We start from the raw sequence: 55,932 nt of genomic DNA, 5'->3' as shown, positions 1-55,932 counted from the left end.
TGTCAGTGCCGGGGGCTGCGGATACAGGCCGGCACGCAGTTCCGTGTCGTCCATGCCAGGGGCCAGGTGGCAGCCGGCGCACATGGGCTGATAATGCTCTGCGCCACGGCGAAGTCGTGCCGGGTTGTCCAGGTCATCAGGTACCTCGATCTCGCTGGCGCGCCGGTCGATGGCGTGGTGACGGGCGCTGGCAATGAGCTTTTCGGTGATGCCCCAATGGGGCTCGTCGGCGGCAAAGTTATAGCTGCCGCTGAACATCAATGCCGCCGCGGCCGCCAGGCCCAGAACGACAAGTGCGAGCAATGTTACAAGTACGGTTTTCATGGTATCTCCTTGCCGGGAAACACCAGCCAGCATCGCCGGTGAGGCAAGCGGATGGCTGGTAGCCCCTGTTCAAACTAACGATGTGATGCGGGTGGGCCTTTAGCGGGCCCAACCCGTTGTATTGCGATCAGAACCAGAGACGGATACCGGCCACCACGCTGCCTTCTTCAGTCTTGCCGCCAGCGTTACGGGTAAAGTCAGCGGTATCACCGTACTGTTTCTCCCAGTTCACACCGATGTAGGGGGCTATTTCCCGGCGAATCTCGTAGCGTAACCGCAGTCCAGCTTCGATATCCGCCAGACCCTTGCCAACACCAAGCTCGTCGTCCTCCTTGCCATACAGATTCGCCTCAAGGCTGGGAACCAGCACCAGCTTCTGGGTGAACATCAGTTCGTATTCGGCTTCCAGGCGCAGGTTGCTCAGGCCGTCTTCGCCAACGAACAGGTGGGTGTTGACCTCGAACCAGTAGGGAGCGAGTCCCTGCAGGCCGATGCTGCCCCAGTCGCGGTTCGGATCATCAGGTTGCCAGTCGCGCCGTACGCCAAGCTGCCAGTCCCAGTTGGGAGAAAGGGCGCGGCTCCAGGCCAGTCGCGTTTCAGCCCCTTCGGTCGCCGGGTCTTCTTCATCCTCCTCCGGTGCCATGAGCCGCTCGCCCTCGCTGGCAAAGTACAGTTTGTTCAAGTCGCCGCCGTACCAGGCATCCAGCTCCCAGGCCATGACCCTGCCTTCGTCCGCATCTCGGATTTCCAGCTGATCGAGAATGACCTGGCCCACCCACATGGGGTGCTCGCTCATGGCGAGTGCAGTTTGTGTGCTCAAGGTGAGCGCGATGGCAGGGAGTACCTTCTTGATCATATTCATCATGCGCCCTCCCCATGCTGATGGTGATCCATGGCGGGCATGGATTGACTGCCGTCTTTGGCGATCACGCGGACTTCGCGGAACATGCCCGCATCCATGTGATAGAGCAGGTGGCAGTGATAGGCCCATCGACCTAGCGCGTCGGCACGCACCAGGTAGCTGAGCTTCTCGCCGGGCTTCACAGTGATGGTGTGCTTGCGCAGCAGCTTGCCATCCCCCAGTTCCAGATCGCTCCACAGGCCATGCAGGTGAATGGGGTGGGTCATCATGGTGTCGTTGACCAGCGTGATGCGCACCCGTTCGTTGTGGTACAGCTCCAGGGGTTGGGCATCGGCAAAGGGAATGCCGTTGAAGCTCCACATGTAGCGGCTCATGTTGCCGGTCAGGTGCAGTACAATTTCTCGATCCGGATGGAGGCTGTCCGGTGGTCCGCCGGCGGTTTCCATATCCGCATAGGTGAGCACTTTCCAGTCGCGGTCGCGCAGGCCAATGCCGGGGTCGGCGAGCATCTCGCCGGGGGCCATGGCGCGCATGTCCACACCGGGGCCGAATTCGCTGGGCAGATGCTCGGTCGCACTGTCTCTTGGTGCCAGATCCGGGTTGGCCGGATCCATGGCAAAGGGTACGGCCATGCCGTTGTGTTGCATGCCTTCATGACTCATGGCGTTGTGGTCCATGCTGCTCATGTCATGGTCCATGGTGCTGTGGTCCATGTCGCCCATGTCATGGTTCATGGTTCCGTGATCCATGCTTCCCATACCCATTTCGGTATGGCCTAGCAGGGGCGGCTCATCCATGGCCGGGACTTCGGCGGTGTAGGCCGGGTCCGGGGTGAGGGTGCCACGGGCAAAACCGGAGCGGTCGATGCTCTGGGCAAACAGGGTGTAGGCGCGGTCGTCTTTGGGCGCCACGATCACGTCCAGGGTTTCGGCCACGCCAAGCCGGACCTCATGGAAATCCACTGGCTTCACCGGCTGCCCGTCCATGGCCACCACGGTCATGTCGAGGCCGGGAATACGGATATCAAAGAAAGTCATGGCGCTGGCGTTGATGAAGCGCAGCTTGATCCGTTCACCGGGATTGAACTGACAGGTCCAGTTGCCGTTGGGGCTCTGGCCATTCATCAGGTAGGTATAGGTGTAGCCGGTGACATCGGCCAGATCGCGGTCGCTCATGCGCATGGTGTTCCACATGTGCCGGTCCTTGAGCGTTTTCAGAACACCTTTCTCGCGGAAGTCGCGCAGGGTATCGAACACGGTGCGTTCGTTGAAATTGTAGTAATGGCTGACCTTCTTGAGCGTGGCGTAAATATGCTTCGGGTCTTCATCGCTCCAGTCCGACAGCATGATGACCTGTTCGCGGTCAAAGGGCTGAGGGTCCGGTGTTTTCGGATCGATGATGATTGAGCCGTAAAGACCTGTTTGCTCCTGAAAGCCCGAGTGGCTGTGGTACCAGTAGGTGCCGCTTTGCACGATGGGAAACTGATAAGTAAAGGTTTCGCCGGGCTTGATGCCATCAAAGGACAAGCCGGGCACGCCATCCATCTGGAATGGCAACAACAGGCCATGCCAGTGAATGGAACTGGTTTCTGGTAGCAGGTTGGTGACCTTGATGGTGACGGTGTCGCCCTCGCGCCAGCGCAAGGTTGGGCCGGGCACGATGCCATTGATGGTGGTGGCCTGACGGGGCTTACCGGTGATGTTCACGTCGGCGCCGCCCAGTGTCAGGTGGAAGGTGTCACCGCTGATCACCGGTGCGCCAGTATGTCCCTGAGTCGCCAGCAGTTGCCGAGGGCTGAGGCTCAGCCCCAGGCCGGCGGCACCCAGCGCCAGTCCCTGCACGAAACGTCGCCGCGGCAGGGAAAACGGATGTGGGGTGTTCATGGTCTGTCTCCTGATTGTTTGAGTGGGTAAGGCGGTCTCAAACAGTCAGGGACGGGGGGCGGAACGGTAACCGGTGAATGCCCGGTGACAGATCAATCACCGCCTCCGGCAAGTAGTGGCGGACGGGGCGATCGTTGGACGAAATAAAGCGGGTGAAGGTAATGGCGCTGGCCTGGCAAAGTGTCACGCACTGACAGGCTTCACCATCGGGGCAGTGGTTGCTATCGACATCAGCGGAGGGCATGTCGGCCATGGCCGTGTTGTGGTGATGGCAGTGGTCCATGGCGCTGATGCCGGAGCCATCGGCGGCCATGGCGCTGCTTTGCACGGCCGCGGCGGTGCCTGTCACCAGCATCAGGCCGGTGAGCAACAGGGCCAGCAGGGCCGATATGTATTTGCGCCACACACGTTTCATATCGTCATTATCAACCTGGGGGCTACCCCATGGTCAAGGCCGGTAGTGAGGTGTCAGCTGTCAGGGCCTGAACGGCAACGCTGCAGGCAATCACCACCAGCAGGACGGCGGTGCCCCGTTCCACCCAGTGGTGGTGCTCGCGAAGCCAGGGCAGAAAGCGGCTGCGGCCCAGCATCATGGCCACCAGCACATACCAGCCACCATCAATCAGCATGGAGGTCAGGACCATCTGTGTCCGTGCCACGAGGCTCATGTCGGCGGAGAGAAATTGGCTGAACAGGGCCAGGAAGAACAGCGCCACCTTGGGGTTGAGGAAGGCCACCATAAAACCGTCCCAGGCGGCACCGTGGAGCTGCTTGAACTGACTGTCCGGGTCAGGCGGGGGAAGTGGGTGGCGACCGGCCTGCCAGCTTTTCCAGGCCATCCATAGCAGGAAGACCGCCCCGACCAGCGAAAAGCCGGTTTCCAGCATGGGATAACGGTGAAACAGCACGGCCATGCCGGTGACCGTGGCCGCCGCCCAGATGCCGATACCCAGGGCATGTGTGATGCCGGCCAAGGCCCCGGCGCGGTGTCCGCCGTGGAGAGTATGCCGGGTAATCACCGCCAGGCTGATCCCCGGCGTCATGGCCCCCAAGGCGCAGATGCTGGCGAGCAGTAGCCAGTCATGAAGAGGAAGCATTCAGGGTCTCGTTACACGCAAAGGGAGCCACTGTAGCGGGTTGGTGTGACAGGTTGAAGGGCAGGAAAGGCGAGTTTCGAGTAACGAGTTTCGAAAACCGATTGGGGTCTTCGCGACTCATTACTCGCCACTCGAGACTGTACTTATTGATTCCCGGGGTGGTGGCTGAATACGGCCATGCCGTCTTCATCGAACAGCAGTACGTCATAGGCATCCACCCGGTCGCCCATTTCCATGCCGGGTGAGCCTACCGGCATGCCAGGTACGGTAAGGCCCTTGCCTTGAGGCCGTTCGGCGAGCAAGCGATCCACATCACTGGCCGGGACATGACCTTCAATCACGTAGCCATCAATAAAGGCGGTGTGGCAGGAGCCTCCGCCGGGGAGGATGCCGGCCTTTTCCTTGATTGGCTGCATGTTGTCGGTTTCGTGCACTTTCACGGTGTAGCCGTTTTCCTTCATGTGATCGACCCAGGCGCCGCAGCAGCCACAGGTGGGTGATTTATACACTTCCAGTATTTTGCTGCTGGCAGTCGACTGGGTTGTGGGTGTTTCAGTCGCATTGGTTTCCGGCTTTGCGGGTGCATCTTCACCACAGGCAACGATCAGCAGGGCAGATAAAATAATCAGTATCTTTTTCACGTTAAGGCCTCATTCGTGTTGGCGTGTTGCGTTCAGTCTACAATCAATCTGCCCTGATACATCTGCATCTGACAGGTAAAACGGTATTCGCCCTTGGGCGGGTTTTGCAGCGTAACGGTTGTGACCTTGCCGCTGTCCAGAAATTCACTCACACCCAGTCCGTGGAAGATCACCTGCTCTGCACAGGGTGAGGGATCCTGGCGGTCAAAATGCAAGGTCAGTGTTTGGCCGGCGCGGGCATGAAGAGTGGGAGGATCATAGACGCCATTTTTCACTATCACGGATGCTTCGCTTACCGTTGCGTCCTGTTTGCGTTGGCGACCTCCGGCCTGAGACAGCCAGAACCAGCTAATGATCAGGGCGATTAATAGCAGGCCTGCGAGGTTGATCAATGCTGTCATGGTTGATCCTCCGGTTTGTGTGCGGTAACGACCAGACCGGTTTTATGCATGATTTCACCCAGAACGCTGATGCTGTCTTCTTTGAAGTACTTCAGCTCTGGTTGCACAAAGCCTGCGGCTTCCAGTGCCTGCAACAAATCCGGACCTTCGTAGGTTAGAAAACCATGCTGAAAAACTGCCAGGCTTGACATGCTTTTTCGGTCTCTCAAGCCCAGGCAAAGCTGTCCGCCCGGCGCCATGTGTTGCCAAATTGCTTTCAGGGCGGGTGCCAGTGGTTGCCAAAAATACACCACATTCACCGCCACAATCGCGTGGAAATAATTGTCGGGCAGCGGGGCCTCAACAATATCTCCTTGAATAAAACGCACCTTCGGCTGCGATTCATGCATGGCCTGTGCGGCCTTTACCATGTCTTCGGAAAGATCCAGTCCGGTGTAATCAAGATCGTCTACTTGCGCAAGCAAGGTCGGCAAATGCCCGGCACTTCCGGGGCCAATTTCAAGCACCCGGTCGCCACCTTGCAGCGATAATGCCGCATAAGTGTTGGCAATAATCGGTTGGTTGCTGGCGTTCATGTTGGCCGCTACTTCCGCTCCCTCTTCCCCATGAGGGTGGCGTAACTGTGCCGCGAGTTGTTCTGGCGTCATGATGGATCTCGATGAGGTTTGAAAAGTCGAAGACGATTGGCATTGGTGACCACCGTAACTGAGCTAAGCGACATGGCTGCTCCGGCTATCACCGGGCTGAGCAGACTACCAGTAAAGGGGTAAAGCACCCCGGCGGCTACCGGTACTCCCAGGCTGTTGTAAATAAAGGCACCAAACAGGTTCTGTTTGATGTTGCGCACCGTGGCACTGGAGATTTCCATGGCATCTGCGACGCCATGCAGGGAACCCCCCATCAGCGTAATGGAAGCAGACTCAATCGCCACATCGGTACCGGTGCCGATGGCAAAACCCACATCGGCCTGGGCCAGGGCCGGAGCATCATTGATACCGTCACCGACCATCGCCACGATGCGCCCTTGTTGTTGTAACGCCTTGACCTTGTTTGCCTTGTCTTCCGGCAAGACTTCGGCCATGACTTCATCGACCCCGGCTTCTGCGGCGATGGCATCAGCGCTGGCCTGGATGTCGCCGGTGATCATGATGACCTTCATGCCCGCCTCGCGCAGCCGGGCGATGGCCTCGCGGGAATCCGCCTTGATGCGATCTGCCACGCCGATGATGCCAAGCAGTGTTCCCTCGCTGGCGAGGAACAGTGGAGTGGCGCCTTTTTGGGTCAACGAATCACTGCTCAGGGAAACGTTGATTCCTTCGCTTTCCAGCCAGCGTTGGTTGCCCAGTCGGTAGCGTTGACCGTTCACTATCGCGGTAACGCCTTTGCCATTAATGGCTTCAAACCGGGTTGCTTCTGAAAGCGTCAGGTCACGACGTTCAGCTTCGCGTAGCACGGCCATGGCAAGCGGGTGTTCAGAGCCGTTCTCGAGGCTTGCCGCGAGTTGCAACAGCGTGTTTTCCTGCTGGCCGTCAGCGCAAAGAATAGCAATGACGGCCGGTTTGCCTTCGGTAATAGTGCCGGTCTTGTCCAGCACAATGGTGTCCAGCTTGCTGCTGGTCTGCAGCGCTTCGCCTTGGCGAATCAGAATGCCATGTTCTGCCGCCTTGCCGACGCCAACCATCACCGACATGGGAGTGGCGAGCCCCAGTGCGCAAGGGCAGGCGATGATCAGCACGGTGGTGGCGCTGATAAGCATATGGGTGAGACGTGGCTCGGGGCCAAAGTTGAACCAGGCCAGCGCAGAGATTACCGCGATGATCATGATAGTGGGCACGAACACGGCGGACACCTGGTCTGCCAGCCGGCCAATGGGCGGCTTGCTGCCCTGAGCCTTTTTTACCAGTGCCACGATCTGGGACAGGGCTGTGTCCTTGCCTACCGCTGTGGCCCGGTAGATCAGGGTGCCAGCTTGATTAATGGTGCCGGCACTGACCTTGTCACCCACGCTTTTTTCCACTGGCATGGGTTCGCCGGTAAGCATGGACTCGTCGATGCGGCTTTCTCCCTCCTGCACCTCGCCATCCACGGCAATCTTTTCACCAGGCCGGACTCGCACGTGGTCACCGGTTTGCACCTGTTCAACGGGAATGTCCAGTTCTTCCCTTTGTTGGTTTGGGCCATCGCGGATGACGCGAGCGGTTTTTGCACCCAGGTCCAATAGCCGCTTCACGGCCGCACTGGTTTTGCCTCGTGCCCGTACTTCCAGCGCCTGGCCAAGATTGATCAGACCGATGATCATGGCGCTGGCTTCAAAATAGACATGACGTGCAGCCTCAGGAAGGACGCCGGGCACAATGACAACGACGATGGAATATAACCATGCGGCCCCTGTGCCGAGGGCAATCAGCGTGTCCATGTTGGCGTTATGATTGCGAAAGGCTTTCCATGCCCCGATAAAGAAATGCCGTCCGGCAGTGGCGAGAACGCCTAATGTGAGCAGTCCGATAGCCAACCAGATCCACTGGGAAGGCTGGCCAGGGCGAACCATCATGTCGCCACCGAGCAGGCCCCAGGCCATGAGAGGGACACCTAACCCCAGCCCCAGCCACATATGCTTGAGTAGCTGCCGATAGTGGGCCTGCTCGAGGGCTTCTTGCTCGCTACCATCATCTTCAGGTTGCATCTCGCTGGCACCATAGCCTGCCGCCTCCACCGCCTTGATCAGCGTGGTCGCGTTGGCAGTGCCTGATATCCGGGCGGTGCGGTCGGCGAAATTCATCTCGGCCTGTTTCACGCCGCGGGTGCTTCGTAGCGCTTGCTCAATAGTCCGGACGCAGCTTGCACAGGTGGCGCCGGTAATATTCAGTGAGATGTCCTGCATGGAGCGATCCGCATTTGGATTCTCGTGCGAATCTGCAGCCGGTATGTCACTGTGCTGCTCAGCTGGGGCATAGCCGGCCTCGGCGATAGCATCTTGCAATGCCGCTTCGGAAAGCGCACTACTTCCGGATACATGGGCCTGTTGATGTTCCAGATCCACCTGCACATCGTCGACGCCGGGCACGGCAGTCAATGCACTGGATATTTTTCGAGCACAGCCCTTGCAGGTGGCCCCTGATATAGGCAACTGGTAGCTTGCCATCTACGCCTCCTTTTCTACGCAGACAGATTCCATGCGGTTCATCACAGATTGTGAAACTTGAGGGTAACCCCCAGGTCAAGGGCGTGTTATAACTCTGCCCGCATCTTTGAAAAACTTTAATAAATCTCTGGGGTTCCAGAGTGGCCGCACAGATTGTTTGTCAGGGAAAGGGTTACACTGGCGCAGTCTTGAAAGCCGTTTAATTTTGATTGAGGACGACTTTATTATGTTGAAAAAAACATTGCTTGTGTCTGGTATTGCTCTCGCTATCACCGCTCCTGCCATGGCAGAGCAGCGTACGTCTGCTGTCCGTGATAACGGTTTTTCTTACAACTATGGTCAGCTGGCCTACGATCAGTGGGAATTTGATGACGAGTGGGATGTAGATGTACTGACCGCAGAGGGTGCGTTTGAGCTGGACGAGCACCTGTTCCTGCGCGGTGGCCTGTCTTTCTACGACGGTGATTTTGGTCCGGGTGACCTGGATGGCAAGCAGATCTACGCCGGTGTGGGTTTCCACACTCCGCTGCAGGACAAGCTGGACTTCGTGGGTTCCGCTGACATCATTTATGATGATCAGGAATATGATTACCGCGTTTGTAGCTTCGGCGTTTGTGCAGAAGATAGCGCTAGCGATGATGAAATCGGCTTTGAACTGCGTGGTGGTGTCCGCGCGGCCGTCGCTGACAAGGTAGAGCTGGAAGGTGGCCTGTCTTACTACGACCTGTATGACGATGACATCACTCTGTACGCCCAGGGCTTGTTTAAAGCGACTGCGGCTGTAGACGTGGGCGCACGCCTGCTGTTCGGTGGTGATCGTGAGTCCATCGGCGTATTCGGTCGCTACAACTTCTAAGCGGTCGAGCCTGATGAAAAAAGCCCGCCGGGGAAACCCGGCGGGCTTTTTTTGTGTTCGTTTGGGGGTAGCCGGAAAGCGAGAGGTTATGCCGCAGACAAAGACTTCCTGACCTGCATTGGCTTGGGGTGCCGTGGGAGTGGGGGTTCGGCCACGATGCTCAGTAGCACTTGGTTAGGGCTTTCGCGGCGGAACCGCCGCTCCCACAGGGCCGGCACGAGGTTTGAGGGGCTGGGCGTGCGCTGTTGGCGGCGATTGGCCGATGGTGATTTATTCGGACGTGCGCCCCTGCCATTCCTCAATCGGTTTCCAGCCCTTATTTTTGCTGGAGGTGATCGCCTCCATAATGCCGGGCTGGACGTCCTCCCAGGCACTAACCACCGATTCCGGCAAGTTCTGCAGAGCGTTCAACTGAATGTCGCTGAGAGTCTTACGGATGGTATTGGGGATGACCAGCTCGCTGTCGTTGTCGGTACTGCTGATCAGTTGCTGGCGGCGCTCAAGCATGGCGCTGAGTGCACAGTCCAGATCACTGCTAACCAGAGAGACCTCTGTAGCGAATGTGCGGTAGTCGGCCAGGATCTGTTCACCCGCCAGTTTCAGGTAGGTGAGTCGGCGAGGTGCCTGTTGCGCTTCTTCCTGGAAAAAGGCCAGGGGCTTGGCCGTTTCGCTGGTGCCATTGAGTACCACCAGCATGGCGGCAAAGCCGAGGCTCGCTTCGGCTGAGTCGGTGGCGCCATGCTGAATGCGCAGGTTCTTGCGGTTCAATTCCAGATAGGGATCGCTGATCAGGCCGGATTCCGGCCATTCCGGCATGGAGTCAATGTAGCCGGGGTAAAGAGGCCAGGTATCCATGCGTGCCAGGATAGCCTGCTGCTTCAGCTGGCAGGCCCGGGCATTGAGGAGTGGCGCCTGCTCGGTAAAGCGATGGTACCAATCAGCGAGCGACTGACGCAGCGCGGCCAGGTTTTTTTCGTCCTTGTTCTGCTCGAGGTTGACCAGCGCCTGTTGCCAATGGGCTGCCGCCTGCTCGAACTGCTCAAGGCTTTGCTGTTGCCAGTCAGTCACGATAATGCCCGTCTCGATGGGGGCTTCGGCATGGGTTTCGGGCTCCGGTGCCTCGCTGGTATCACAGGCAGCCAGGGCCAGAGGAAGCAGGGCAGTGAACAGGACGCGAACGGGTTTTTTCATGAGACTTCTCATATCCGCTGTCATTAGCGCAGGCTGATCACTTGCCAGCCCCGTTCCCGGGCTTCACGGTCCAGGGTGGCGTCCGGGTCTACGGCTACCGGGTTGTCGACCTGCTCCAGTAGCGGCAGATCGTTGTGGGAATCACTGTAGAACCAGCTGCCTTCGAGGGTTTCGTTGTGCGCCTTCAACCAATCATGCAGCCGCGTGACCTTGCCTTCCCGGTAGCTGGGGATGCCTGCGATATCACCGGTGTAGCGTTCTTTTTTGCATTCGGCAACAGTAGCGATGAGATGATCCACCCCCAGTCTGTCAGCCAGTGGGGCGGTGACAAAGTCGTTAGTGGCAGTGATGATCATCAGGGTATGTCCCTGATCGCGGTGTTGTTGAAGCAGGGCTTCGGCTTTGGGAAGCCACATGCTGTCCAGCTTTTCAGCCAGAAATTGTTCGCGCCAGAAATGCAGCTGGGCCATGTCGTTGTCTGCCAGCACTTTCAGGGAAAAGCGCAGGTACGCAAGGATGTCGAGCCGACCATTCTGATAATCCACATAGAATTGGTCATTGGTCTCTTTGTAGTGCTCGGCATCAACAATGCCTTTCTCAACCAGCCAGTCTCCCCACAGATGGTCGGAGTCGCAACCGATCAAGGTGTTATCAAGATCAAAAATGGCAAGTGTCATGGCCCCTCCTCAGCTAAGCCGCCTAGTTTAGGGGATGCGAGTGACAAGTCATAGCGCGCAAAAGGTACGGAAGTTGCAGCGAGAACTGGATTCGGGAATTGATTGCAGGTTGCCGGACAAGGTTTAATGGGACGACCATGCCTGAATCTACGCCGTGCTGTGGAGGCACTTTAACCCTATGAAGGATAGGGGTTTTCAGGCTCTGGGCTGCAAAGCCACTATCGCGCAGGAGCGCAGCCCCTGCTTCAGAGAGATCATGACAGGCATTATTGATGAAAAAGGGTTCCGGCTGAATGTTGGAATCATCATTGCCGGCGAGGATGGCCGGGTATTTTGGGGTCGGCGGGTCGGCAATCGTGATGCCTGGCAGTTTCCCCAGGGGGGCATGATGCCCGGTGAAACGCCGGAAGAAACCCTGTTTCGGGAACTGGAAGAAGAGGTTGGTCTGCGTGCAGAACATGTGGAAATTATTGCCTCAACGGAAGGGTGGCTGACGTACCGTTTGCCGCGTCGCTTTTTGCGCCGCCCTCGTAATCGACCCCATTGCATTGGCCAGCGGCAGAAATGGTTTTTGCTCAAACTCACCGCCAGTGAGGAATCCATCGATCTTTTCGCCAGTGAAACGCCGGAATTCAAAGCCTGGCGCTGGGTGAATTACTGGTACCCGATTCGCAAGGTGGTGCACTTCAAGCGGGGCGTGTATGCCCGTGCTCTCAGAGAGCTGGCGCCTGCGTTGAAAAAAGAAGTCGGTACGCTGTCGGTGAAGACGGCCAACCGTCCAGGAGGGGCTAACGATGCTTGATACCCTGCGACGCATTGTTCAGGAAGTGAATAATGCGGAGGACATTCGTGACGCCCTGGATCTCATGGCCAAGCGGGTGCGCGACGCCATGGGGACAGAAGTGTGCTCCATCTATCTTCGTGATGAAGAAGATCAGCGTTACGTGTTAATGGCTTCGGAGGGCCTTAAGCGTGAGGCGGTGGGACATGTCAGCCTGGGGTTGTCGGAAGGTTTGATTGGCCAGGTGGGGCTCCGGGAAGAGCCGGTTAACCTGGAAGATGCTTTCAGCCATCCCAAATTTCTCTATCTTGCCGAAACCGGTGAAGACCCTTTCCATGCTTTCCTGGGTGTGCCAGTGATGCACCATGGCAAGGTGCTCGGTGTGATGGTGGTGCAGCAGCGGGATGTGCGCCGTTTCGACCAGAGTGAAGAGGCCTTTCTGGTTACCATCTCAGCGCAGCTCTCGGCAGTGATTGCGCATGCCCATGCTTCCGGCGTGTTGTTTGCCCAACTGGAAGCCAGCGATGCTTCCTTGCCCAGCTTCTACGATGGTTTGCCGGGCTGCCCTGGCGCGGCGATTGGTTATGGGGTGCTACTGTTTCCTGAAGCGGATCTGGCCTCGGTGCCAGATCGTCAGGTGGATGATGTGGGGGCTGAAATCGCCCGACTGGATGATGCACTGGTCAGAACCCGGCAGGAAGTACGGGATCTGGCTGAGCGCGCCTCCAAATCACTGGGTACCGAAGAGCAGGCCTTGTTCGATGTCTACCTGCGCATGCTGGATCGCCACGCGCTGCCGGCAGAAGTGATCGCCCAGATTCGTGAGGGGCAGTGGGCACAGGGGGCGTTGCGCAATGTGGTCGATCAGCATGTGCGCAATTTCGAAATGATGGATGACCCCTATCTGCGTGAGCGTGCGGCAGATGTGCGTGATCTGGGACGTCGGGTGCTGGCGCAACTGCAAAGCCAGACTCGCCGCCATGTGGTCTTCCCCGAAGAATGCATTTTGCTGGGTGAGGATATTTCTGCGCCGATGTTGATGGAGGTGCCACGGGAGCGTGTACGAGGCATCGTGACCACCAGAGGCTCGCGCAACTCACACATGGCCATCGTTGCCCGAGCCATGGGTATTCCCACCGTGGTCGGTGCGCAGAACCTTCCGCTCAAACAGATGGATGACAAGGAAATCATCGTGGATGGTTTCCGTGGGCGGGTAGTGGCCAATGCCTCTCTGGAGCTGAAGGCGCAGTTCGAAGAGATCATCCGTGAAGAGGCCTCGCTGCAGGCCGGACTGGAAAAGCTGCGGGATCTGCCAGCAGAAACCGAGGATGGTCAACGTATCCAGCTTCAGGTGAACACGGGCCTGATGACGGATATCACGCGCTCTCTGGAGCGTGGTGCGGAAGGAGTAGGCCTGTACCGCACCGAGATTCCTTTCATGGTGCGAGATCGTTTCCCTTCTGAAGAAGAGCAGCGAGTAATCTACCGTGAGCAGCTGGCCGCCTTTGCGCCGCATCCGGTCACCATGCGGACGCTGGATGTGGGCGGCGACAAGTCGCTCAGTTATTTCCCCATTGAAGAAGACAACCCTTTCCTGGGTTGGCGCGGCATTCGCGTGACTCTGGATCACCCGGAAATTTTCATGGTGCAGGTACGCGCCATGCTCAAGGCCAGTGAAGGCCACAATAATCTGCGCATCATGTTGCCTATGGTAACCAGTGTGACCGAGGTGGAGGATGCCCAGCATTTCATTCACCGCGCCTGGCTGGAAGTGCGTGAAGAAGGGGTGGATATCCCCATGCCGGAAGTGGGGGTAATGATCGAAGTGCCTGCCTCTGTATATCAGGCGCGGGCGCTGGCTCAGCGGGTGGACTTTTTTTCCATCGGTACCAATGATCTGACTCAGTATTTGTTGGCGGTGGATCGCAACAACAGACAGGTCGCGTCACTCTATAACTCTTATCATCCAGCGGTGCTGCATGCGATTTTGCATGTAGTGGAACAGGCGCGGGAAGAAGGCAAGAAGGTGTCGGTGTGCGGGGAAATGGCAGGTGAGCCCGCTGCGGCCTTGTTACTGATGGCCATGGGGGTGGATGCGTTGTCCATGAATGCCTCCAACCTGCTCAAGGTGAAGGCGGCGATTCGCCAGGTGAAGATGTGCTTTATCCGCAAGCTGCTCAGTGAAGTGCTGGCAATGGATAATGCGGAGGTCATCTCGGCCTATGTGGATCTTCAGCTGGACAAGGCGGGCCTGGGTGAGCTGCTGCGTAACCGCAAGGCCATCGGCTGATCATGCGGAAGCTGCTGTTGGGTGGACTTGCGGTGTTGGGGCTGCTGGCGGTGTTGGTGGGGCGCACGCTGATGGTGGCTGCACCGGAAATGCGGGCGGTACCCCTGCCGTCGCTGTCTCCCTCTCAGGATCAGGCTGCGATGGTGGCGCGGCTCTCCCGTTCCATCACCTTTCCTACGGTCAGCGGCAACGATGAGGCCTTTGTGGCATTTCATGCCTTTCTTCGTGAGTCCTTTCCGCTGGTTCATGAGGTTCTGTCGCTAAAGACCTTTGATCATAGCTTGCTGTTCCACTGGGATAGTGGCAACAGCTGCAAACCCACCCTGTTACTGGCCCATCAGGACGTGGTGCCTGTATCGTCTCCGGCAGACTGGAAGCACCCGCCGTTTTCCGGCGCAGAGGACGACGGCTATATCTGGGGGCGGGGCACCATGGACGACAAGGTCAGCGTCATGGCCATTCTGGAGGCAGTGGAAGGCATGCTGGCGGCAGGTGAGCAACCGTCCTGTGATGTATGGCTGGCCTTTGGTCATGATGAAGAAACCGGCGGTATGCATGGTGCGGCCAGGATGGCGGCATGGTTGTTGTCTCGGGGTCTGCAGTTTGAGTTGGTGCTCGACGAGGGCGGTATGATCCTGCCTGGCAGCACCCTCGGCATCCGGGAGCCGGTGGCACTGATCGGCATCGCTGAAAAGGGCTATCTCAGCGTGCAGCTGCGTGCCTATGGCGAGCCAGGACACTCCTCCCGGCCGCCGGTAAGAACGGCAATTGGCGAATTGGCATCGGCCATACAGGTTCTCGAGTCCAGTCCTCGCCCGGCTTCTCTGGGGGTGCCTACCCGACAGATGCTGGAGCAGGTGGCACCGTGGCAACCATTCGGCAAACGGTTGGTGTTCGCCAATCTTTGGTTGTTCAAACCTCTGGTGCTGCAGCAGCTGGCCAGTAAGCCGGAAACCAATGCAATGATTCGTACTACTCTGGCACCGACCATGTTGAATGCCGGGGTAAAGGACAATGTGTTGCCGGGGGTGGCTCAGGCCGTGATTAACTTCCGGTTGCTGCCGGGTGAGCGCAGTGAGGATATTCTGGCCTGGCTCAATGACACCTTGCCCCCCAGCGTAAAAGTGAAGGTGCACGAGGGGTTCTTCTCTGAAGCTTCAGACGTTTCACCTACGGATTCGGATGCTTACCAGCGGGTCGCAGCCCTTGCGGCAGCACTGCCGGGAGAGCCAGTGCCCACGCCATTTCTGCTTATTGCCGGGAGTGATGCGCGCCACTATCAGGCATTGTCCGGGAACGTGTTGCGCTTCCTGCCTGTGTCGCTGCAACGGGAAGATATCGCACGTTTTCATGGCCCTAATGAACGGCTTGCCCGTGATCAGTACGCGCAGATGGTGCGTTTCTATAGCGGTGTCATACAGGCAGTGGAGTCGCCCTTTCACTGAGCGCTGCTCAGGATGGGTGGCTGCATCCAATTGGCCCTGCCGGACTGCCATCGGGGTTCCAGTTCTGTTCCTGCATGGCCGGGCCGCTGTTCCGATCCAGAATGACCGCGCTGCTGGCCCGGGTGCCGTAAGTGGCGGAGTGGATAAACACGGGCGCAACTAGGCGTTCCAGATCGATGCCGACGCCGGTATCGGGTAGTTCATCGTCAGCGGGCTGATGGCGATCGTTGACCACCGCTAGCAGCCGTTCCAGCTCGCCTCCCTGATTGAGTGCATTGCGAAGATCGTGTTTGGCGCGCTTTACCTTCGGCCAGGGATCATCCATTAAGCCGTTGCTCAGACCATGAATGCCGGGTGTCACCGGTTGTGGCGGAGCGCCCCGGTTGCCCAGGTACCAGAGGCTATCAGGGGTGCCCACTAACAGATTGAACGCGCCGTAGTGTTCCTGTTCTGCCGCCAGCTCATGTGCAAACTGTTCCGGGCTGGCAGAGGATTCCAGAAAGGCGGTGGGGAGCAGCCCGCGTGAGCGCTCGCCGGGCTGGCGGTCGGTGATCGGCTCGCGGTAGTTGGTGACCACGGCAAAGCGGCCATTTCGGTGAATACCCAACCAGGTGCCGCCTGCGGTCAGATCCAGTCCGCAGAAGATATCCCCGCGCCAGCGTGCGGGCTCCGCAGGACGGGCATGAAATTCATCCCTGTTCGCTGCTACACGTAGTGGCGTATCGGTATCCGGTTGCCAGTCCAGCAGTACAATGCACATGCGTCTTACCTTTCTTTATCTCGCGCGGCTGATGCCATCGGCGTGGCAGGGTTTTGGCCCCGGGGGTCTATTTTCTGAAGGGTTTCAGTCGCACGGCTCGGGTGTCCGGCGCCGGGCGTTCCCTCGTGCTAGCATACCTGTCTCGAGGGTGATTGGCAGTGAGTGGGAGAGCCGGTGCTGGAGCTGTTTCTGATTTGCCTTGGCGTGGGTGTAGGGGCCGGGTTGCTGGCGGGCGCCCTGGGTCTGGGTGGCGGTGTGGTGATTGTGCCGGCACTGATCTTTCTTTTTCATGGCCTTGGCTTTCCGCCTGATCTGGTGGCCAAGATGGCCGTTGCGACCTCGCTCAGCACCATCATCATCACCTCCATCAGTGCGGTCAGAACACACCATCGGGCAGGTTATGTGCGCTGGCCGGTGGCTTTCCGTCTTGGTGTGGGCATCGTGGTGGGTGCTTTTGCCGGAGCCTTCATCGCCGATGCCATGAAAGGGGAACTGCTGACCCGGTTGTTTGGTCTCTTTGCCATGCTGATTGCGTTGCAGATGCTGTTGATGGGTAACCGGCAGGTGGATGATTCTCTGCCAGAGCGGGTACCGGGAGCCTTGGGCCTGGGGATAGCGGGGACGTTGATCGGTACCGGGTCCGCCATTTTCGGTATTGGCGGTGGTTCGCTGACGGTACCGTTTCTGAGCTGGTGTCGACTGAAAATGCAGCAGGCCGTTGCGATTTCCTCAGCCTGTGGGCTCCCCATTGCGATTGCCGGTACGGTGGGTTTTGCGGTGGCAGGCTGGAATGAGCAGCATCTGCCGGATGGCGCGCTTGGATATGTGTTTTTACCGGCCACAGCCGGTATAGTGCTCACCAGTTTTCCGTTTGCCCGCCTGGCCGCCAGGGTCAGTCACCGCTTGCCTTCCGCTACCCTGAAACGAGTGTTTGCGGCGGTGCTTTTTGTGCTCGGGCTGAAACTGCTGTTTGGATAAGTGATTATGGAATTTCCCGTGATTGACCCGGTGGCCATCGCCATCGGCCCCCTCAAGATCCATTGGTATGGGCTGATGTATATGATCGGCTTTGCCGCAGCCTGGTGGCTGGGTACGGTCCGTGCGAAAAAACCGAACTCGGGCTGGACCCGGGATGAGGTCAGCGATCTGGTGTTCTATGGTGCCATGGGGGTGATTCTCGGTGGCCGCCTCGGTTACGTGTTCTTCTATAACTTCAGTAAATTTCTTGCCGACCCCATCTGGCTGTTCAAGGTCTGGGACGGAGGCATGAGCTTCCATGGTGGTGCCATTGGTGTGCTGGTGGCATTTGCCTTGTTCGCTCGCAGCGCCGGCAAGCGCTATTTTGAAGTGGCAGATTTTATGGTGCCCATGGTGCCTATCGGTCTGGCCACGGGACGTTTTGGTAACTTCATCAATGCCGAGCTGTGGGGCCGCACCAGCGATGTGCCCTGGGCCATGGTGTTTCCCTCCGACCCGGATCGCCTGCCGCGTCACCCTTCGCAATTGTATGAGTGTCTGCTGGAAGGGGTCGTGTTGTTCATCGTGTTGTGGGTCTATTCTGCCAAGCCGCGCCCGGCAGCAGCGGTTACTGGTCTTTTCGGTGTGGGCTATGGTGCGGCACGTACCTTTGTCGAATTCTTCCGTGAACCGGATGCTCATATTGGCTATCTGGCTGGTGGCTGGTTGACCATGGGCATGTTGCTGAGTATTCCGATGATTATTCTGGGTATTGCGATGATGGTATGGGCGTATCGCAATGACACCCGGCAGGCGACAGCGTAAAAGGTGATGGCATGAAGCAATATCTCGATCTACTCCGCCATGTGCGCGATAGCGGTACCTTCAAGGAAGACCGAACCGGTACTGGCACCTATGCGGTTTTCGGCTACCAGATGCGCTATGACTTGAGCCAGGGCTTCCCCATGCTCACCACCAAGAAACTGCATCTGCGCTCCATCATCCATGAACTGCTGTGGTTCCTGTCCGGTGAGACCAATATCCGTTACCTGAAGGAAAATGGCGTTTCCATCTGGGACGAGTGGGCGACGGAAGACGGTGAGCTGGGGCCGGTTTACGGTGAGCAATGGCGCAGCTGGAAGACTCCGGACGGCCAGGTGATCGACCAGATCACCCAGGTGCTGGAGGAAATCAAGCGCAACCCGGATTCCCGTCGTCTGGTGGTCAGTGCCTGGAACCCGGCAGTGCTGCCGGATCCATCCATCTCACCGGATGCGAACGCCGCGGCGGGCAAGCAAGCGCTCCCCCCTTGTCACTGCCTTTTCCAGTTCTATGTGGCGGACGGCAAACTGAGCTGTCAGTTGTATCAGCGCAGCGGTGATATTTTCCTCGGGGTGCCTTTCAATATCGCGTCCTATGCGCTGCTGACCTTGATGATGGCGCAGGTGTGTGGCCTAGAGCCGGGCGACTTCGTACATACCCTGGGCGATGCTCACCTGTACTCCAACCATTTGGAACAGGCGGATACCCAGCTGGCCCGTCAACCAGGCAAGCTGCCCACCATGACGCTGAATCCGGAAGTGAAGGATTTGTTTGCCTTCACCTTTGATGACTTCACTCTGAGCGATTACGAGCCCCACGCCCATATCAAGGCGCCGGTGGCGATCTGAGGCGGGTCTGACGTCGGAAGCCTGACGTCAGACGACTAAAACCTTCGCGTCCGACAGTTAGCCGTCAGACGTCAGACGGATTTCACTATGTCCATTCGACTTTCCATGATGGTGGCCAAGGCCAGTAACGATGTGATCGGCCGCGATAACAAGCTGCCCTGGTATCTGCCCAATGACCTGAAGTACTTCAAGCAGGTCACCTTTGGCAAGCCCGTGATCATGGGGCGCAAGACCTGGGAGTCGCTCAAGGGGCCGTTGCCGGGCCGGACCAATATCGTGATCACTCGCCAGGCGGATTATGTTGCCGAGGGTGCCAAGGTGGTCACGACGCTGGAAGAAGCCGTGGCGATGGCCGAGAACGTGGCGTTTATTGATGGCCAGGAAGAAGCGGTGATCATGGGCGGTGCGGAAATCTACAAACTTGCTTTGCCAGCGGCGGTCCGTCTCTACCTTACCGAGGTTCATGCCCAGGTGGATGGGGATACCTTCTTCCCTGAATACGACAAGTCAGAATGGAATGAGATCGGTCGTGAGGATTTCGCCGCAGAAGGTCCGAATCCCTACGATTATTCGTTCGTGGTGTACGAGCGGAAATAGAGAACCGCTAGCGCTGGCAGGACGATCTTGGAAAGATAATCTTCGCATCGAGGAGTTACGAGTCACGAGAAGCGAGTTTCGAAAGGCAAAACCGATTTTGATCTTCGAAACTCGAAACTCGAAACTCGTAGCTGATTTATCCCCGTGGCTCGATTATCACTTCACTCTTCACCGATTGAGCAATAAAGCACTTTTCGTGGGCGCGTTGATGCAGACCTTGAATGCGTGCGGTGTCGGGTTGCTCGCCATTGAAGGTGACCAGGGGCTGAAGCCGGATCTGTTTGACGAAGATTTTCGCCTGGGCGTTCTGGCCGAGTACCGCCTGCGGATCATCGTCGTAACTGGCGACGGACAGACCATCACGGGCGGCTTCAGTGAGAAACGACAAAAGATGGCAGCTGGCCAGAGCGGCGATAAAAGCTTCTTCCGGCTCCATGAATTCCTGCTGGCCGTGCTGTCCGTCGACCACGCGCACCTCGTTGCCATCCGGCAGGTGCCAGAGGTAATGATCCTGGTTGCCGTGAGCTGTCCAGCTCAGGTGCATGGTATGTTGTGGCACAGCATTTCCCCGCGTCTTGTTTCTTTATCTTTCCGAAGTATGCCACTTATCGACAACTTTGCCATGACAGGATGTAACCGGGTTGTTCCGTTGTTCTGTACTGCTCTAGGGCAAGGGGCGGTCAGGATGGAGTTTCCGTACCGGCCAATTCCCAGTAGCGAAAGATGGCAACATTGTTGATGACGGCCATCACGCTGATGGGAAGCGCTATCAGCAGGGCTGCGGCGACATCATGAGTCACCAGCGTGGCGATGGTGTTGGCAATGATGCTGCTGGTCATCAGATAGGTAAGGAAGACCAGCACGATGATCAGCAGTAATGGCCACTGTTGGGCTTCCGTCATGGCGAAGGACTGGCGCAGAGCCTGAATAGGGTGTCGGCGATGCAGAACAACCAGATAGGGAGCGAAACTCAGCCGCGCATAGACCCACAGGGCTGGGAAGAAAAATGCCAGCCAGCCCAGCGCGACTCCCATCGCGATCAAGGCGTAGGTAGCCAGCAAGGCCGGATACATTAGCAAGGAGGGAGCCATGCATGCCAAGAGCCCGCCGGGCTTGCCGGCGCCACTGCTGGCGAGCTGGGAAATGATAGTGCCCTCGGCCAGGGGGCGCAGCAGCATGATCAGCACCAGGCTGGAAGTGGTGAGCGTGAACGTCCCTTCCGGGGTTTCAGGAAGGGAAATGGCAGGACCGAATACCCATTGAAGTATTTCTGTGGCCAGCGCAAAGGGGGCGGTGACCAGAAACAGAGGCCCAAGGTGGCGCCACCAGAAATAGAGAATCTCGCGAAAACGTTGACCAATCATGGTGTCGCCGACAGATGAAAAAGTGACGCAACATTACGTCAGGCCGAACCCGATTTCCAGCAGGGGGAGGAAAGGATTCCGGCTGCTACCACCAATACTTGCCCCAGTTCTCCGGGTTTGCCCAGAACCGTGAATTATTCCAGCTACGTGGGAAATTGTAGTTGTCCAGATCGTAGCTGTAGATGTCCAGACTGCGACCTTCCTGCCGAAAGTGACCCTGCTCCCGACAACCCAGGGCCAGGAATCCGTTGGCGGGCCAGCGTAGCGTCTGTGGCGCCAGTGTCGGTTGATAAACCGCAACGACTGAATCGGTATGCAGATTTCGCAGTAGTCCCATCAGGGCTTCGCCATCACGGTGGGTCATGTATTCCAGCTGATCTGCCACGATTGCCATATCCACACGCTGGATTTCTTCCAGAGCATCGAAGGGAGTGATCGACTGGATTTCGATCAGTTCGCAGTCGTGATCTTTGCACCACTGACTGACAACAGGGATGGGGTTAAGGCTTACCGCCAGAAGGGAACGTGGCTGGTGGCTCTCGAGGATAGCGGCCAGACGTTCCTGTGGGGACTCGGTCATTGGGTGTGCCATCGCAGTATTCATGTTTTCAGTCTAACGCCAATGTAAGGGGCTTTGTAAGGTCCTTTCGATAGGGGAACGTAAAAAGGTGTGATGTACGGTAGATTGATGGGGATGGGTGTGGGGCCTGCGATAAAAATTTTTCACGTTAGGGGGCTGTGTGTTGTGAGCGGATTGTTGTGGGTAACGAGGTTCGAGTTGCAAGTTTCGAAAATCAAAAACGCACAATCCTTGCCATGAAGGGCTGATGCAGCATCTGCCCTGCCGTTGGTTTGCCTTTCGCAACTCGAAACCCGTTACTCGATCCTCTTGTCACGCATCGTGATGCCATCCGTAAAAAATCACACAGACACGTTGACGGCCGCCCAATCAATAATGATAATGATTCTCATTGAAGATATGGGAGTCCAGCATGACACAGCTGAAGAAGACCGTGACCTCGTCCCCTCGCCGGGTGTCCATTAATGCTGAGAGCAGTGTGCCCAGCACCCTGTTGCTCAATCATCAGGGCAAGCTGTGGATTGAGCACGCCGGCGAGCGTTATTTACTGCGTCGCACCTCCAACAATAAGTTGATTCTGACGAAATGACGCAGCGTGTTTCCTGTTGCGTCTGTTTTTCTCCCTGACGTGGATCGCCAGCCGCCGCCAGCTTTCCACACCTAATGACAAATGACGCTGACTCCTCAGCGTCTGGCGATTTGGAGGCAGTATGTCGGTAATGGCATGGCCCTCGGCGCCGGCGGCATCCCCTCTGTTAAGACAGTGCAGCGCTGCCCTTGGTGACCGGGTATTGCGGTTGCAGGACGAACCGTTGGCAATTCTCAAAGCGTTGTATCGGTTGGGCTCGCTGGTGGTCACCACCTTCACTTCAGCGTCCCGGATTTCCCAGAACATGAACTATCCGGCTTTCACTGACGGTGAATGGTGGCTGGAATCGGTGGGGGAGCGCTGCCGCCTGCGGCAGACCCTGCAGGTGCAGCAGTGGCACACGGTGCTGGCAGTGCTGGAGCCAACCGGCACCTTGCCGGCCCGCAGCCTGCTGTTCCTGGATTATCAGGGGCAACCGCTCCAGCAAATCGCTGTCGCGCCAAACAGCGGCGGCCTCGCCTTCGAAGAGTTGGTTTGCGCCATGCTGCACCCGGATCAGCGCCGGCTTAATCTGCCTGCAGGAACCCCTTGCCGGACAACGGAAAGGTTGGCTGGCCTGAGTGAGCTGGAGAGAGACTGGGAAGGAAGCCGTGATGATGATGACTTTGCCCGGTTGTTGGCGCGTTGCGATGAACATCGCGGGATACTCTATGACGCAGTCCGCGACAGCTTTGCCTGCCAGGTCCTGCCGGAAACCCTTGCGGTTGTGCTGGGAGAAGCCGCCGAACGTGATGCGGCAACCACCCTGTGTGTGGGCAACAACGGCGTGAGGCTTTGCATGACGGCTCCCTGGTCTTCACCGCGTTGGCAAGAAAGCCACTGTCACCTCGCTCACAATGGCGCCCTTGTGTCGCTGGATATGTCGAAGATGAGTAGCCTGTGGCGGTTACGCAAGCCGGGAGACGGACAGGTTGTGACTGCGCTGGAAGCACTGGATGCCAGGGGAAACTGGTTGTGGACCCTGTCCGCCGGAGAGGATGAGCAACAGTGGCGCGGCTTGCTGAGGGATAGCGTGATGGGGTAGGCGATGAGTTACGAGAAGCGAGTTTCGAAAGGCAAAACCGGTGCGCACGGGGGTTGGTTTTCGCAACTCGAAACTCGTTGCTTGCTTCAGCGTGTTCAGAAATGCTCGTCGAAAGCCTTCAGCAGGCTGATGATTTCACTCACGTCCTGTTCCATTTCCTTCAAGGCTTCTTCTGCCATGGGAGCCACATCGCAGCTGCCGGGTAGTGGCGCGTTCGCATCCATCATGGCACGAAAGCGTGCGACGAAGACCCACTGTAACCATTCGCTGAAGTCCATGGTGTCGGCGAAAAATGGTGTCTGACTTTCAAATGCTGAGGGCGCAGGTGGGTGGGCGCTCCACAGCCCCTGCTTCTCCAGTTCGGCTTGCAGGTCATCAAGAATGGTGGTGAGGGCGGTTTGTCTAGTCATTGCGCTATTCACTTATCAAATGAGGCTGCCAGGCCCGGGATTTCATCCAGGGTAAGGATATGGTGGCGAGGGCGTTCAAGTTCAACCGGCCAGTCCATCTCCACCAGATTTGCCCAGACAGCATGCATGCCGTGCTCACGGGCGGCATGGACGTCCTCCAGCGGATGATCACCAATATGCATCGCCTGGGAAGGGCAGACGTCGGCATCTCGTAGCGCGGCTGCAAACATGTCCGGGGCAGGTTTGCGTTTGCCTATGGATTCAGCCGAATGGTGAAAGGCAAACAGATCATCGATACCTATCAGCTTAAGGTCGGCATTGCCGTTGGTGAGCGCGCCGAGTAAGTAGTGACCGGCCAGTTGTTCCAATACCGTCCTGGCACCGGGAAAGAAGCGGACCTGATTACGGGCAGTGTGGAATACCTTAAAGGCATCCATGGCAATGCGTCTGGCTTCGGCTTCATTAAAACCATGTTCCATGAAGGCTCGCCTCATAGCGTCCTGGCGGAGCGCTGTCAGGTTGTCCAGATACTGGGGTTTTTCCTTGAGTAGTGCGGTGCGCACGGCACGCACCCGCTCGGCGCTCAGTGCAGCGGCAGCATCCGGGTGGTTGTCGGCAATCCAGTCACTGCAGGTTTTTTCCGCATGATGGATGACTTCATCCACCGGCCACAGGGTGTTGTCCAGATCGAAGGTGATCAGTTTGAGTTTGCTCATGGGGCTAGTTTAGCGCATGGCGGATGCCGCTGCGCCTCTCAACGTTGTGAGCTGCCAACAGGGCTGATGGGGCAGGATCAGAAGCCTCCCTTCGGTCGCCTCGCTGCGCTCGGTTTCGCGGTGGAACCACCGCTCCCACAGGGAAGTGGACGTTATTCGTCGTCGTCCTTGCTGCGGCGCTGTGCCCTGGGATGGGCGCCGTCGTAGACCTGGGCCAGGTGCTGGAAATCCAGATGGGTATAGACCTGAGTGGTGGCGAGGTCGGCATGGCCGAGGAGTTCCTGTACCGCGCGCAGGTCGCCGGAAGACTCCAGCAAATGGGTGGCGAACGAGTGACGCAGTTTGTGGGGGTGGAGATGGTCGTCCAGGCCTCGTTCCAGAGCGTGTCGTTTCAGGCGTTGCTGTACGCTGGAAGGAGACAAACGCTTGCCGTTCTTGCTGAGGAAGATCGCTTTTTCGGCGTTGTCCTTGACGAACAGGGGGCGTGCTTTCAGCCAACGCTTGAGTGCGGCCACGGCGGGTTTGCCCATGGGTAATTGTCGTGTCTTGTTGCCTTTGCCGGTGACCAGCAACTGGGCGGCGTTCATATCGACACTGTCCAAATCCAGACTAAGCAGTTCGGCAAGCCGTAGCCCGCAGGCATAGAACAGTTCCATCATGGCCTGGTCTCGCAGGCTGAGCGGGTCGCCCTTGTCGGTGCCGGCATCCAGCAGCTGTGTCACCTGATCCGCATCCAGCGCCTTGGGCAGGCGCTTGCCGCTCTTCGGCGCGCGTACATCCACCACCGGATTGTCCCTGGCGATGCCTTCGCGCATCAGATAACGGTAGAAGGTACGGAGTGTGGAAAGCTGTCGGGCAATGGTTTTGCCACCCTTGCCCTGGCGGTGAAGATTGGCCACCAGCGAACGAATATCGTGCACCGTCACCTGCGCCCAGTCCTGCTGACCGAGCACCCGCGAGGCTTCTTTCAGGTCACGCTGATAATTGCTGACGGTATGCGGCGAAAGCCGCCGCTCCGACTCAAGGTGTTTCAGGAACGCAGTAACAGTGTCGAGGTCGCGAGTTGCGCTGTTCACTGTTAACTATTCACTGTTCACTGATTTTCTTGGCTGCCTGATGCGGATACTGACGCAGCACTTCATGCAGGCGGCGGCTGAGGACTTGCCCAATGTGGGTAATGAACAGGGTGCCCAGTGAACTGCGGAAGTGCATGGCACTCTTGCTGCCAATGGCCAGCAGACCCAGTCGGCCCTGATACTCCAGTGGTACCATGGCTGCGGAGCGGATGTCGGTGGCGTGTTCCTTGAACAGCGCTTCCATCTCTTCCTGACGCATGGCACCACAGACAGCCTTGCCACTACGCAGCAGGTTGCTCAGTGCCGGTGGCAGAGCGGTGCTGTCTACACAGCGGATCTGGTTACGCAAATCGCCGAGGATCGGCACTTCGCGGTCGTAGAGCATCAGCGAGACACGGTCACTGCGAAATTCATCACTGAGGCTGGTCAGCAGATTGCGGAACAGTTTTTCCGCGCTGCGGGCTTCCAGTAGCGAGAGGGTCAGTTTGCGGGTCTTGTCAAACAGGTGGTCGTTTTCCCGGGCCACATCGAGCAGTCCGTTGAGGCGATCACGCAGTTCGGTGTTGCGCTCGCGCAGGATGGAAGCCTGACGTTCCAGCAGAGAGACGGCCTGACCCTTGGCGTCAGGCAGCCGTAACAGTTCCAGCAATTCCGGGCGCTGTTCAAAGAAGTCCGCGTTGTCGCGCAAATAGGCGGCCACCTGATCGGCGCTTACCGGGCTGTGATCCGTCATCTGTCTATCCTGTGCTGGTGGGGTCCGTCTGTGCGGATTCAGTCAGTATCAACTTCGATGGTGCCATCATAGACACGGCTGGCGGGCCCTGTCATCCGAATGCCGCCGGTTCCTGCATATTCGATCTGCAGGCTGCCGCCGGGCAGGTGCACGGTAACTTGCTGGTCCAGTAGGCCACGACGCTGGCCGATAACCACGGCGGCGCAGGCACCGGAGCCACAGGCCAGAGTTTCCCCAGCGCCACGTTCATAGACCCGCAGGCGGACTTCGGTACGGCTCACCACCTGCATGAAGCCCACATTGACTCGTTCCGGGAACTGTTCGTGGCTTTCCAGAAGGGGGCCAGCGGTTTCCACCGGTGCAGTGTCCACGTTTTCCACCAGCAGGGTGCAGTGAGGGTTGCCGAGGCCTACCGCACCCACTTCCCAGGCCTGGGTGCCAGATACCAAAAAGTAACTGTCGGCTTCTTCAGTGGCGGCCATGGGAATGTCCTGTGGGGCCCAGCGAGGGGCGCCCATATTCACCGTCACCTGATCGTCTTCCGTCAGGCTCAGGGTCATCTGTCCGGCGGCGGTTTCCACCACCACTTCATTCTTGTCCGTCAGCCCTTGCTCGCGGACAAAGCGGGCAAAACAGCGGGCGCCGTTGCCGCACTGGCTGACTTCCGAGCCGTCGGCATTGAGAATGCGGTAGCGGAAGTCTGCTTCGCCACCCTGAGCAGGCTGGACAATCAACATCTGGTCGAAACCGACCCCAAAATGGCGACTGCCCAGGCGACGGATCTCATCCTCCGGGAACGGCAGGCCGTTCTCAGGCAGGGACTGGCTGATGCCATCGATGACCATGAAATCGTTGCCGAGGCCATGCATTTTGGTGAAACGCAGATTCATTGCGGGTGTCCAGGTACAGGGTAAAAGGCCATTGTACTCCGGCTGATGGGCGGCGTCAGGGGGCGTCTTGTTATTGCCACCTGTAAGAGTGCCGGTTATTCGCTTCGCTCACCCCTTCGGGGCCGTCTTCGACGTTCCTACGCTTCGCTTGGTGAGGCGCGAACAACCCGGTTTCGAGTCACGAGAAACGAGTTTCGAAAACCGACACCCCCAAACGGGAAGGGTTTTGCTTTTGCCTTTCGCAACTCGCGTCTCGAAACTCGTTACTCGCTCACGCTCGTTTCGCGCCTCAAGCGGCGCTCCTACGGCCATAGGGTTCGGTGTACAATGCCCCCTACACTCTTTCAGGCTGCCATCATGCTTTCCTATCGCCACAGCTATCACGCCGGTAATTTCGCCGATGTCCTCAAGCACATCGTGCAGATCGCCATCATCGAGTACCTGAAAAAGAAGGACAAACCCTTCACGGTGCACGATACCCACAGTGGTGCCGGCAATTACCTGATCGATAGTGAGCACATGCAGAAGACCGGGGAATTCCACGACGGGATCGAGAAGCTGCTGGATCATCGCACAGAGATCGGCGTGATTGATCAATATGTGAAACTGGTGAAGCAGCTCAATCCGGTGGGCAAGTTGCGTGAATATCCGGGGTCACCGCGTATCGCTGCCAGTCTGCTTCGTGAGCAGGACCGACTTCAGTGTACCGAGCTACACAGCACCGATTATGAGCTGCTCAGTAAATTGTTCGCCGGCAACAAGCAGGTAAGGGTGGAGAAAATGGATGCCTGGCAGGGCATCAAGGCCATGCTGCCGCCCCAGCACCGCCGCGGCATGGTGCTGATTGATCCGTCCTACGAGCTGGAGCGTGATTATCGCGATATGTTGCCAGCCCTGAAGATGGCCATGGAGCGCTGGGCCACCGCCACTTACGCTATCTGGTACCCGGTGATGGACCGTAATCGCACCGAATCCTTTATCCGTCAGTTCATCAAGGCGGAAATCCCCAACATGCTGCGGGTGGAATTGTGCGTCAGACCCGATGCCTCCGGCCGTGGTATGACCGGCTCCGGCATGTTGGTGATCAACCCGCCCTACACTCTGGCCCAGCACATGGCCCAGGCCATGCCCTTACTGGAAAAGCACCTGTGTGAAACCGGCGGCCATACGCTGGTGAAGCGCCTGACCGAAGAACAGGCATGAGTGCGCTGTTACGGCCGGCTCGTCGTGAGGATACGGCTGAGTTATTACGCCTGATCCGGGAGCTGGCGCGCTACGAGAAGGCAGCAGATCAGGTGGAGACGGATGAGGCGCAGCTGGCATCCACGCTGTTTGATGCCGGTGCTACCGCCCATGCCATTGTGGCCGAGCAGGGTGGCCGGCTGGTCGGCATGGCGATCTACTTCTTTAACTATTCCACTTGGCAGGGGCGAAACGGTCTCTATCTGGAAGATCTTTTTGTTGAGCCGGAGCAGCGCGGAGCGGGCATCGGCAAGGCGCTACTGGCTCGCCTTGCTGCCATCGCGGTAGAGCGTGATTGTGGCCGTTTCGAATGGAGCGTGCTGGACTGGAATACGCCCGCGATCGAGTTTTATGAGAGCTTGGGAGCCCGTGCCCAATCCGAGTGGGTCCGTTACCGGCTGGAAGGTGAGGCCTTGCAGGCCCTTGCCCGAACAGCGAGCCAGGGAGTCTCTGAATAACGCCTTGCATGCTCAGTCTTTCAGGCTGGTTCGCCCCCTCGGCCAAGGTAAAGAGGGGCGCGCTTTTGAAGGCATGCTGAGCACGCAAGGCGTTATTCAGAGGCTACCTAACGCGCCGACGGCTGGCGCTGCATGGCACCGGATGGACTGGTAGACTGCGCCGCTTTCAGCGCCGCCGTGAGTGCTTACTCGCTGCCGGGGGCGTATAACGGAAAGTCCTTGCTCCGGATCCTGCTGCCATGACCGAGACCCGAATTCGTCGCCCCTCCCTCCCGGATGCCCTGTTTCCGATAGTGGTGCTGATCGCCCTGTTGGCCGCAGCGGTATATCTGTATGGCGATGATGCGTCCTACGGTCCTAACCAGATTGCGTTGCTTTTCTGCGCTGGCCTGGCGTCCCTGATCGGGCTCAAAAACGGGCTCACCTGGCGCGAAATTGAGACCGCCATGGTGAAAGGTATCTCGGTGGCGCTGGGAGCCATTCTGATTCTGTTGATGGTGGGCGCACTGATCGGAACCTGGCGGTTAGCGGGCATCGTGCCGTCACTGATCTACTTCGGTCTGGAGCTGATGAACCCGTCGCTGTTCTATGCGGCGGCCTGCCTGATCTGTGCGGTGATTGCGCTGAGTATCGGTTCCAGCTGGACCGTGGCAGCGACGGTGGGGGTGGCCCTGATCGGGGTTGCCAGCGGCCTGGGGCTTTCCTTGCCCGTGGCGGCTGGCGCGGTCGTTTCGGGGGCTTATTTTGGTGACAAGATTTCCCCGCTTTCCGAAACCACCAACCTGGCACCGGCAGTGGCTGGTTCGGAGCTGTTCGAACACATCCGTCTGATGCTGTGGACCACCGTGCCCTCCATCGTTATCGCCTTGCTGATCTTTCTGGTGATGGGCTTGAGCACAGACATTCCGGACGCTGGGGAGGATAGAATCGCGCCTCTGCTGGCCGGGCTGGAAAGCCAGTTTCATATTTCCATTATTCACCTGGTGCCACTGGGTTTGCTGTTGTTCATGGCGCTCAAGCGCATGCCGGCCCTGCCCGCCATTTTTATCGGCGCGCTGGTAGGTGGGGTTTGGGCATTATTGTTCCAGCCGGATGCCATTGCGGTGCAGGCGGGCGTAGCGGATCCGGATTGGGCGCTTACCTTGCAAGTCGTCTGGCAGACCTTCTTTGCCGGCATCACTGTGGATGCCGGGGATGCCGCGCTGAATGATCTGCTCTCCGGCGGCGGCATGGCCTCCATGATGAACACCGTGTGGCTAATCATGTGTGCCATGGCCTTTGGTGCGGTGATGGAGAAAGCCGGTTTGCTGGCGCGTCTGATCGAAGGGCTGCTGGGAATGGTGAAGGGCGCGGCAGGATTGATTACGGCGACGCTCACTACCTGTTTTGGTAGCAACATCCTCACTGCGGATCAGTACATCTCCATCATCATGCCGGGTCGCATGTTCCGCGAAGAGTATGAGCGGCAGGGGTTGGCGCCAGTGAATTTGTCCCGCGCCCTGGAAGACGGCGGCACTATCACCAGCCCGCTGATTCCCTGGAATACCTGCGGCGCCTACATGCAGTCGGTACTGCTGGTGCCGGTGACGGATTACCTGTTCTTCGCCTTCTTCAACCTGATCAACCCGGTGCTGGCACTGGCCTATGCGTGGCTGGGTATCAAGGTGCTGCGCTTGACGCCGCCCGTTCAGGCCGGTGTCATTTCTCGTTGAATAGCAGCACCAGTGTGCCGCCGCGTAGTACGCTGCCGTAATTCAGATTGATCCCGATACCCACATTGTCCACGAACGGGATGTTGATCTTGCGCACATCCAGCAGCCAGCCGACCCCGGCTTCGTAGTAGTAGTGGTTGCCTAACGCATCACCCAGATCGCCGCCAAGGTCATAACGGGAGGCCTGCATCCAGACATTCTGGCCGGGCAGGAAGCGGGTTACATAGGGGTGGCGCCAGCGGACGCCGTTGGACCAGTACCAGGCTTCCGGTTGTACTTCGTGGGCGGCCCGATCCGTATCGAAGGTGCGGCCTCGCATGTAGTGAAAATCGCTGATCAGTTTGACCTCGGTATCGCGCCCGCCCACGAACCAGGTGGCGCGCACGTGGGGCTCTGCTTGCCAGGCGTTGGCAGAATAATTGGTGATCAAACCATCCACCAGCGGAGCCAGAGCCTGGGATTCCGGGGTGTTGAAATCGGTGCTGTTGCGATAGCGCTGCAGATTCAGGTTCATGCCCACCGCGAGCCCGAGGTGATCGGTGGCGCGATGCCGGAGTTCGCCGCCTGCGGTTAGCGTGGTGACAGAGCTGTCGATGCTGTCCTTGGCAAGGTTGTTGGAACTGACGATCTGGGTTTCCTGGACCTGCCCCAGATAGGCTGCTTTGACACCCAGCACCAGGGTGTTGTCCTTTTCTCCGAGCGGGGTGTTCCAGGTGTAAGGCAGCGAAAAAGTGCGGATGCGTTGCCGGATCTGCTGGGCTTCCAGTGAACCCAGATCTTCGTTTTCCAGCCCGACCACGTCGTTAGGGTTGAAGTCCCAGAAGCCAAAGCGTACCGCATTGCCACCGGTGAGCAGTACGGCGGTGGCATAGCTTTCTGCCAGGCCCAGACGAATGACATTATCCAGCGGCGTGGCAGCACGGCCAGGCGCCGAGAACAGGCAGAACAGCAGGATAAGGTAACGCGCCATGATCGTTCGAGGTGGTGACGGTGGCTCAAGTTAAACACAAAACCACGGGAGCTGGCTGTAGCGTGGTTGGGCATCGCGGCGGAACCGCCGCTCCCACTGTTGAGTCTTGGCCCCAACGCACTCGCGTTGCTGAACCTTCTTAAGGTAGCAGGGATTCCAGCTTGAGCTGATCGTCAAAGGTTTCCCGCTGGCGCACCACAAAGGCCTGGTCGCCATCCACCATGATTTCGGCGGGGCGGTTGCGGCTGTTGTAGTTGCTGGCCATGGCGAAGCCGTAGGCGCCGGCACTGCGTACCGCCAGCAGATCGCCGGTCTCCAGCGACAGGGCGCGGTCTTTGCCAAGAAAGTCACCGGTTTCGCACACCGGGCCAACGATATCCCAGTTGCGGCAATCCGCATCATGGGGCTTCACCGGCACGATGTTCTGCCACGCCGAATACAGGCTCGGGCGAATCAGATCATTCATGGCGCCGTCGACGATGGCAAAGTTCTTGTGCTCGGTGGGCTTGAGGAACAGCACCTGGGTCACAAAGATCCCCGCGTTGGCGGCAATGGAGCGCCCCGGCTCAATATGCACCGGCAGGTCCCCGGGAATGTGCTTGAGCAAGGCCTGTACATAGGCCGCGCGGTCCGGCGGGGTTTCGTCGTTATAGGTCACACCCAAGCCGCCACCCAGATCCAGATGATGGATCTCGATGCCGTGCTGTTGCAGGGTGCCGAGCAGCTTGAGGACCCGCTCCAGCGCATCTTCAAACGGTGCCAGATTGGTGAGCTGGCTGCCGATGTGACAGTCGATGCCGAGGATGCGGATGTGTGGCATCTCGTGGGCACGCTGGTACAGGGCCGGGGCCTTCTCGATATCCACGCCGAACTTGTTGTCTTTCAGGCCGGTGGAAATATAGGGGTGGGTCTGGGCGTCCACGTCCGGGTTCACCCGGATAGCGATGGGCGCTTCCATTTCCAGCTCGCCCGCCACCAGGTTGAGCAATTCCAGCTCGGCGGCAGATTCCACGTTGAAGCAATGAATGTTTGCCTTCAGGGCGGCGGCCATTTCGGCGGCGGTCTTGCCGACACCGGAGAAGACAATCTTGTCCGGATCGCCGCCGGCGCGAAGTACCCGCTCCAGTTCACCACCGGAGACGATGTCGAACCCGGCACCGCAGCGGGCCAGCACGTTCAGCACGGCCAGATTGGAGTTGGCCTTGACCGCATAGCAGACCTGATGGGGATGATCGCCAAAGGCTTCGTCGAACGCCTTGTAGTGATCCTCCAGCGCAGCGCGGGAGTAAAGGTAAAGCGGGGTGCCGAACCGTTCGGCCAGCTGTTCTACTGGCAGTTCTTCGGCGAACAGTTCACCGTCGCGGTACTGGAAATGATCCATGATCAGTCCTGTTGGTCATCTTGCTGAGCATCGTCAGCGGTGTCTGGGGCCGGTTGGCTGGCTGCCGGCTGTACGGGTTCCTCGGGGGCAAAATACAGCGGGCCTTTCTGGCCACATCCGGCAAGAAGGGCGAGCAGGCACAGGGCAGAAAGACGCATGGTCAGGCTCCGGCGTAGCTGGCGGCGCGCCTTGGGCGCGACCGCCATGGGATGATGGCTTAGGCGTTACCCGTATTGTCCAGTGCTTCGCGGGCGCGGGCAACGGCGGCGCGCACCTGATCGGGGGCGGTGCCGCCGATGTGGTTACGGGCGCTCACGGAGCCTTCCAGAGTCAGCACGTCGAACACGTCGTCTTCGATCTGGTCGCTGAACTGTTTCAGTTCAGACAGGGACATGTCGCTGAGATCCTTCTTCTTCTCCACGCCATAGGCCACGGCCTTGCCGACGATCTCGTGGGAGTCGCGGAAGGCGATGCCCTTGCGAACCAGGTAGTCAGCCAGGTCAGTGGCGGTGGCAAAACCGCGGCGGGCCGCTTCGCGCATCACTTCACGGTTCGGCTCCAGCGCCGGGATCATGTCGCCGAAGGCGCGCAGGCTGCCCTTGAGGGTATCCACGGCATCGTACAGCGGCTCTTTGTCTTCCTGATTGTCCTTGTTGTAGGCCAGCGGTTGCGACTTCATCAGGGTCAGCAGGCTGATCAGGTGGCCGTTGACGCGACCGGTCTTGCCACGCACCAGCTCGGGCACGTCTGGGTTTTTCTTCTGCGGCATGATGGAGCTGCCAGTGCAGAAACGGTCGGGCAGGTTGATGAAGTTGAACTGGGCGCTGGTCCACAGCACCAGCTCTTCACTGATGCGCGACAGGTGGGTCATGGAGAGGGCGGCCAGGGCGCAGAATTCGATGGCGAAGTCGCGATCGCTCACTGCATCCAGGGAATTCTCACAGACCCCGTCAAAACCCAGCAGCTCGCAGGTGCGCTGGCGGTTGATCGGGTAGGTGGTGCCAGCCAGTGCGGCAGCGCCCAGCGGCATGCGGTTAACCCGCTTCTTGGCATCCAGCAGACGCTCGCGGTCGCGTTTGAGCATTTCGAACCAGGCCAGCAGGTGGTGGCCAAAGGTCACTGGCTGGGCGGTCTGCAGGTGGGTAAAGCCGGGCATGATGGTGGCGGCTTCGCGCTCGGCCAGGTTCAGCAGGCCCTGCATCAGGTACAGGTACTGCTCTTCCATGATCAGCATTTCGTCGCGCAGCCACAGGCGGATATCAGTGGCTACCTGGTCGTTACGGCTGCGGCCGGTGTGCAGCTTCTTGCCAGTGATGCCGATCTTGTCGGTGAGGCGCGCCTCGATGTTCATGTGCACGTCTTCCAGCGCCACGGACCACTGGAATTCGCCGGCTTCGATCTCTTTCTGGATTTCCGCCAGGCCATTAATGATGGCGTCGCGTTCTTCCTCGGTGAGCACGCCCACTTCCGCCAGCATGGTGGCATGGGCCTGGGAGCCGAAGATGTCCTGACGGTACATGCGCTGGTCGAAATTCACGCTGGCGGTGAATTCCTGCACGAACTGGTCGGTGGATTCGCTGAAGCGGCCGCCCCAGAGTTTGTTCTGCTGCTTGTCAGTCATCGTCTTGCTCATCTAAAGCCGGAATAGCGGGCGCGCAGTATAGCAGGGACGGGGGAGGCGCTGAATAACTGCGTGAAAGGCGTGGCGTTGGCGCGTTGCAACAATCCCTTGGGGCGGAAGCCATGTTCAGGTATAAACAACCCAAGGCTCATAATTTCTACTGATAAGGAGCAGGAATGGCGGCCATGGAAGAGCAGCCCTCCTCGAGCTTTCTACCGGATCTGTGCAGTACCCGTGCGGTGTTGGTGGTGGTGGTCGTGGCAGAGCTGCTGGCACTGGTGGTGACGCTGGTGGCGACTTACTACGATGCGTTCAGCCTGGCACGGCTGGCGACAACATCGCTGTTTGTGCAATGGGTGGGGCTCACATCGGCTGCGTTGGTGTGCCAGCTGCGCGCCAGGCTGAATCGCCTTGCCTCCCAATGGGCGGCGGTGGCGGTGGTGCTGTTGGTGGTAGTGGATACGCTGGTATTCAGCGTAGTGACCGGGTTGGTGCTGCGCTGGGTGGAAGGTGTGCTACCGCTGGCCCCGGTGTGGAATGCGGAAATCCTCGTGAATGGCCTGATTGCCGCCATCATTACCGGTCTGGTCATGCGTTACTTCTATGTGCAGGAGCAGCTGCGCGAAAAGGGCCAGGCGGAATTGCAATCGCGGATTCAGGCCCTGCAGTCACGGATTCGGCCGCATTTCCTGTTCAACTCCATGAACATTATTTCCAGCCTGATCGCGGTGGACCCCGATGCGGCGGAGCAGGTAGTGGAAGACCTGTCTGTGCTGTTTCGCGCCAGTCTCAAGAGCACCGGCTCAGAAGCCTCCCTGGAGGACGAACTGGAGCTGTGCCGGCGTTATATCCATATTGAGCAGCTGCGAATGGGTGACCGCCTAAGCGTAGAATGGGATATCCAGGTGGATGCCACGAAAGTGCCAATTCCACTGTTAACCTTGCAACCCTTGCTCGAAAATGCCATTTATCATGGTATCCAACCTCTGGCGGCAGGTGGTCTGGTGACGATTCGTGCCGTGGAGCAGGGTGACATACTGCTGTTGTCAGTGAGTAATCCGAAGCCTTCGGGTGACGGACATCACAAGGGCAACCGCATGGCACTGGAGAATATTCGCCATCGCCTGGAAGCCCTGTATGGTGATCAGGTGGCGGTAGAAGCAAGACCGCAAGAAAAAGAATACGAGATCGAAATTCGATATCCGCTGCAACGATAAAGGACGAAAATTATGCGGGTACTAGTATGTGATGACGAGCAGCTGGCCCGGGATCGACTGAAACGTCTGGTCGAAAAAGCTGACAACGTAGAGGTGGTGGCCGAGGCCGCCAATGGTCGTGAGGCCATTGAGCAGACCCAGGAGCATCGCCCGGATGTGGTGCTGATGGATATCCGCATGCCGGAAATGGATGGCATGGAGGCCGCCGAGCATCTCAGCAAGATCGACAATCCCCCGGCGATTATCTTCTGTACTGCCTATGATGAGCATGCCTTGCAGGCGTTCAAGGTGCATGCGGTGGATTACTTGCTCAAGCCTGTGAGCCTGTCCGATCTGGAAATGGCACTGTCCAAGGCGCGGACTCTCAATCGGGTCCAACTGGCCGAATTGGGCAAGGAAGTCAGCGAAGAGAAGCCGCGTCGGCGTGGCCACATCAGCGCTCGCACTCACCGGGGGCTGGAGCTGGTGCCTGTGGATGAGGTGCGCTATTTCCTCGCTGATCAGAAGTACGTCACCGTGTGTTTCAGCGAAGGCGAAGTGCTGATTGACGAGACGCTCAAGGATCTGGAAACCGAGTTTGGTGAGCAGTTCGTGCGCATTCACCGCAATGCGTTGGTGGCACTGAGATACATCGAAGGCATGGAGCTGGCCACGGCGGGCCATCATCAGGTGCGTCTGCGCGGGATAGAAGAGCGGCTGACGGTGAGTCGACGCCATGTTGCAGGCCTGCGCAAGGTGCTGCAGAGTCTCTGAGAAAGCGCGTTTCGGGTAATTAACAGGTGTCCTCTGGCATGCTAGCCTTGGGCTCTGCTGGGGGTTGCCAGAAAACCGCCTCGAATAACAACAACAGGAAAAACGCCATGAAAAAATGCCTCATGCTGTTGGCTGCTGCCATCTTGCTGAGCGGTTGTGCCACGGCCACCATGCCGGTTACCGGCCTGCTGTATGCCAACGTGAAAGCGCCGCTGACCGCTACCGCCTCCACCGAGAAACCTACCCGTGTCGGCCGTGCTTCCACCCGCTCGATTCTCGGTATCATTGCTTCCGGCGATGCCACTATCCAGACCGCAGCCCGTAACGGCGGCATTACCGAGATCCATCATGTGGATTACGAAGCGCAAAACTTCTTCGGGGTGCTGGCGGAATATACGGTTGTCGTGTACGGCAACTGATTGGCAAGTAACAAGTTTCAAGTTGCAACGCGGTTTGTGCGTAGCAGTTTGAGTGAAGTGCTGAGGCCGCGCCCAGAGTATGGGCGCGGCCTCATGCGTTGGGCTCCCTCCGGCCTGTTCCGCGTTGTAACTTGTCGCTTGAAACTTGCAACTCCTCGTCTCGGCCCGTGCGCGCCTTTGCTGTAGACTAGGCCCACTTTTCAACTGAACAACAGGATCCCCCATGTCCCGCGAAATCTTGCGTATCGCTACCCGTTCCAGCCCGCTGGCCATCTGGCAGGCCGAGTATGTGCAGCAGCGTCTGGAAAGCCTGCATGAAGGCTTGAGCGTGGAGCTGGTGCGGATCAAGACCCAGGGGGACAAGATTCTTGATACCCCGCTGGCCAAGATCGGTGGCAAAGGCTTGTTCGTGAAAGAGCTGGAAGAGGCGATGATGGATGGCCGTGCCGATATTGCGGTGCATTCCATGAAAGATGTGCCCATGGAATTGCCGCCGGGTTTTGAATTGCCGGTGATCTGTGAGCGGGAAGATCCCCGTGATGCATTTGTATCCAACACTTATGAGAGTCTGATGGCCCTCCCCGAAGGGGCGTGTGTGGGCACCTCCAGCTTGCGCCGTCAGGCACAGGTGAAGGCGAACCGTCCCGATCTGGTGGTCAAAAGCCTGCGCGGTAATGTGCAGACTCGTCTGGGCAAGCTGGATGCCGGTGAATTTGATGCCATTATCCTCGCTGCGGCGGGTCTCAAGCGTTTGCAGATGCACGACCGTATCCGTTACGAAATGCCCCCGGAAGAATCCCTGCCCGCTGTTGGCCAGGGCGCGGTGGGTATCGAATGCCGTGAGGGTGACGCGCGTACCATCGAGCTGCTCAGCCCTCTCAGCGACAAGGACACCTGGGACCGGGTGGTCGCCGAGCGTGCCATGAATCGTCGTCTGGAAGGCGGTTGCCAAGTGCCTATTGCCGGTTTTGCGCTGCTGGAAGGGGACGAGTTGTGGATGCGCGCGCTGGTAGCGGAGGAGAATGGTGGCCGGGTGCTGCGTGCAGAGGGGCGTGCGCCCCGTGCTGAGGGGGCGGCCCTGGGCGTGAAGCTTGCCGAGGAGCTGCTCGGCAAGGGTGCCGATGTGATCCTCCAGGCGCTGTACCAGAAGCACTGAGCCATGCAGGTGCTGGTAACCCGGCCCGCGGGGCAGCAACAACCGCTCATGGAGGCGCTGCGGCAGGCCGGTTATGATGCGGTGCACTCACCGGCACTGCTGATTGAGCCGATCCCGGTCAGTGATCCCAGCGCACGGATCCTGATGGATCTGGATCAGTTTCATGCGGTGTTCTTTGCCAGCGCCAATGCGGCGCGGCTGGCCCTGTCGGCCATGGCGGACCTCTGGCCTCAGTGGCCGGTGGGAGTGCACTGGCTGGCGGTGGGACGAGCCACCGCCAATGAGATGTCCGCCTGGCACCTTCAGCCTGAAGTCCCCGCCCGTGGTTATAACAGCGAAGCCGTACTGTCCTTGCCTTGCCTGCAAGATCTTGCTGATAAAAAAGTGCTGATTTGCCGGGGCAACAGTGGTCGGGAGTTGCTGGCAGATATCCTTGCCTCCCGCGGAGCAGCGGTGACTGCTCTGCCGTTCTATCAACGCCTTGCCAATCCTCAATTTGCTGTTGCTCCGACGTGTGACTGGATCATGGTCACCAGCGTGGAAAGCTGGCGGGCCGTGTCGCCGCACTTGCCAGAAAGGATGGGTGTGATTGCGGCGGGTGAACGCGTGGCCGATGCCATTGCCGCAGACTTTGCCGGCGAGATCCGGGTTGCGCTCAGCGCCCATGATGAGGATATGTTGGCTGCCTTGCCTGCTTTGGGATGATGCAGCGCATTACATTGTTTAATGGACACAACGCCTTGCCCCCATTAAGGTTTTTCAAGTGTTCCACAATCACAAACCAGAACATGGAGCTGTCATGACGCAGGACCGCCTTTCTTCTCGCCAGACTGGTATGACCCGTTGGCTTGTACTCGTCATTCTGCTTCTGGCGTGTGTCATCGGTGCCGGTGGCTGGCTGGGCTGGCAGGAATACCTGCGTCTGCAGGCCGACAAGGCGGATGTAGTGGGGCAGATGGAAGCCCTCAAGGCCGACATGGCAGCCCAGCGCAGCGAAGTGCAGGGCGCACTGGCAGCGTTTGAGAAGAAGCAGGCCGAGCAGGCAGCTCAGCGGGTCAAGGATCAGGCGGTACTCACCGACATGAAAACCGGTGGCCAAAAACTGTGGCTGATTAATGAAGCGCGGGCGCTGGCCAGTCTGGCCAGTCAGCGCTTGTTGCTCACCCAGGATGCCCAGGCCGCCCGTCGCCTGCTGGAGGCAGCTGACGGTGTGCTGGCCCGAATTGATGACCCTACCGTGCTGACCGCGCGTCAGGCACTGGCGGTGGATATGGACAAGCTGAGCCGTGCCGGCAAGGTGGATGTGCAGGGCATGGTGTTGCAACTGGGGGCGCTGCGTCAGACGGTGGCGGAATTGGCCGTACCGGTAGAGGAAGCTCCCCCTGAGCGTGATGTGCCGGACACCAGCCAGCCCTGGTGGCAGGACATGCTGGATCGCATGCCGGTGAATATCCGTCATCACGAAGGCCGGGTGCCGTTGCCCTTGTCAGCAGAGCAGGCCTCACTGGTACGTTTGACACTGGACGGCAGCCTGCAGCAGGCGCAACTGGCACTGATGCAGGGGCGTGGAGAGGCGTATCAGCAGGCGCTGACCAACGCCGAACTGACGCTCAAGGAATGGTTCCGCAATGATGACCCTCGTGCTTCACACATGCGTGAAGTGATCGGGGAAATGGGCGGTCGTCAGATGGCTTATGCGTTGCCGGAAATCGGTGCGGGGCTGGCTGCCATCGAAGCGCTCAAACGCAAGGAGGGTGGCGCATGAAGAAGGTCGTCCTGCTGGTAGTCATTGCGCTGATTGCCGCACTGGTGCTGGGACGCTGGATGGCGGCTGATTCCGGCTATGTACTGGTAATCCGTGATGACTTCTCCATGGATACCACGTTGGGGTTTGTGGTGCTGGCGGCGATTGTGTCAGCCGTGGCTCTGGTGGTGCTGACGTTGTTGGCCAATACCGCCTGGAATATGTTCGAGCCAGTGCGAGCCACGCGTCGTTGGAAACAAGCCGTGGCAGCCCGTCGTTTGCGCACCGGTTTTCTGCAGCTGGTGGATGGTGAGCTGGAAAAATCCGAGCGCTTGCTGGTGGCAGCCGGTGAGGATGGCGACTGGCCGTTGCTGGCCTGGTTGCTGGCGGCGGAAGCGGCCCAGGAACAGGACAATATTGAAGCCTCCCAGCGTTATCTGGAAAAAGCCGGTGGCGATCAGCGTGGTCGTCTGGTGGCGGGGTTAATGAAGGCCCGCTTCGCGCTGGATGATGGTTACCCGGACCAGGCCCGTCAGGAGCTGAAAGTGCTGGCGGACATGGCCCCGCGCAACAAGCGCATCCTGCGGACCTATGCCCAGGTGCTGGAAAGCCAGAAGGATTGGCCGGCGCTGTGTGATTTGATGCCGCGTCTCAAGCGCGCTTTCGGTGATGGCGAGGCCCGTCGTGAGCGTCGTGCCTGGTTGGCACTGCTGCAGGAAACGGCTCGCAAGCCCGGTTTCAATGATGCTGACAGCCGTCGCGAAGAGTTGCGCAAATTGTGGAAGGACGTGCCGGTGCAGCTCAAGAACGACCCGGCGATGGTGGCACGCTACACGGGTTTTCTGGCCCAGCTTGGTGGCGGCAAAGGCGCGCTCAATCTGGTGCGTGAGCAACTGGATTCACAGTGGGATGATCGTCTGCCGCCAGTGCTGGAAGCGATTGATGATGTCTCGCCTGATGATCTGCTGCAGGTTCTCGAACGCTGGCTGGAGCAACGACCAGGTAATGCGGCGGTATTGATTACTGCAGGTCGTGTGGCACTCAAGGCGCGGTTATGGGGTAAGGCGCAAGGCTTTTTTGAAGCGGCGGCCAATTCCAGCCAGAGCGCCACGGCACTGGCAGAACTCTCCCGCCTCTATCAGGCCCTGGGCGATTCCAGCAAAGCCATGAAGACGTTTGAAAAGCGGTTGGATAAATTGCAGGGCGAGCTGCCGGCGCTACCGTTACCGGATAAGTCGCTTTAACTGACGCAGCATGCAACACAAAAAAGCCGCGCCCAATGGGCGCGGCTTTTTTGTATTGAGCACAGGAGCCTGCCTGCAGGCGATAAAAGCGAGTAACGAGGTACGAGTTTCGAAAGGCAAAAACACCAAGTTGAAAGGTTTTCGCAACTCGAAACTCGTTACTCGCTTCTCGAACACTAGCCTCGCTTGGGCTCGGATCGCCTGCAGGCAGGCTCCTACGGCATGAGGGGGAGCTCCGGGAGAGCCCCCGCTTTCAATCAATCCCGCGGTGCGTAATCGAACACGTCGCAGTGAATATTATGGGCGGGCACGCCTTCTGCCACCAGCGCATCAAAGACGGCCCAGGCCATAGGCGGAGAACCGCCGAGGAAAAACTGCGGAAGGTGGGGTTCGTTGAGGGCGGCGATTGCCGCCTCGTGCACCAGGCCTTGCTGGTGATCGGGATGCTGCATGTCGGAGAGTGCGGTGGTGCCCTCAAAGTCCTTCAGCTGATTGGTCCAGTCACGGAGAGGATCCGTCAGGTACAAATCTTCCGCTACACGAGCCCCCCAGAACAGCCGTACGGGTTCCTGAAAATCCAGTTCCACCAGACGTTCAATCATGGCCTTTACGGGGGCAAAACCCGTGGAGCCACAGATAAACCACACCGGTTGCGTCGGGGCCGAATCAATAAAGCGAATGCCTGTCGGTAGTGTCACGCTGACGGTACTGTCCTGGATCAGGCTGGCCATGATGTCCTGGGCTGCACTGTTGTCGTCACCATGACGAATGTGCAATTCGAGTTGGCGTCCAGTGCAGGCATTGGCGATAGAAAAGGGGTAGCACTCGCCATGCAGGTTCAGCATCAGATACTGGCCGGCATGCCATTGGATGCGCTTCCCGGCAGGCAGCATCAGCCACACACGACTGACATCATGATTGAGCGACTCAATCTTGCCGATCTGGCAGTTCAGGGTGTGCACCGGCAGTTCGCCGGGGGCTGTCACATCGGACACGCTAATCTCGCAATCACTCAATGGCTGGGCAACGCAGTATAACACTTCAGAGCTACCGGCTTCGCCCGCATGAATGGTGTGGTTTTTTTGCAGAACGTGACCGGCTGTCAGGGTGCCTTCGCAGCGCAGGCAGTTGCCGTTACGGCAGGCCATGGGAAAGCTGAAGCCAGCCAGCTGACCGGCTTCAATAATCTTCTGGTCTTCGCGGCAGGGGAACGAGCCCTTGCCGTTGACGGTGATGGTGTAGCTCGCCATCAGGGGAGAGATGCGAGTTTCGAGTTTCGAGTAGCGAAAAGCAAAAAGGTTAGTGGGGCTTCAGGGTTTTACCTTTCGAAACTCGTTCCTCGCAACTCGAAACTGTCTTTAACCACCAACGCCCACGAACAGGGAGACGATACAGCCCATGCCGAAGGCCCAGACCAAGGTGCGAGCGCTCGCCCAGTCGGCCACGTAGCAGACGGTGAACATGATCCGGCTGAGCACAAAGGCCAGAGCGATGCCGTCAATGGTGCCTTGCGGGGAGGTGGCGGCCAGGTGGGCAATGATGACAGCGGCGGCGAAAGCCGGAGTGACTTCAAAACCATTCTGCTGTGCCCAGTGGGCTCGCTTGCGGCTGCCCTCCAGCGTTTCCAGAAACTCACGGGGATTGTGATTTTGTTTCGGGCCAAAGCCGCCCTGGAATTTGGCGATCCCGGTGGACAGGTAGGGAAGGAAGATGGCGGCAAGCACGCACCAGTAAGCAATGGTCATGAAGTTCTCCTTGGTATTTGTTTTCGTTCTGGTGTTGGTTTGTGGGGTAAACGAGTTGCAAGTGACAAGTTTCAAGTTGCAACGCGGATAAAGTCACTGCCAATGCAATCCCATCACCGCGATTAAGCCAAGGTTCGCGGGCACGGCCATGAAAGACTTAGTGGCCTGGGTCGCGTTGCAACTTGAAACTTGTCACTTGCAACTGAGGTGCTAGCTCACCCCTCGTCGCTCTCGTGTGAGACCGAGGCTAACAGGCTGCGCTCGATTATCGCAAAACGATCCTGCCCCCATACCATGTCATCTTGCGTCATAAAGCTGGGTACGCCCCAGCTTCCTGCGGTCATCATGGCATTGCGGTTGTCTTCCGCCCGGTCGCGCCAGCTGTCGTCGTCGAGCCAGCGGCGGGCCCGGTTCCAGTCCAGTCCGGCGGTTTCCACCAGAAACTTCAGGCCGTTGTCACTGGCAGCGTTGATCCCTTTGCTCCAGATGCCGGTGGCGGCAGCGCGAAGCCATTCACGCAAACGGCCCTCTTTTTCGGCAAAAGGCCACAGGGCCATGCAACGCTCCACGCCAGGTCCCACAGGGTCGCATACCCGGCCAAATGGCACTTGATGCAGGCGTGCCTCTCTGGCTGCGTCCTTGAGAATGTAGAAGCGCTTTTCCTTTGGCACGCTCAATCCTCGCATCACCATAGGCAGCACCGGGCGAATCTTCAGATTCAGACCGTAGTGGTCGGCGAGTGCATAGGCCCGGGACAAGGCGATATAGGAATAGGGGCTGCGAAATGAAAAGAACAGGACCAGGGGTTTGCCTTTCAGCCGGGGGGCGCTATGGGAGAGCTGCGCGCGTTTGGCGCGGCCATAGGGGAGCGGCCAGTCCTGGGAACCGAGGCCAAGGGCATTGAGTCGATGGCCAAGGTGATCCAGTCGCTCCACGCTCCAGTACCATTCGCCTTGATAAAGCAGGGTGCCGGTAAGGTAGTGTCCGTCGCGGAGAAATTGATCTCGGCGCGCTTCCAGTGCCAGTTGTGCCTGGTCCGCTGGCATCTGGCCATGCTCGCTAAGCAAAGCTTCCAGCTTGCCGTGGTCATGACGCCAAAGCGCATCCGCCAGTGCTGCGGCCAGGCTCCAGAAGCGCTCATCCTTTTCATGGCGTAACAGACAGCGGGTGGCGGCAAGGCTGACTTCACGCTGAGGCAGTTGCCAGTCAGCGGGAAAATCCAGTCCATGCAAATCAGCCAGCTGGGCGGCATCCCGGGGCGCGAGCTCGGAGAGCATGTCTGCGGCGGGATACATCTGTTGATCCAGATACAGCATTACCCGCGGGGTAATCTGAATGCCAAAGTGACGGGCAAAACGCGGCAACACCTGGGCCATGAGCACGGAGTAAGGATCATCAATGCGAAAGTAGAACGTGGCGGCATGGGGTTGCCGACGTAGCACCCGACGCCATTCCGCTAATCTGCGGCGCAGGGCCTGCAGGCCTTCGCTGGTGATCAGTCCGGCGAACAAAGGCATCAACTTGTGTTTGAGGCTCATGCGGATGGAGGCTCCTTTGGCGTGGGGTATTTTTCTGGCCAGACTGCTGACTATAGCCTAAGCCATCCAGTGGTTTCCGTGAAAAGGGGTAAAACGCAGGAATCCTTGCGTGTCAGGAATGCCAAAGGCTAAGCACGTGTGAGCTATAAAAACGGTTCATCTCGGGCTGGGAATGCCGGTCTGCGGGCGTCTGAAGCCGCCAGCCCCCAAACCGGCCCGCTGCACCTGTGGGAGCGGGCGTTCGACCGCGATACGGCGTTTCAATTATAGCTCGGCACATCGCGGTGGAGCCGCCGCTCCCACCGTTGAATCCTGCCCCTGAGGCCTCTCGCGATTTTTTCGCTGTGGCCATTCTCCGCAACTATTCACGCTGGCCTGCGATGAGCCACAAAAAAGGCGGCCGCATTTGCATGGGGCCGCCTTTTTATCGTGCCGTGAATTACTCGCCGATCTGGCTCAGATCACGTACCGCGCCGCGGTCGGCGCTGGTGGTCAGGGCCGCGAAGGCTTTCAGCGCGGCGGAAACGCGGCGCGGACGGATTTCCTTCGGCTTGAAGGCCAGCTTGCCGCGGTTTTCCATGTGCGTGCGACGGTGGGCCAGCTCTTCATCGCTGATATCCAGCTTGATGGTGCGGTTGGGGATATCGATGGCGATGGTGTCACCTTCTTCCACCAATGCGATAGCACCACCTTCAGCCGCTTCAGGAGAGGCGTGGCCGATGGACAGGCCGGAGGTGCCGCCGGAGAAGCGACCATCGGTGAGCAGGGCGCAGCTCTTGCCCAGTCCCTTGGATTTCAGGTAGCTGGTGGGATAGAGCATTTCCTGCATGCCGGGGCCGCCTTTCGGGCCTTCGTAGCGGATCACAACCACGTCGCCAGCCACGATCTGGTCACCGAGGATGGCGCGCACGGCGGAATCCTGGGATTCAAATACGCGGGCACGACCGGTGAACGTCAGAATGGATTCATCCACACCGGCGGTTTTCACGATACAGCCGCGCTCGGCGATGTTGCCGTAGAGGACAGCCAGGCCGCCGTCCTTGCTGTAGGCGTGTTCGTAGTTGCGGATACAGCCGTTCTCACGGTCGTCATCCAGACTCTCCCAGCGGGTGTCCTGGCTGAAGGCGGTCTGGGTGGGGATACCGGCGGGCCCTGCGGTGTACATCTTCTTCACCGCCTCATCGCTGGTGCGCACGATGTCATACTTCTCCAGCGCCTCTTCCATGGTGGCGGAGTGCACGGTGGGGCAGTCGCGGTGCAGCAGACCGGCACGATCCAGCTCACCGAGAATGCCCATCACGCCACCAGCGCGGTGCACGTCTTCCATATGGTATTTCTGGGTGGCCGGGGCGACCTTGGAAAGACACGGTACCTTGCGGCTCAGGCGATCGATGTCTTCCATGGTGAAGCCCACTTCGCCTTCCTGGGCCGCGGCCAGCAGGTGCAGCACGGTGTTGGTGGAACCGCCCATGGCGATGTCCAGGCTCATGGCATTTTCAAACGCCTTGAACGAGGCAATGTTGCGCGGCAGCACCGCTTCCACGTCCTGCTCGTAGTAGAGCTTGGCGATATCGACGATGCGACGGCCCGCTTCCAGGAACAGCTCGCGGCGATCCGCATGGGTGGCCAGCAGGGAGCCGTTACCGGGCAGGGACAGGCCCAGAGCTTCGGTCAGGCAGTTCATGGAGTTGGCAGTGAACATGCCGGAACAGGAACCGCAGGTGGGGCACGCGGAGCGCTCTACCTCGTTGACGGTTTCATCGTCCACGCTGTCATCGGCGGCCATCACCATGGCGTCCACCAGATCCAGCTTGTGCTCACCCAGCTTGGTCTTGCCGGCTTCCATAGGGCCGCCGGATACGAAGATCACCGGGATGTTCAGGCGCATGGCGGCCATCAGCATGCCGGGGGTGATCTTGTCGCAGTTGGAAATGCAGACAATGGCGTCGGCACAGTGGGCGTTCACCATGTATTCCACGGAGTCGGCGATGATGTCGCGGCTCGGCAGGGAATAGAGCATGCCGTCATGGCCCATGGCGATGCCATCGTCCACGGCAATGGTATTGAACTCCTTGGCGATCCCGCCAGTCTTCTCCACTTCTTCAGCTACCAGCTGACCCAGATCCTTGAGGTGCACATGACCGGGCACGAACTGGGTGAAGGAATTGGCGATGGCAATAATCGGCTTGCCGAAATCACCGTCCTTCATGCCCGTGGCACGCCACAGGGCGCGGGCACCGGCCATATTGCGGCCATGGGTGGTGGTACGGGAGCGATATTGCGGCATGGGAACCTCGTTATGGTCGATAACTGTGCATAAGGGGAGACATTGTAACCCACAGAGGGGGGGATCTTGTAGGCGCTATGCGCCGGTTGGCGGTGGGGAGCTGAAGGAGGCAAGCCAGGATGCGCGGGAGTGTCGTTTTTCCTGAATGGGGGATGGTTCACTGATGATAGCGCCAATAGGTGTGACCCTGTATGGAGGGAAAATCGGGAATATATCGAAAGGTTATAATCCGTTGCGTCATGGCATTGTCATGCGGTTTTGGTGATTTATGGGTTGGCCTTGTCGGCAACGTCGTACCGATCACGGGTAATGGGCCTGAATGCGCCACCCCAGTTTGCTTTTTAATCAGCGCAATATCTGCAAATCATCTTCAGAGGATGCTTCGTTGCGCAGAAATACGAAATTCGGAGATAACTCATGGGAAGAGCTGGCCATATCAAAGGAGTATCACAGAAAAGCAAGCTGAACCTGCTTGTTTTCGCTATTGGACTGGCTTCAACGGAGTTGGCATCTGCGGCCACCATTTCGGTCAATAGTTCGGCAGATACCATCGCGGAAGATGCGTTCTGCACGCTCAGAGAAGCCATCATTAATGCCAATAACAACAACCAGTCTGGCTCAACAGATTGCGCGGCAGGTCAGGCTTCGCCCACGGACGTGATCACGTTCAGCGGTGCTACTAACAACGTTCCCATTGTGCTCTCACGAACCGGTAGCAATGAGAATGCGGCGGATACAGGAGATCTGGATCTTACCGAGTCGGTGATTATCAATGGTAATGGCGCATTTGGCGCTACCGAAATTGATGGCAATGGCTCTGATCGCGTTTTCGAGGTTCGTAATGGTGCCGCAATTCAGATGTACTCCCTGGGAATCACCAATGGTGGCTCGGTAACCGTTGGGGCCGGAATTTATGTTTTCAGTGGCCAGCTGACAATGCAGGACGCAAGAGTCTACGGCAATCTTATCAGCGCAGGGCCGTCCTCTGGCTCAGTTTCAGGAGCGGGAATCAGTACGCGCGGTCCCCTCAGTTTGACCCGGGTTGGTATCGAGAGTAATCGCATCGAAGCACTGGGTGCGCTTGCGGGGCAGGGGGCGGGTATCAGTGTGGGCACCGGTGGTTCGGTGAATCTGGTGACAAGCCGAATTCTGGGTAACACGATTGAGACAGAAGCAGGATCGGCAATCGGTGGTGGCCTGTTCAACAATCCCAATAATGTTGCCGTTAACACCGGTATCAGTAGTACGACTTTTTCCGGGAATCAGGTCATTTCCAGTGGCGATGGTGGCGCGTCAGGTGGAGCGATCAATCATCAGTCTGGCACGCTGTCCATTCTAAGAAGCGACATCATTAGTAACCTTGCCCGGCGGACCGGTGATAGCGGTAGCAGTGTTGCCAGTGGTGGTGCAATTCAGGCCTTCGATCCTGTGGAAATCAATAGCAGTACCGTTTCCGGTAACCGGGTTGAGTCAGTGGATGCCTCCTGGGGAGGTGGGCTTTCCCTGGGCGATAGCGGTTCGTTGAATAATGTCACAGTGACGAAGAATCGCGTGCAAACCAGTGCGGGCGGGACCACCTATGGTGGCGGGATTCGAGGCAGTGCGTCGGTGGTTATCAGCAATACCGTGGTAGCAGAGAATACCTCCTCGAATGACAATCCTGATTGCTATGGCGGCATTAGTTCCGACGGCTATAACCTGATTGGCAATAACTCAGGCTGTAATTTCACTGCCGACCCCTCGGATCAGGTTGGTGATGTGGCTGGCGGCGATGCAGCACTTGACCCAATGCTGGTCGGACTGGCCGCCAATGGTGGCAATATCACCATTGATGGTCAGGAAGTGGTTGTGTTGAGCCATGCTCCCCGCGTGGGCAGCCCGTTGGTGGATGCCGGTGATCCCAGTGGCGGCACCTGTCAAACCATTGATCAGACAGGCTGGGGCCGCGTGGATGGCGATGACGATGGTGGCGTGGTCTGTGACATTGGTGCGGTCGAGTATCGTGAAGGCTTGCCAGCGCCAATTGCAACAGGATCGGGAGGAAGTGGCGGCGGAAGTGGCGGCGGCGGGGGCGGTGCTTGGTCGGCATGGCTTTTGCCGGTTCTGGCCAGCTTGCTTCGAAGGAGAAGACCGTCTCGAAAACCGTGATTTCTGTCGAGGGTGCAGGCCTTGTCTTGCTCGTAGTATGCATGACAAGGCCAGATGCTTTCCTCGGTTTGGAAATGAAATGATGACGCAATATAGAACTTCTAATTTCTAGAGCCCGTATCTTTCTGAAATCGCCACTTGTTTCTTCAATGTATGAGTGTGCCCGATGCTCTCTCGGTGGTGGCGTTATCCTGGATGGCTTGCTGTAAACCGGTGACACCATCGCACCAGTAATCTTCTTGTCCTCGCCGCAACGTAGCCTGACGAGCAAAGGCGGTGTAACGGGACACCCCTCTGGACTCCCCCTCGCCCCGACTCCGTTCGACCCGTTCCATTCCTCGACTCACTCTAATGGGGAAGATGCCGTGCTGGTGGCATTGGGGGCTTATCTCAGAAACACGGCATGTATGGGCCGTGTTATTGGTTTAGGGAAGGAAGTGGTCATGATGCATTGTCTTGCCGGTTTGTGGTGTGGTGACTTTTCTGGTTTTATCTTTCGTTATGCAAATTCGTGGTCCGTGATATGAAGCCGGCGCGTTCATGTGATATTCGAGTCGGCATTCCTAATGCCTATTATGCCTTTTGGGGTGGCAGGGTTTAAGTGGGTCAGTCATTTGTATAGACAGTAGACTTTGATGCGAGTGCTTAGTAAGGAAAATTACATGATTGAAAATGATGAATTAGAAATTGAGAATGCATTGCGTAACGACAAATATGAGTGGAGAACAATTAATGGGATCTCCAAAGAGGCTAAAATTTCTAAGGAAGCTGTTCTTCGCTACATTTCGGAGCATGGGGACAAAGTTGTATCTGCAAACGCTCTCAATCAGAAAGGCGAGAGACTATACATGTTGCGTAGTAAAAGAAGAAAAGGGTCTATAGCAGATCGTTTTTCTGCTGCCATTAAGAATAGGGGAGACTAGGCTTATGGATGCTATTGCCTCTATTAGTGCTGCTGTTTGGTTTGCTTTTTTTGGTGCGCTAGGAATAAAACTACTTGAGCTGGCTGAGTTACATAAAATACAAAAAGTTGAGAGGCCAGACTTAAAGGATTGGCTGTAAATGTCGGGGTTTCCGCGCCACTAATTTTGCGAGCAATGGCACAGATTAACCCACTGGATGGGCAACCAATTACAACTCCGGAGGATGCATAACAATCGCAAGCACGGCGGCTCGCAAGCTCGCGCGTGTTGCGGGCGTCACAAGTAGAGTGAGGTATCCATGAGCAATCTAACTAAGGATGAACAGAAAATCCTTGATCTTCAGTCTCCTGCTGGGCAATGCATGGTTTTGCAGGATTCATCCAGCGGTTTGCTCCACAAAGTGTATTGGAATGAAGAAGATTTTCTAGCAAAGCGATTTAAACGAAAAATTGAGTCTGAAACCAATTGGTTCGAAAGTATAATCACTCATGCTCCGACAATCGGTAGTTTCTATGAGAACCTATTAAGGTCAACTATAAAGGAATATGCTCCTACGAATAACAAAATTGGCACTGGGTTCGTCTATGATTCAAGTAGAAATAAGCATGGAAAGCAAATTGATGTTTTGGTTTTTGATGATTCAGACCGCAGCGTGGTATATCGAAGTGATGAATTTGTGGTCGTAAATCCAGGCAGTGTGATTTCGGCGATAGAGGTAAAGAAAACTCTCAACCCAACTAATCTTAAAGACGTTGTAAGAAGTTCATTCTATAGCAACCTAGGAACGAGTAATTCAAGATTAAAAAATATCCAAAACCTGAGAATTTTTTCTTATAGTTTGAGCTGCAAGAAAGATACAATTGTAAAGGCGCTCGTCGAAGTTTTGGCTGAATGTGTTTCTTCATTAGAAATTTCAGCAGAAGATGGGAGGTCTGGTTTATTGCCGATTACTTACTGTTCGTTACCTGAACTGTATTTTTTAGATGAAGATTTTTATGTGACTACTGAGCTGGTTCGTATTGAAGGCAAGCATTTTAAAGTCCAGGTTATTGTTGAGAAAGCACCAGGAAGTCAGTCAATGGGCCGATTGTTGGATTCTGTAGTAAGAGAGAATCCTGAGAAGATATTGCCTCATGAAAAAAGCTACCTTGCTCGCCCAATAAAACCAATTCCTGATGTGATTGATGTGGAAGGTGATCTGTATTTGGTGGATGTGTACTCTTTACATGAGTTAATACATGAATACCCAGAGAGTAAACAAAAAGTTGAGGCGCTAGAAATTAATGGTGCTAAGCCAATATCTCTGCATGTGCCGAAAGGCATAAAAGTGTCTGGCTTTGAATCAGTGGGGCACTTTTTTAGAGATAGTGGCACCGTTGTTGAGTTCTTTAAGGAAGATGGATCATTCATGCTGCCGGGTAGTGAAGTGGAATTGTAAATGATATGCACAGTGGATTGGTTGTGCTGTGCTTCACCAACCACTCGCGAAAACGTTGGCCCTGTTAGAGCGCATATGTTTGAGAACTTAGAACAGGATAGTAAATTACGGGGTAGGGTGGTTCTGGCCCTTCAGAAAGCTATTCTTGAAATTTTTAACGCCACAGATTGGAAAGAGATCGGATATAAGGCTGGGCAAATCGATTACATTCGAGGGCATTCTCGTTTATTGCGCAGTCTTTCTTGGGGGGACGACGATTACGGATCCTGTGTGTTTCAGGCGATAGAATTTCTTTTAAACGATGATGTTGAAAATTTGCAATGCTTTCTCGAAAACGAGAAAGCTGCGAGTTGGCTTTGGAGTAATAACTCGGCACTAATGCGTGAAATTGGACTAAAGCCAGAGGGATTGGCTCCAACGTTTGTACCGCCAACTCTCTCTGCCAGAGATGTTGTTGAGCGAGCGCTTAAAGATACTGAGGCATTACTAGCGACATCAGGTGCCACGAGTGGGGTTGATAGGGTCCATACCTCGCTACATGGCTATTTTCTTAGCCAATGTGAAGCGGTGGGAATCACTGTAGAAAAGGATGCTACGATTACCTCGCTATATAAATCTCTTCGAAAATCCCATCCAAGCTTGAATGGTGGCGGTCACTGGTCAGCGGAAATTGACCGAATCTTAAAGTCCTTCTCTTCAGTTTTAGATACGTTGAATCAGCTGAGAAACCACGCGAGCGTGGCCCATGCAAATGAAAATCTGCTTTCGGAAGTGGATGCGGAGCTCGTATGCAACGCAAGTAGAACGATCCTGCACTACCTGGATAGAAAGCTTCAGTGAAAAGGGCTAACAATCGCCATCACGGCGATGTCTTTCCCATTTCGGCTTCGCCTTCATTCCAAAGTCGCGCGTGCTGCGGGTGTGAATGCCCTCAATCCTTCCCGGACGGCCCCTCCCCGTTAGAGTGAGTCGAGGAACGGAATAATCTGAAGGCGAAGAGCAAAAAACCTGTCTGAGCGGAGCGAGTCTTTTTTGCGTCCTTTAGATTATGAGTACCGGAGTGTGCCCGCGGAGCGGGTGAGTCCAGAGGGGTGTCGCGCAGCACCCCTTTGGGCCCGTCCGGCGAGGACAAGCACGGTTATCGGTGTGATTGCATCACAGGCTGGCAGCAAGTCATCCAAGTAAGACGCCATCACCACCGCGGTTCGCTCCTCACCGAGCGAATAACTGGCGCGCCTACAAAAGAGATAGGAGCGAGAGGCTGCTCACCTACAACGGCTTCACAAACACCTTCGAATTCCGCTGCCAGTTATACAACGACTGCCGGGCTCCCGGCAGTGCATCCACGCCGGCCGCTTCAAACCCTTGCTGCTGAAACCAGTGGGCGGTGAGCGTGGTGAGCACGAACAGGCTGTTCAGGCCTTGTTCTCTTGCCCGCCGTTCCACGTAGCCAAGCAGTTGTGCGCCGCGTTCCCCTTTGCGGTAGCTGGGGTGCACGGCCACGCAGGCCAGTTCGCCGGTCTTGTCGTCCGGGAACGGGTAGAGGGCGGCGCAGGCGATGACCATGCCGTCCCGTTCGGTGATGGCGAAGCGATGGATTTCGGTTTCCAGCAGTTCTCGCGAACGGCGTACCAAGGTGCCGTCGGCCTCCAGTGGCTCGATCAGTTCCAGAATGCCGCCCACGTCTTCGATGCGTGCACCGCGTACGGTTTCATAGGTTTCCCGGGTGACCAGGGTGCCGCAGCCGTCGCGGGTGAACAGTTCCTTGATCAGGGCGCCGTCCACGTTGGCATCGAGCAAGTGGGCTCGGCCTACGCCATTGCTTGCTGCATGGCAGGCGGCGGTGAGTTGACGGTCGATATTGCTGTCCTGGAACAGGTCTTCGGCGAGCAGTTTGCCGGCTTCCTGGGGAGAGAGTTCGCGTAGCTGGTTGTCGCTGCCATCGTTGAGGCGCAGGTCGTTGCCCATCAGGATCAGTTTGTCGGCCCCCAGGGCAATGGCCGCAGTGGAGGCCACTTCCTCGGCGTTGACGTTGAACAGTTCGCCGGTGGGCGAGCAGCCTACCGGTGAGAGTAATACCACGTTGCCGGCATTATGCTGCTGGCGAATGGCGTCCACGTCGATGCGCCGTACTTCGCCGGTATGCTGATAATCAAAGCCGTTGCGGACACCGACAGGTTTGGCCACGACAAAGTTGCCACTGACCAGCCGGATGCTGGCGTTGTGCATGGGGGAGTTGGCCAGCCCCATGGAGAACAGTCCTTCCAGCTTCAGGCGCAGGGCGCCCACGGCTGCCATGACGCCATCCAGTGCCGGGGCATCGGTGATGCGCATGTGTTGTTCGAAGGTGGATTCGATTCCTGCGTCCTTGAGCCGTGCGCTGATCTGCGGGCGTGCGCCATGGACCAGCACCAACTTGATGCCCAGGCTGTTGAGTAGCGCCAGGTCGTGAATCAGGGTGGCCAGGCGTGGCCCGTCCAGCAGCTCTCCGGCCAGCATGACCACAAAGGTTCGGCCCCGGTGCGCGTTGATGTACGGCGAGGAGTGACGGAACCAATGAACCTGATTGTCGGGTGTGGTGCTGGACACGGTATTTTCCCTGCTGTTTTTCCGCTATGGGAAGGCGGTAAGTCGTTGATTGGCCAGTATAGCCAGTGGGGGGCGCAGGAAGGAAGGATCAAGTTTCGAGTTGCGGGTAACGAGTTTCGAAAGACAAAACCTTCCTTTGTCTTTCAGGTTTTCGCCACTCGAAACTCGTACCTCGTACTGGCCTTTCGCTTGCAGGCATACCCTGAAGGGCACAGAGAGCTCCCACAATGGCGATGACGGAAGTTGCGTCAAACAAAAACGCCGCCCGGAGGGCGGCGTTAGCGTCTTGCATCAGGCGTCAGGCGTTCGATTACGCCCCAAACAGGCCCTTGAAGAAGTAGAAGAACAGGATGGACAGCAGTGCGCCGGCGGGCAGGGTGACCACCCAGGAGGTGAAGATGGTGCCGATCACGCGCAGGTTCAGGGAGCCAATGCCGCGGGCCATGCCCACGCCGAGGATGGCGCCTACCAAAGTGTGGGTGGTGGAGATCGGCAGGCCGGTGCCGGAAGCCAGTACCACGGTGGTGGCGGCACCCAGCTCGGCGGCGAAACCGCGGGACGGGGTCAGCTCGGTGATCTTCTTGCCGACGGTGGCCATTACCCGGGCACCGAAGATGGCGAGGCCGAACACGATGCCCATGGCACCCACCAGCAGGATCCAGCTGGGCATGGCGGCTTTGGCGCCGACTTGGCCACCAGACGCAATCACACTGTTGATGGCTGCCAGCGGGCCGACGGCGTTGGCCACGTCGTTGGAGCCGTGGGCAAAGGCCATGGCACAGGCGGTGAAGATCATCAGTACGGCAAAGACGCGCTCCACGGAGCTGAAGCGGAAGTCCTTGTCGGCTTCCGGATCCTGCTTGATGCGCTTGAGGAATATGCTGCCCACCACCATGACGACGGCGCCACCACCCAGTGCCCACAGGAAGCTCTGCAGGAAGGTGAGGTGCAAGCCTACGTGCTTGAGGCCCTTGACCATGGTGACCATGGAGATCACGAAGCCCACCAGGAACATGTAGTAGGGCACCACTTTCTTGGCGCGCTCGAAGGGATCATCGTGGTTGAGTACCAGCTTTTGCACGCTGCGTATCAGCGCGAAGGAGATAAACCCGGCCAGTAACGGCGAGGTAACCCAGCTGGCGACGATAGATCCCACCTTGTCCCAGTGCACCGCTTCCATGCCCAGGCCCACTGCGGCAAAACCAACGATGGCGCCGACGATGGAGTGGGTGGTGGAAACCGGCCAGCCGAACCAGGAGGCCACCATCAGCCAGATGCCGGCAGCCAGCAGGGCTGACATCATGCCGTAGACCAGGTACTGCGGGGCGTGGGAGAAGGTTTCGGCATCAATGATGCCCTTGCGGATGGTGGCGGTGACTTCGCCCCCGGCCAGGTAGGCCCCGCAGAATTCAAAAATGATGGCGATGATAACGGCTTGCTTTACGGTAAGCGCCTTGGCCCCCACCGAGGTGCCCATGGCGTTGGCTACGTCATTGGCGCCTACGCCCCAGGCCATCAGGAAACCGAAGGCGCCGGCAAGCAGCAGCATCAGGTAGGCGTTGTCGAGCATCCACTCCATAAGAAATCTCCTAGCGTGCGACCAACATCTGCAGGCGGCCGCCCACTTTCTGGGCGCGATCAGCGAGATCGCCTACCCATTCGATGATTTTGTAGAGGAAGATGACGTCCACCGGGGACAGTTCGCTTTCCAGTTTGAAGAGGGAGGAGCGAATGACGATCTGTTGCTCGTCATTGGCGCGCTCCAGGCGGTCGAGCTCTTCAATCAGCTCTTCTACCAAACGGATCTCGCGACCGCTGAAGCCGGTCTCGATGAGCTCGTCCAGCTCGTTGATGGCTTTCTGGGCCTGAGCGGAGGTGTCGATAGCTCCCTGAACATAGCTGCGCATGGCGTCAGCGATGGGGGCCGGAATGGACATTTCCCGACCCAGCATCAGGCCTGAGATGTCCTTGGCCTTGTTGGCCACCTTGTCCTGCACGCTGATCAGCTCAAGCAGATCGGTGCGAGGCATGGGCAGGAACAGGCTCTTGGGCAGATTGAGACGAAACTCTTTCTTCAGTTCGTCGGCCTGGTTTTCCAGCTCGGCGACCTGTTTGCGCAGGGTGCGGGCCTTGTCCCAGTCGCCGGCGATGACGGCATCAAAGAACTGGGCCAGGGTGCAGGCGCACTCGTGCACGGTATCGTAGTGTTGCTGAAGGGGTTTGATCGGGGAGCGGCCAAACAGGCCGGCTATGGAGCTTCCTAAGGACATAAGCGCCTCGGATCCAGGTTAGGGTCTTGTGGGGCCTTTTAACACTACCAAAATAGCCCCT

General features: G+C 57.9%; 57 protein-coding genes (1 of these 57 only partly in view). 25 read left to right on the top strand and 32 right to left on the bottom strand.

Annotated features, from left to right (window positions below; genetic code table 11):
* The 9 genes from Y5S_RS16085 to Y5S_RS16045 all read right to left on the bottom strand — a co-directional run.
* Positions 1-324 carry the 5' portion of a c-type cytochrome gene (locus Y5S_RS16085; protein WP_065130335.1) on the bottom strand. 231 nt of this gene lie to the left of the window's left edge, so only the first 324 of its 555 coding nucleotides appear in the window; it begins with the start codon at positions 322-324; its stop codon lies beyond the left edge, outside the window.
* Between the two features lie 127 nt (positions 325-451).
* Positions 452-1,189, bottom strand: coding sequence for a copper resistance protein B (locus Y5S_RS16080; RefSeq protein WP_231552721.1), 738 nt, complete (start codon positions 1,187-1,189; stop codon positions 452-454).
* Entirely contained in the window at positions 1,186-3,069 is a 1,884-nt protein-coding gene (locus Y5S_RS16075; RefSeq protein ID WP_052041660.1) for a copper resistance system multicopper oxidase, read from the bottom strand. The genes Y5S_RS16080 and Y5S_RS16075 overlap by 4 nt, the downstream gene beginning before the upstream one ends.
* Before the next feature lie 37 nt (positions 3,070-3,106).
* Entirely contained in the window at positions 3,107-3,484 is a 378-nt protein-coding gene (locus Y5S_RS16070; protein WP_035234472.1) for a hypothetical protein, read from the bottom strand.
* A gap of 22 nt (positions 3,485-3,506) precedes the next feature.
* On the bottom strand, positions 3,507-4,166 hold the full coding sequence (locus Y5S_RS16065) for a LysE family translocator (RefSeq protein WP_052041659.1): 660 nt from the start codon (positions 4,164-4,166) through the stop codon (positions 3,507-3,509).
* Positions 4,167-4,309: 143 nt separating this feature from the next.
* Positions 4,310-4,807, bottom strand: a complete 498-nt coding sequence (locus tag Y5S_RS16060; RefSeq protein ID WP_231552720.1) for a DUF411 domain-containing protein — start codon at positions 4,805-4,807, stop codon at positions 4,310-4,312.
* 32 nt (positions 4,808-4,839) lie between these two features.
* Positions 4,840-5,208: a cupredoxin domain-containing protein gene (locus tag Y5S_RS16055; protein WP_035234471.1), complete on the bottom strand. Its 369-nt coding sequence runs from the start codon at positions 5,206-5,208 to the stop codon at positions 4,840-4,842.
* Positions 5,205-5,855 (bottom strand): class I SAM-dependent methyltransferase, encoded by a 651-nt coding sequence (locus tag Y5S_RS16050; protein WP_035234469.1) that lies wholly within the window; start codon positions 5,853-5,855, stop codon positions 5,205-5,207. The genes Y5S_RS16055 and Y5S_RS16050 overlap by 4 nt, the downstream gene beginning before the upstream one ends.
* A complete protein-coding gene (locus Y5S_RS16045; protein WP_035234467.1) occupies positions 5,852-8,350 on the bottom strand; it encodes a heavy metal translocating P-type ATPase in 2,499 nt (832 codons plus the stop codon). The genes Y5S_RS16050 and Y5S_RS16045 overlap by 4 nt, the downstream gene beginning before the upstream one ends.
* 226 nt (positions 8,351-8,576) lie before the next feature.
* Here Y5S_RS16045 and Y5S_RS16040 point away from each other — a divergent pair, with 226 nt between their 5' ends.
* A complete protein-coding gene (locus Y5S_RS16040) occupies positions 8,577-9,206 on the top strand; it encodes an outer membrane beta-barrel protein (RefSeq protein ID WP_035234465.1) in 630 nt (209 codons plus the stop codon).
* A 270-nt stretch (positions 9,207-9,476) separates the two neighbouring features.
* Here Y5S_RS16040 and Y5S_RS16035 read toward each other — a convergent pair whose 3' ends face one another.
* Both Y5S_RS16035 and Y5S_RS16030 read right to left on the bottom strand, forming a co-directional pair.
* Positions 9,477-10,397: a hypothetical protein gene (locus tag Y5S_RS16035; protein WP_052041658.1), complete on the bottom strand. Its 921-nt coding sequence runs from the start codon at positions 10,395-10,397 to the stop codon at positions 9,477-9,479.
* A 23-nt stretch (positions 10,398-10,420) separates the two neighbouring features.
* The gene (locus Y5S_RS16030; protein WP_035234464.1) at positions 10,421-11,074 is read right to left on the bottom strand and encodes a histidinol-phosphatase; all 654 of its coding nucleotides are present in this window, start codon (positions 11,072-11,074) and stop codon (positions 10,421-10,423) included.
* A gap of 256 nt (positions 11,075-11,330) precedes the next feature.
* Between Y5S_RS16030 and Y5S_RS16025 the strand changes: the two genes are divergently transcribed.
* The 3 genes from Y5S_RS16025 to Y5S_RS16015 are packed head-to-tail and all read left to right on the top strand — an operon-like array spanning position 11,331 to position 15,590.
* On the top strand, positions 11,331-11,876 hold the full coding sequence (locus Y5S_RS16025) for an RNA pyrophosphohydrolase (RefSeq protein WP_156107821.1): 546 nt from the start codon (positions 11,331-11,333) through the stop codon (positions 11,874-11,876).
* Positions 11,869-14,145 (top strand): phosphoenolpyruvate--protein phosphotransferase, encoded by a 2,277-nt coding sequence (ptsP, locus tag Y5S_RS16020; protein WP_035234463.1) that lies wholly within the window; start codon positions 11,869-11,871, stop codon positions 14,143-14,145. Before Y5S_RS16025 ends, ptsP begins: the two co-directional genes overlap by 8 nt.
* A gap of 2 nt (positions 14,146-14,147) precedes the next feature.
* On the top strand, positions 14,148-15,590 hold the full coding sequence (locus Y5S_RS16015; RefSeq protein WP_156107815.1) for a M20/M25/M40 family metallo-hydrolase: 1,443 nt from the start codon (positions 14,148-14,150) through the stop codon (positions 15,588-15,590).
* Between the two features lie 7 nt (positions 15,591-15,597).
* Here the strand turns inward: Y5S_RS16015 and Y5S_RS16010 are convergent, their stop codons facing one another.
* Positions 15,598-16,350, bottom strand: coding sequence for an NRDE family protein (locus tag Y5S_RS16010; RefSeq protein WP_035234461.1), 753 nt, complete (start codon positions 16,348-16,350; stop codon positions 15,598-15,600).
* 174 nt (positions 16,351-16,524) lie between these two features.
* On the opposite strand from Y5S_RS16010, the gene Y5S_RS16005 reads away from it, so the two are divergent.
* The 4 genes from Y5S_RS16005 to Y5S_RS15990 all read left to right on the top strand — a co-directional run bounded on the left by Y5S_RS16005 (position 16,525) and on the right by Y5S_RS15990 (position 19,574).
* A complete protein-coding gene (locus Y5S_RS16005) occupies positions 16,525-17,328 on the top strand; it encodes a sulfite exporter TauE/SafE family protein (RefSeq protein WP_197055166.1) in 804 nt (267 codons plus the stop codon).
* A 6-nt stretch (positions 17,329-17,334) separates the two neighbouring features.
* Positions 17,335-18,132, top strand: a complete 798-nt coding sequence (gene lgt / locus Y5S_RS16000) for a prolipoprotein diacylglyceryl transferase (protein WP_197055165.1) — start codon at positions 17,335-17,337, stop codon at positions 18,130-18,132.
* 11 nt (positions 18,133-18,143) lie between these two features.
* Positions 18,144-18,977: a thymidylate synthase gene (locus Y5S_RS15995; RefSeq protein ID WP_035234460.1), complete on the top strand. Its 834-nt coding sequence runs from the start codon at positions 18,144-18,146 to the stop codon at positions 18,975-18,977.
* Between the two features lie 87 nt (positions 18,978-19,064).
* Positions 19,065-19,574: a dihydrofolate reductase gene (locus tag Y5S_RS15990; protein ID WP_035234459.1), complete on the top strand. Its 510-nt coding sequence runs from the start codon at positions 19,065-19,067 to the stop codon at positions 19,572-19,574.
* Positions 19,575-19,710: 136 nt separating this feature from the next.
* Here Y5S_RS15990 and Y5S_RS15985 read toward each other — a convergent pair whose 3' ends face one another.
* The 3 genes from Y5S_RS15985 to Y5S_RS15975 form a co-directional block, all read right to left on the bottom strand.
* Positions 19,711-20,133, bottom strand: coding sequence for an OsmC family protein (locus Y5S_RS15985; protein ID WP_231552719.1), 423 nt, complete (start codon positions 20,131-20,133; stop codon positions 19,711-19,713).
* Positions 20,134-20,254: 121 nt separating this feature from the next.
* Positions 20,255-20,938: a hypothetical protein gene (locus Y5S_RS15980; protein WP_035234455.1), complete on the bottom strand. Its 684-nt coding sequence runs from the start codon at positions 20,936-20,938 to the stop codon at positions 20,255-20,257.
* 85 nt (positions 20,939-21,023) lie between these two features.
* A complete protein-coding gene (locus Y5S_RS15975) occupies positions 21,024-21,542 on the bottom strand; it encodes a DUF6231 family protein (RefSeq protein ID WP_035234453.1) in 519 nt (172 codons plus the stop codon).
* A 388-nt stretch (positions 21,543-21,930) separates the two neighbouring features.
* Between Y5S_RS15975 and Y5S_RS15970 the strand changes: the two genes are divergently transcribed.
* A complete protein-coding gene (locus Y5S_RS15970) occupies positions 21,931-22,107 on the top strand; it encodes a hemin uptake protein HemP (protein WP_035234452.1) in 177 nt (58 codons plus the stop codon).
* 121 nt (positions 22,108-22,228) lie between these two features.
* Positions 22,229-23,191 (top strand): ChuX/HutX family heme-like substrate-binding protein, encoded by a 963-nt coding sequence (locus Y5S_RS15965; RefSeq protein ID WP_035234451.1) that lies wholly within the window; start codon positions 22,229-22,231, stop codon positions 23,189-23,191.
* 95 nt (positions 23,192-23,286) lie between these two features.
* Here the strand turns inward: Y5S_RS15965 and Y5S_RS15960 are convergent, their stop codons facing one another.
* The 5 genes from Y5S_RS15960 to dapF form a co-directional block, all read right to left on the bottom strand.
* Positions 23,287-23,601 (bottom strand): YqcC family protein, encoded by a 315-nt coding sequence (locus Y5S_RS15960; RefSeq protein WP_035234449.1) that lies wholly within the window; start codon positions 23,599-23,601, stop codon positions 23,287-23,289.
* Between the two features lie 8 nt (positions 23,602-23,609).
* Entirely contained in the window at positions 23,610-24,317 is a 708-nt protein-coding gene (locus tag Y5S_RS15955) for an HAD family hydrolase (protein ID WP_035234447.1), read from the bottom strand.
* Positions 24,318-24,469: 152 nt separating this feature from the next.
* Entirely contained in the window at positions 24,470-25,393 is a 924-nt protein-coding gene (gene xerC / locus Y5S_RS15950) for a tyrosine recombinase XerC (RefSeq protein ID WP_035234445.1), read from the bottom strand.
* A gap of 10 nt (positions 25,394-25,403) precedes the next feature.
* Positions 25,404-26,126, bottom strand: coding sequence for a DUF484 family protein (locus tag Y5S_RS15945; RefSeq protein ID WP_035234443.1), 723 nt, complete (start codon positions 26,124-26,126; stop codon positions 25,404-25,406).
* 38 nt (positions 26,127-26,164) lie between these two features.
* On the bottom strand, positions 26,165-27,016 hold the full coding sequence (gene dapF / locus Y5S_RS15940; RefSeq protein ID WP_035234441.1) for a diaminopimelate epimerase: 852 nt from the start codon (positions 27,014-27,016) through the stop codon (positions 26,165-26,167).
* A gap of 327 nt (positions 27,017-27,343) precedes the next feature.
* Here dapF and Y5S_RS15935 point away from each other — a divergent pair, with 327 nt between their 5' ends.
* The 3 genes from Y5S_RS15935 (at position 27,344) to nhaC (ending at position 30,428) form a co-directional block, all read left to right on the top strand.
* Positions 27,344-28,219, top strand: coding sequence for a 23S rRNA (adenine(2030)-N(6))-methyltransferase RlmJ (locus Y5S_RS15935; RefSeq protein WP_231552718.1), 876 nt, complete (start codon positions 27,344-27,346; stop codon positions 28,217-28,219).
* Positions 28,216-28,716, top strand: coding sequence for a GNAT family N-acetyltransferase (locus Y5S_RS15930; protein ID WP_035234438.1), 501 nt, complete (start codon positions 28,216-28,218; stop codon positions 28,714-28,716). The genes Y5S_RS15935 and Y5S_RS15930 overlap by 4 nt, the downstream gene beginning before the upstream one ends.
* Positions 28,717-28,955: 239 nt before the next feature.
* Complete coding sequence (gene nhaC / locus Y5S_RS15925; RefSeq protein WP_035234436.1) at positions 28,956-30,428, top strand: Na+/H+ antiporter NhaC; 1,473 nt, start codon at positions 28,956-28,958, stop codon at positions 30,426-30,428.
* On the opposite strand, the gene Y5S_RS15920 is transcribed toward nhaC, so the two are convergent.
* From Y5S_RS15920 to argH, 4 genes are all read right to left on the bottom strand, one after another.
* Positions 30,415-31,398, bottom strand: coding sequence for a Solitary outer membrane autotransporter beta-barrel domain (locus tag Y5S_RS15920; RefSeq protein WP_035234434.1), 984 nt, complete (start codon positions 31,396-31,398; stop codon positions 30,415-30,417). The two genes, nhaC and Y5S_RS15920, sit on opposite strands and share 14 nt — an antisense overlap.
* A 139-nt stretch (positions 31,399-31,537) precedes the next feature.
* The gene (gene lysA, locus Y5S_RS15915) at positions 31,538-32,779 is read right to left on the bottom strand and encodes a diaminopimelate decarboxylase (RefSeq protein ID WP_035234432.1); all 1,242 of its coding nucleotides are present in this window, start codon (positions 32,777-32,779) and stop codon (positions 31,538-31,540) included.
* Between the two features lie 2 nt (positions 32,780-32,781).
* Positions 32,782-32,937, bottom strand: coding sequence for an LPS translocon maturation chaperone LptM (lptM, locus tag Y5S_RS19520; protein WP_231552717.1), 156 nt, complete (start codon positions 32,935-32,937; stop codon positions 32,782-32,784).
* Positions 32,938-32,996: 59 nt separating this feature from the next.
* Positions 32,997-34,400, bottom strand: coding sequence for an argininosuccinate lyase (argH, locus tag Y5S_RS15910; protein ID WP_035234430.1), 1,404 nt, complete (start codon positions 34,398-34,400; stop codon positions 32,997-32,999).
* A gap of 176 nt (positions 34,401-34,576) precedes the next feature.
* On the opposite strand from argH, the gene Y5S_RS15905 reads away from it, so the two are divergent.
* The 7 genes from Y5S_RS15905 to Y5S_RS15875 all read left to right on the top strand — a co-directional run bounded on the left by Y5S_RS15905 (position 34,577) and on the right by Y5S_RS15875 (position 40,933).
* Positions 34,577-35,617, top strand: a complete 1,041-nt coding sequence (locus tag Y5S_RS15905; protein ID WP_052041656.1) for a sensor histidine kinase — start codon at positions 34,577-34,579, stop codon at positions 35,615-35,617.
* Positions 35,618-35,629: 12 nt separating this feature from the next.
* Positions 35,630-36,370: a LytR/AlgR family response regulator transcription factor gene (locus Y5S_RS15900; RefSeq protein ID WP_035234429.1), complete on the top strand. Its 741-nt coding sequence runs from the start codon at positions 35,630-35,632 to the stop codon at positions 36,368-36,370.
* A gap of 107 nt (positions 36,371-36,477) precedes the next feature.
* The gene (locus Y5S_RS15895; RefSeq protein WP_035234428.1) at positions 36,478-36,789 is read left to right on the top strand and encodes a TRL-like family protein; all 312 of its coding nucleotides are present in this window, start codon (positions 36,478-36,480) and stop codon (positions 36,787-36,789) included.
* A gap of 223 nt (positions 36,790-37,012) precedes the next feature.
* On the top strand, positions 37,013-37,945 hold the full coding sequence (gene hemC / locus Y5S_RS15890; RefSeq protein ID WP_035234427.1) for a hydroxymethylbilane synthase: 933 nt from the start codon (positions 37,013-37,015) through the stop codon (positions 37,943-37,945).
* A gap of 3 nt (positions 37,946-37,948) precedes the next feature.
* On the top strand, positions 37,949-38,650 hold the full coding sequence (locus tag Y5S_RS15885) for a uroporphyrinogen-III synthase (protein ID WP_035234426.1): 702 nt from the start codon (positions 37,949-37,951) through the stop codon (positions 38,648-38,650).
* 94 nt (positions 38,651-38,744) lie between these two features.
* Positions 38,745-39,710 (top strand): uroporphyrinogen-III C-methyltransferase, encoded by a 966-nt coding sequence (locus tag Y5S_RS15880; RefSeq protein ID WP_035234425.1) that lies wholly within the window; start codon positions 38,745-38,747, stop codon positions 39,708-39,710.
* Positions 39,707-40,933, top strand: a complete 1,227-nt coding sequence (locus tag Y5S_RS15875) for a heme biosynthesis HemY N-terminal domain-containing protein (protein ID WP_035234424.1) — start codon at positions 39,707-39,709, stop codon at positions 40,931-40,933. The genes Y5S_RS15880 and Y5S_RS15875 overlap by 4 nt, the downstream gene beginning before the upstream one ends.
* 257 nt (positions 40,934-41,190) lie before the next feature.
* Here the strand turns inward: Y5S_RS15875 and Y5S_RS15870 are convergent, their stop codons facing one another.
* The 4 genes from Y5S_RS15870 to ilvD all read right to left on the bottom strand — a co-directional run bounded on the left by Y5S_RS15870 (position 41,191) and on the right by ilvD (position 46,503).
* Positions 41,191-42,183 (bottom strand): 2Fe-2S iron-sulfur cluster-binding protein, encoded by a 993-nt coding sequence (locus tag Y5S_RS15870; protein ID WP_035234423.1) that lies wholly within the window; start codon positions 42,181-42,183, stop codon positions 41,191-41,193.
* A gap of 108 nt (positions 42,184-42,291) precedes the next feature.
* Entirely contained in the window at positions 42,292-42,678 is a 387-nt protein-coding gene (locus Y5S_RS15865) for an MAPEG family protein (protein ID WP_035234422.1), read from the bottom strand.
* 215 nt (positions 42,679-42,893) lie between these two features.
* A complete protein-coding gene (locus Y5S_RS15860; RefSeq protein ID WP_035234421.1) occupies positions 42,894-44,216 on the bottom strand; it encodes a DsbA family protein in 1,323 nt (440 codons plus the stop codon).
* Positions 44,217-44,655: 439 nt separating this feature from the next.
* On the bottom strand, positions 44,656-46,503 hold the full coding sequence (gene ilvD, locus Y5S_RS15855) for a dihydroxy-acid dehydratase (protein ID WP_035234420.1): 1,848 nt from the start codon (positions 46,501-46,503) through the stop codon (positions 44,656-44,658).
* Between the two features lie 417 nt (positions 46,504-46,920).
* Here ilvD and Y5S_RS15850 point away from each other — a divergent pair, with 417 nt between their 5' ends.
* Complete coding sequence (locus tag Y5S_RS15850) at positions 46,921-48,651, top strand: choice-of-anchor Q domain-containing protein (RefSeq protein ID WP_035234419.1); 1,731 nt, start codon at positions 46,921-46,923, stop codon at positions 48,649-48,651.
* A 146-nt stretch (positions 48,652-48,797) separates the two neighbouring features.
* On the opposite strand, the gene Y5S_RS19755 is transcribed toward Y5S_RS15850, so the two are convergent.
* Complete coding sequence (locus tag Y5S_RS19755) at positions 48,798-48,986, bottom strand: hypothetical protein (protein WP_156107813.1); 189 nt, start codon at positions 48,984-48,986, stop codon at positions 48,798-48,800.
* Between the two features lie 327 nt (positions 48,987-49,313).
* Here Y5S_RS19755 and Y5S_RS15845 point away from each other — a divergent pair, with 327 nt between their 5' ends.
* The 4 genes from Y5S_RS15845 (at position 49,314) to Y5S_RS15835 (ending at position 51,852) form a co-directional block, all read left to right on the top strand.
* Entirely contained in the window at positions 49,314-49,574 is a 261-nt protein-coding gene (locus Y5S_RS15845) for a hypothetical protein (RefSeq protein WP_035234418.1), read from the top strand.
* 4 nt (positions 49,575-49,578) lie between these two features.
* The gene (locus Y5S_RS20115; protein ID WP_269319451.1) at positions 49,579-49,713 is read left to right on the top strand and encodes a hypothetical protein; all 135 of its coding nucleotides are present in this window, start codon (positions 49,579-49,581) and stop codon (positions 49,711-49,713) included.
* Positions 49,714-49,872: 159 nt separating this feature from the next.
* Positions 49,873-51,012, top strand: a complete 1,140-nt coding sequence (locus Y5S_RS15840; RefSeq protein ID WP_035234417.1) for a DUF6602 domain-containing protein — start codon at positions 49,873-49,875, stop codon at positions 51,010-51,012.
* Positions 51,013-51,087: 75 nt separating this feature from the next.
* The gene (locus tag Y5S_RS15835; RefSeq protein WP_035234416.1) at positions 51,088-51,852 is read left to right on the top strand and encodes an abortive infection family protein; all 765 of its coding nucleotides are present in this window, start codon (positions 51,088-51,090) and stop codon (positions 51,850-51,852) included.
* A 429-nt stretch (positions 51,853-52,281) separates the two neighbouring features.
* On the opposite strand, the gene argA is transcribed toward Y5S_RS15835, so the two are convergent.
* The 3 genes from argA to Y5S_RS15820 all read right to left on the bottom strand — a co-directional run bounded on the left by argA (position 52,282) and on the right by Y5S_RS15820 (position 55,871).
* The gene (gene argA, locus Y5S_RS15830) at positions 52,282-53,601 is read right to left on the bottom strand and encodes an amino-acid N-acetyltransferase (protein ID WP_035234415.1); all 1,320 of its coding nucleotides are present in this window, start codon (positions 53,599-53,601) and stop codon (positions 52,282-52,284) included.
* 310 nt (positions 53,602-53,911) lie between these two features.
* Positions 53,912-55,180, bottom strand: coding sequence for an inorganic phosphate transporter (locus tag Y5S_RS15825; protein WP_035234414.1), 1,269 nt, complete (start codon positions 55,178-55,180; stop codon positions 53,912-53,914).
* Between the two features lie 10 nt (positions 55,181-55,190).
* Positions 55,191-55,871, bottom strand: coding sequence for a TIGR00153 family protein (locus Y5S_RS15820; RefSeq protein WP_035234413.1), 681 nt, complete (start codon positions 55,869-55,871; stop codon positions 55,191-55,193).
* Between the last annotated feature and the right edge of the window lie 61 nt (positions 55,872-55,932).

This window comes from Alcanivorax nanhaiticus (assembly GCF_000756665.1).
GTDB classification, from domain to species: domain Bacteria; phylum Pseudomonadota; class Gammaproteobacteria; order Pseudomonadales; family Alcanivoracaceae; genus Alcanivorax; species Alcanivorax nanhaiticus.
This window is presented reverse-complemented; position numbering and strand designations above follow the sequence as displayed.

Coding starts and splice junctions, on each gene's coding strand:
- Y5S_RS15955 (WP_035234447.1), bottom strand. CDS start 24,317: ATGAGCAAACTCAAACTGATCACCTTCGATCTGGACAACACCCTGTGG.
- Y5S_RS15895 (WP_035234428.1), top strand. CDS start 36,478: ATGAAAAAATGCCTCATGCTGTTGGCTGCTGCCATCTTGCTGAGCGGT.
- nhaC (WP_035234436.1), top strand. CDS start 28,956: ATGACCGAGACCCGAATTCGTCGCCCCTCCCTCCCGGATGCCCTGTTT.
- Y5S_RS15905 (WP_052041656.1), top strand. CDS start 34,577: ATGGCGGCCATGGAAGAGCAGCCCTCCTCGAGCTTTCTACCGGATCTG.
- ilvD (WP_035234420.1), bottom strand. CDS start 46,503: ATGCCGCAATATCGCTCCCGTACCACCACCCATGGCCGCAATATGGCC.
- Y5S_RS15945 (WP_035234443.1), bottom strand. CDS start 26,126: ATGACGGATCACAGCCCGGTAAGCGCCGATCAGGTGGCCGCCTATTTG.
- Y5S_RS16025 (WP_156107821.1), top strand. CDS start 11,331: ATGACAGGCATTATTGATGAAAAAGGGTTCCGGCTGAATGTTGGAATC.
- lysA (WP_035234432.1), bottom strand. CDS start 32,779: ATGGATCATTTCCAGTACCGCGACGGTGAACTGTTCGCCGAAGAACTG.
- Y5S_RS15990 (WP_035234459.1), top strand. CDS start 19,065: ATGTCCATTCGACTTTCCATGATGGTGGCCAAGGCCAGTAACGATGTG.
- Y5S_RS16030 (WP_035234464.1), bottom strand. CDS start 11,074: ATGACACTTGCCATTTTTGATCTTGATAACACCTTGATCGGTTGCGAC.
- Y5S_RS16035 (WP_052041658.1), bottom strand. CDS start 10,397: ATGAAAAAACCCGTTCGCGTCCTGTTCACTGCCCTGCTTCCTCTGGCC.
- Y5S_RS16010 (WP_035234461.1), bottom strand. CDS start 16,350: ATGTGCATTGTACTGCTGGACTGGCAACCGGATACCGATACGCCACTA.
- Y5S_RS20115 (WP_269319451.1), top strand. CDS start 49,579: ATGGATGCTATTGCCTCTATTAGTGCTGCTGTTTGGTTTGCTTTTTTT.
- Y5S_RS19755 (WP_156107813.1), bottom strand. CDS start 48,986: ATGGAACGGGTCGAACGGAGTCGGGGCGAGGGGGAGTCCAGAGGGGTG.
- Y5S_RS16070 (WP_035234472.1), bottom strand. CDS start 3,484: ATGAAACGTGTGTGGCGCAAATACATATCGGCCCTGCTGGCCCTGTTG.
- Y5S_RS15900 (WP_035234429.1), top strand. CDS start 35,630: ATGCGGGTACTAGTATGTGATGACGAGCAGCTGGCCCGGGATCGACTG.
- argH (WP_035234430.1), bottom strand. CDS start 34,400: ATGACTGACAAGCAGCAGAACAAACTCTGGGGCGGCCGCTTCAGCGAA.
- Y5S_RS15870 (WP_035234423.1), bottom strand. CDS start 42,183: ATGGCGAGCTACACCATCACCGTCAACGGCAAGGGCTCGTTCCCCTGC.
- Y5S_RS15865 (WP_035234422.1), bottom strand. CDS start 42,678: ATGACCATTGCTTACTGGTGCGTGCTTGCCGCCATCTTCCTTCCCTAC.
- Y5S_RS15845 (WP_035234418.1), top strand. CDS start 49,314: ATGATTGAAAATGATGAATTAGAAATTGAGAATGCATTGCGTAACGAC.
- Y5S_RS15875 (WP_035234424.1), top strand. CDS start 39,707: ATGAAGAAGGTCGTCCTGCTGGTAGTCATTGCGCTGATTGCCGCACTG.
- Y5S_RS15825 (WP_035234414.1), bottom strand. CDS start 55,180: ATGGAGTGGATGCTCGACAACGCCTACCTGATGCTGCTGCTTGCCGGC.
- Y5S_RS15965 (WP_035234451.1), top strand. CDS start 22,229: ATGTCGGTAATGGCATGGCCCTCGGCGCCGGCGGCATCCCCTCTGTTA.
- Y5S_RS15880 (WP_035234425.1), top strand. CDS start 38,745: ATGACGCAGGACCGCCTTTCTTCTCGCCAGACTGGTATGACCCGTTGG.
- Y5S_RS15840 (WP_035234417.1), top strand. CDS start 49,873: ATGAGCAATCTAACTAAGGATGAACAGAAAATCCTTGATCTTCAGTCT.
- Y5S_RS15920 (WP_035234434.1), bottom strand. CDS start 31,398: ATGGCGCGTTACCTTATCCTGCTGTTCTGCCTGTTCTCGGCGCCTGGC.
- Y5S_RS15995 (WP_035234460.1), top strand. CDS start 18,144: ATGAAGCAATATCTCGATCTACTCCGCCATGTGCGCGATAGCGGTACC.
- hemC (WP_035234427.1), top strand. CDS start 37,013: ATGTCCCGCGAAATCTTGCGTATCGCTACCCGTTCCAGCCCGCTGGCC.
- Y5S_RS16045 (WP_035234467.1), bottom strand. CDS start 8,350: ATGGCAAGCTACCAGTTGCCTATATCAGGGGCCACCTGCAAGGGCTGT.
- Y5S_RS15935 (WP_231552718.1), top strand. CDS start 27,344: ATGCCCCCTACACTCTTTCAGGCTGCCATCATGCTTTCCTATCGCCAC.
- Y5S_RS16065 (WP_052041659.1), bottom strand. CDS start 4,166: ATGCTTCCTCTTCATGACTGGCTACTGCTCGCCAGCATCTGCGCCTTG.
- Y5S_RS16015 (WP_156107815.1), top strand. CDS start 14,148: ATGCGGAAGCTGCTGTTGGGTGGACTTGCGGTGTTGGGGCTGCTGGCG.
- Y5S_RS16050 (WP_035234469.1), bottom strand. CDS start 5,855: ATGACGCCAGAACAACTCGCGGCACAGTTACGCCACCCTCATGGGGAA.
- Y5S_RS15860 (WP_035234421.1), bottom strand. CDS start 44,216: ATGAGCCTCAAACACAAGTTGATGCCTTTGTTCGCCGGACTGATCACC.
- ptsP (WP_035234463.1), top strand. CDS start 11,869: ATGCTTGATACCCTGCGACGCATTGTTCAGGAAGTGAATAATGCGGAG.
- Y5S_RS15980 (WP_035234455.1), bottom strand. CDS start 20,938: ATGATTGGTCAACGTTTTCGCGAGATTCTCTATTTCTGGTGGCGCCAC.
- Y5S_RS16075 (WP_052041660.1), bottom strand. CDS start 3,069: ATGAACACCCCACATCCGTTTTCCCTGCCGCGGCGACGTTTCGTGCAG.
- Y5S_RS15835 (WP_035234416.1), top strand. CDS start 51,088: ATGTTTGAGAACTTAGAACAGGATAGTAAATTACGGGGTAGGGTGGTT.
- Y5S_RS15885 (WP_035234426.1), top strand. CDS start 37,949: ATGCAGGTGCTGGTAACCCGGCCCGCGGGGCAGCAACAACCGCTCATG.
- Y5S_RS15850 (WP_035234419.1), top strand. CDS start 46,921: ATGGGAAGAGCTGGCCATATCAAAGGAGTATCACAGAAAAGCAAGCTG.
- lptM (WP_231552717.1), bottom strand. CDS start 32,937: ATGCGTCTTTCTGCCCTGTGCCTGCTCGCCCTTCTTGCCGGATGTGGC.
- Y5S_RS15960 (WP_035234449.1), bottom strand. CDS start 23,601: ATGACTAGACAAACCGCCCTCACCACCATTCTTGATGACCTGCAAGCC.
- dapF (WP_035234441.1), bottom strand. CDS start 27,016: ATGAATCTGCGTTTCACCAAAATGCATGGCCTCGGCAACGATTTCATG.
- Y5S_RS15930 (WP_035234438.1), top strand. CDS start 28,216: ATGAGTGCGCTGTTACGGCCGGCTCGTCGTGAGGATACGGCTGAGTTA.
- Y5S_RS16040 (WP_035234465.1), top strand. CDS start 8,577: ATGTTGAAAAAAACATTGCTTGTGTCTGGTATTGCTCTCGCTATCACC.
- Y5S_RS15820 (WP_035234413.1), bottom strand. CDS start 55,871: ATGTCCTTAGGAAGCTCCATAGCCGGCCTGTTTGGCCGCTCCCCGATC.
- Y5S_RS15970 (WP_035234452.1), top strand. CDS start 21,931: ATGACACAGCTGAAGAAGACCGTGACCTCGTCCCCTCGCCGGGTGTCC.
- Y5S_RS15975 (WP_035234453.1), bottom strand. CDS start 21,542: ATGAATACTGCGATGGCACACCCAATGACCGAGTCCCCACAGGAACGT.
- Y5S_RS16080 (WP_231552721.1), bottom strand. CDS start 1,189: ATGATGAATATGATCAAGAAGGTACTCCCTGCCATCGCGCTCACCTTG.
- Y5S_RS16055 (WP_035234471.1), bottom strand. CDS start 5,208: ATGACAGCATTGATCAACCTCGCAGGCCTGCTATTAATCGCCCTGATC.
- lgt (WP_197055165.1), top strand. CDS start 17,335: ATGGAATTTCCCGTGATTGACCCGGTGGCCATCGCCATCGGCCCCCTC.